This is a genomic window from Lachnospiraceae bacterium KGMB03038, assembly GCA_007361935.1.
GTDB lineage: Bacteria > Bacillota > Clostridia > Lachnospirales > Lachnospiraceae > Massilistercora.
Window position 1 is genome coordinate 1,255,514 of record CP041667.1, and the last position, 57,671, is coordinate 1,313,184.

Annotated in this window: 48 protein-coding genes (2 of these 48 running past the window's edge); 44 read left to right on the forward strand and 4 right to left on the reverse strand. The window is 41.2% G+C overall.

Annotated elements, in window-relative coordinates:
* Nucleotides 1-193 carry the 5' portion of a helix-turn-helix transcriptional regulator gene (locus FND36_06025; protein ID QDW73631.1) on the reverse strand. 38 nt of this gene lie to the left of the window's left edge, so only the first 193 of its 231 coding nucleotides appear in the window; it begins with the start codon at nt 191-193; its stop codon lies beyond the left edge, outside the window.
* Nucleotides 194-822: 629 nt separating this feature from the next.
* Here FND36_06025 and FND36_06030 point away from each other — a divergent pair.
* From FND36_06030 to FND36_06105, 16 genes are all read left to right on the forward strand, one after another.
* Nucleotides 823-1,272, forward strand: a complete 450-nt coding sequence (locus FND36_06030) for a sigma-70 family RNA polymerase sigma factor (protein QDW75551.1) — start codon at nt 823-825, stop codon at nt 1,270-1,272.
* Nucleotides 1,273-1,875: 603 nt separating this feature from the next.
* Entirely contained in the window at nt 1,876-2,400 is a 525-nt protein-coding gene (locus FND36_06035; GenBank protein ID QDW73632.1) for a type II toxin-antitoxin system PemK/MazF family toxin, read from the forward strand.
* 149 nt (nt 2,401-2,549) lie between these two features.
* Nucleotides 2,550-2,729 carry a helix-turn-helix domain-containing protein gene (locus tag FND36_06040; GenBank protein QDW75552.1) on the forward strand — a complete coding sequence of 60 codons (180 nt, stop codon included), beginning with the start codon at nt 2,550-2,552 and terminating at the stop codon, nt 2,727-2,729.
* Nucleotides 2,730-2,750: 21 nt separating this feature from the next.
* Nucleotides 2,751-3,977 carry a site-specific integrase gene (locus FND36_06045; protein QDW73633.1) on the forward strand — a complete coding sequence of 409 codons (1,227 nt, stop codon included), beginning with the start codon at nt 2,751-2,753 and terminating at the stop codon, nt 3,975-3,977.
* Nucleotide 3,978: 1 nt separating this feature from the next.
* Complete coding sequence (locus FND36_06050; GenBank protein QDW73634.1) at nt 3,979-5,268, forward strand: site-specific integrase; 1,290 nt, start codon at nt 3,979-3,981, stop codon at nt 5,266-5,268.
* 293 nt (nt 5,269-5,561) lie between these two features.
* Nucleotides 5,562-7,541, forward strand: coding sequence for an excinuclease ABC subunit UvrB (gene uvrB, locus FND36_06055; protein ID QDW73635.1), 1,980 nt, complete (start codon nt 5,562-5,564; stop codon nt 7,539-7,541).
* A 15-nt stretch (nt 7,542-7,556) separates the two neighbouring features.
* Nucleotides 7,557-10,397 carry an excinuclease ABC subunit UvrA gene (uvrA, locus tag FND36_06060; protein QDW73636.1) on the forward strand — a complete coding sequence of 947 codons (2,841 nt, stop codon included), beginning with the start codon at nt 7,557-7,559 and terminating at the stop codon, nt 10,395-10,397.
* Nucleotides 10,398-10,545: 148 nt separating this feature from the next.
* Nucleotides 10,546-11,535 carry a rod shape-determining protein gene (locus FND36_06065; protein QDW73637.1) on the forward strand — a complete coding sequence of 330 codons (990 nt, stop codon included), beginning with the start codon at nt 10,546-10,548 and terminating at the stop codon, nt 11,533-11,535.
* An 8-nt stretch (nt 11,536-11,543) separates the two neighbouring features.
* A complete protein-coding gene (locus FND36_06070) occupies nt 11,544-13,754 on the forward strand; it encodes an ATP-dependent RecD-like DNA helicase (protein QDW73638.1) in 2,211 nt (736 codons plus the stop codon).
* Complete coding sequence (locus FND36_06075; protein QDW73639.1) at nt 13,751-14,464, forward strand: ComF family protein; 714 nt, start codon at nt 13,751-13,753, stop codon at nt 14,462-14,464. The genes FND36_06070 and FND36_06075 overlap by 4 nt, the downstream gene beginning before the upstream one ends.
* A gap of 57 nt (nt 14,465-14,521) precedes the next feature.
* Nucleotides 14,522-14,917, forward strand: a complete 396-nt coding sequence (locus tag FND36_06080) for a hypothetical protein (GenBank protein ID QDW73640.1) — start codon at nt 14,522-14,524, stop codon at nt 14,915-14,917.
* On the forward strand, nt 14,918-16,042 hold the full coding sequence (locus tag FND36_06085; GenBank protein ID QDW73641.1) for a hypothetical protein: 1,125 nt from the start codon (nt 14,918-14,920) through the stop codon (nt 16,040-16,042).
* Between the two features lie 41 nt (nt 16,043-16,083).
* A complete protein-coding gene (locus FND36_06090) occupies nt 16,084-16,965 on the forward strand; it encodes a TIGR00159 family protein (GenBank protein QDW73642.1) in 882 nt (293 codons plus the stop codon).
* On the forward strand, nt 16,943-18,184 hold the full coding sequence (locus FND36_06095; protein ID QDW73643.1) for a hypothetical protein: 1,242 nt from the start codon (nt 16,943-16,945) through the stop codon (nt 18,182-18,184). Before FND36_06090 ends, FND36_06095 begins: the two co-directional genes overlap by 23 nt.
* Nucleotides 18,185-18,198: 14 nt before the next feature.
* Nucleotides 18,199-18,465 carry an HPr family phosphocarrier protein gene (locus tag FND36_06100; protein QDW73644.1) on the forward strand — a complete coding sequence of 89 codons (267 nt, stop codon included), beginning with the start codon at nt 18,199-18,201 and terminating at the stop codon, nt 18,463-18,465.
* 86 nt (nt 18,466-18,551) lie between these two features.
* A complete protein-coding gene (locus FND36_06105; protein ID QDW73645.1) occupies nt 18,552-19,388 on the forward strand; it encodes a deoxyribonuclease IV in 837 nt (278 codons plus the stop codon).
* A 17-nt stretch (nt 19,389-19,405) separates the two neighbouring features.
* Here the strand turns inward: FND36_06105 and FND36_06110 are convergent, their stop codons facing one another.
* On the reverse strand, nt 19,406-19,747 hold the full coding sequence (locus FND36_06110) for a hypothetical protein (protein ID QDW73646.1): 342 nt from the start codon (nt 19,745-19,747) through the stop codon (nt 19,406-19,408).
* 371 nt (nt 19,748-20,118) lie between these two features.
* On the opposite strand from FND36_06110, the gene FND36_06115 reads away from it, so the two are divergent.
* Nucleotides 20,119-21,210 (forward strand): hypothetical protein, encoded by a 1,092-nt coding sequence (locus FND36_06115; protein ID QDW75553.1) that lies wholly within the window; start codon nt 20,119-20,121, stop codon nt 21,208-21,210.
* Nucleotides 21,211-21,232: 22 nt separating this feature from the next.
* On the forward strand, nt 21,233-22,135 hold the full coding sequence (locus tag FND36_06120) for a nucleotidyltransferase (GenBank protein ID QDW73647.1): 903 nt from the start codon (nt 21,233-21,235) through the stop codon (nt 22,133-22,135).
* Nucleotides 22,136-22,216: 81 nt separating this feature from the next.
* On the opposite strand, the gene FND36_06125 is transcribed toward FND36_06120, so the two are convergent.
* Together FND36_06125 and FND36_06130 are read right to left on the reverse strand one after the other, a co-directional pair.
* The gene (locus tag FND36_06125) at nt 22,217-22,594 is read right to left on the reverse strand and encodes a DUF2085 domain-containing protein (protein ID QDW73648.1); all 378 of its coding nucleotides are present in this window, start codon (nt 22,592-22,594) and stop codon (nt 22,217-22,219) included.
* The gene (locus FND36_06130) at nt 22,591-22,800 is read right to left on the reverse strand and encodes a hypothetical protein (GenBank protein QDW73649.1); all 210 of its coding nucleotides are present in this window, start codon (nt 22,798-22,800) and stop codon (nt 22,591-22,593) included. Before FND36_06130 ends, FND36_06125 begins: the two co-directional genes overlap by 4 nt.
* A gap of 436 nt (nt 22,801-23,236) precedes the next feature.
* Here FND36_06130 and FND36_06135 point away from each other — a divergent pair, with 436 nt between their 5' ends.
* The 26 genes from FND36_06135 to FND36_06260 all read left to right on the forward strand — a co-directional run.
* A complete protein-coding gene (locus FND36_06135) occupies nt 23,237-25,150 on the forward strand; it encodes a polysaccharide biosynthesis protein (protein ID QDW75554.1) in 1,914 nt (637 codons plus the stop codon).
* Between the two features lie 10 nt (nt 25,151-25,160).
* Nucleotides 25,161-26,360 (forward strand): DegT/DnrJ/EryC1/StrS aminotransferase family protein, encoded by a 1,200-nt coding sequence (locus FND36_06140; protein QDW75555.1) that lies wholly within the window; start codon nt 25,161-25,163, stop codon nt 26,358-26,360.
* 6 nt (nt 26,361-26,366) lie between these two features.
* A complete protein-coding gene (locus FND36_06145; GenBank protein QDW73650.1) occupies nt 26,367-27,050 on the forward strand; it encodes a sugar transferase in 684 nt (227 codons plus the stop codon).
* Between the two features lie 9 nt (nt 27,051-27,059).
* Nucleotides 27,060-28,367, forward strand: coding sequence for a 3-hydroxyacyl-CoA dehydrogenase family protein (locus FND36_06150; protein QDW73651.1), 1,308 nt, complete (start codon nt 27,060-27,062; stop codon nt 28,365-28,367).
* Between the two features lie 10 nt (nt 28,368-28,377).
* Entirely contained in the window at nt 28,378-29,628 is a 1,251-nt protein-coding gene (locus FND36_06155) for a thiolase domain-containing protein (protein ID QDW73652.1), read from the forward strand.
* 13 nt (nt 29,629-29,641) lie between these two features.
* Entirely contained in the window at nt 29,642-30,553 is a 912-nt protein-coding gene (locus tag FND36_06160; GenBank protein ID QDW73653.1) for a UDP-3-O-(3-hydroxymyristoyl)glucosamine N-acyltransferase, read from the forward strand.
* Between the two features lie 29 nt (nt 30,554-30,582).
* Nucleotides 30,583-31,833, forward strand: coding sequence for a glycosyltransferase family 4 protein (locus FND36_06165; protein ID QDW73654.1), 1,251 nt, complete (start codon nt 30,583-30,585; stop codon nt 31,831-31,833).
* Nucleotides 31,834-31,993: 160 nt separating this feature from the next.
* The gene (locus FND36_06170; GenBank protein ID QDW73655.1) at nt 31,994-33,088 is read left to right on the forward strand and encodes a glycosyltransferase family 4 protein; all 1,095 of its coding nucleotides are present in this window, start codon (nt 31,994-31,996) and stop codon (nt 33,086-33,088) included.
* Between the two features lie 3 nt (nt 33,089-33,091).
* Entirely contained in the window at nt 33,092-34,216 is a 1,125-nt protein-coding gene (locus FND36_06175) for an N-acetyl sugar amidotransferase (GenBank protein ID QDW73656.1), read from the forward strand.
* Between the two features lie 17 nt (nt 34,217-34,233).
* The gene (locus FND36_06180) at nt 34,234-35,385 is read left to right on the forward strand and encodes a glycosyltransferase family 4 protein (GenBank protein ID QDW73657.1); all 1,152 of its coding nucleotides are present in this window, start codon (nt 34,234-34,236) and stop codon (nt 35,383-35,385) included.
* A gap of 384 nt (nt 35,386-35,769) precedes the next feature.
* A complete protein-coding gene (locus tag FND36_06185) occupies nt 35,770-37,020 on the forward strand; it encodes a hypothetical protein (protein ID QDW73658.1) in 1,251 nt (416 codons plus the stop codon).
* Between the two features lie 88 nt (nt 37,021-37,108).
* Nucleotides 37,109-38,461 (forward strand): oligosaccharide flippase family protein, encoded by a 1,353-nt coding sequence (locus FND36_06190; protein QDW73659.1) that lies wholly within the window; start codon nt 37,109-37,111, stop codon nt 38,459-38,461.
* On the forward strand, nt 38,458-39,579 hold the full coding sequence (locus FND36_06195; protein QDW73660.1) for a DegT/DnrJ/EryC1/StrS family aminotransferase: 1,122 nt from the start codon (nt 38,458-38,460) through the stop codon (nt 39,577-39,579). Before FND36_06190 ends, FND36_06195 begins: the two co-directional genes overlap by 4 nt.
* A 24-nt stretch (nt 39,580-39,603) precedes the next feature.
* Nucleotides 39,604-40,677: a hypothetical protein gene (locus FND36_06200; protein QDW73661.1), complete on the forward strand. Its 1,074-nt coding sequence runs from the start codon at nt 39,604-39,606 to the stop codon at nt 40,675-40,677.
* Nucleotides 40,678-40,698: 21 nt separating this feature from the next.
* Entirely contained in the window at nt 40,699-42,177 is a 1,479-nt protein-coding gene (locus FND36_06205; protein ID QDW73662.1) for an O-antigen polysaccharide polymerase Wzy, read from the forward strand.
* Nucleotides 42,156-42,941 carry a hypothetical protein gene (locus FND36_06210; GenBank protein QDW73663.1) on the forward strand — a complete coding sequence of 262 codons (786 nt, stop codon included), beginning with the start codon at nt 42,156-42,158 and terminating at the stop codon, nt 42,939-42,941. The genes FND36_06205 and FND36_06210 overlap by 22 nt, the downstream gene beginning before the upstream one ends.
* Complete coding sequence (locus FND36_06215; GenBank protein QDW73664.1) at nt 42,938-43,309, forward strand: hypothetical protein; 372 nt, start codon at nt 42,938-42,940, stop codon at nt 43,307-43,309. Before FND36_06210 ends, FND36_06215 begins: the two co-directional genes overlap by 4 nt.
* A gap of 2,850 nt (nt 43,310-46,159) precedes the next feature.
* The gene (locus tag FND36_06220) at nt 46,160-47,029 is read left to right on the forward strand and encodes a L,D-transpeptidase (protein QDW75556.1); all 870 of its coding nucleotides are present in this window, start codon (nt 46,160-46,162) and stop codon (nt 47,027-47,029) included.
* Between the two features lie 107 nt (nt 47,030-47,136).
* Complete coding sequence (locus FND36_06225; protein QDW73665.1) at nt 47,137-50,814, forward strand: hypothetical protein; 3,678 nt, start codon at nt 47,137-47,139, stop codon at nt 50,812-50,814.
* A 157-nt stretch (nt 50,815-50,971) separates the two neighbouring features.
* Nucleotides 50,972-52,285 (forward strand): nucleotide sugar dehydrogenase, encoded by a 1,314-nt coding sequence (locus FND36_06230; protein ID QDW75557.1) that lies wholly within the window; start codon nt 50,972-50,974, stop codon nt 52,283-52,285.
* Nucleotides 52,286-52,322: 37 nt separating this feature from the next.
* Entirely contained in the window at nt 52,323-53,396 is a 1,074-nt protein-coding gene (locus tag FND36_06235; protein ID QDW73666.1) for a Gfo/Idh/MocA family oxidoreductase, read from the forward strand.
* Nucleotides 53,396-53,962, forward strand: coding sequence for an N-acetyltransferase (locus tag FND36_06240; GenBank protein ID QDW73667.1), 567 nt, complete (start codon nt 53,396-53,398; stop codon nt 53,960-53,962). Before FND36_06235 ends, FND36_06240 begins: the two co-directional genes overlap by 1 nt.
* A gap of 23 nt (nt 53,963-53,985) precedes the next feature.
* On the forward strand, nt 53,986-54,966 hold the full coding sequence (locus FND36_06245; protein ID QDW73668.1) for a hypothetical protein: 981 nt from the start codon (nt 53,986-53,988) through the stop codon (nt 54,964-54,966).
* Between the two features lie 36 nt (nt 54,967-55,002).
* On the forward strand, nt 55,003-56,733 hold the full coding sequence (locus FND36_06250; GenBank protein ID QDW73669.1) for an HAD-IIIC family phosphatase: 1,731 nt from the start codon (nt 55,003-55,005) through the stop codon (nt 56,731-56,733).
* A gap of 1 nt (nt 56,734) precedes the next feature.
* Nucleotides 56,735-56,980, forward strand: a complete 246-nt coding sequence (locus FND36_06255) for an acyl carrier protein (protein ID QDW73670.1) — start codon at nt 56,735-56,737, stop codon at nt 56,978-56,980.
* Between the two features lie 134 nt (nt 56,981-57,114).
* Nucleotides 57,115-57,671, forward strand: the start of a protein-coding gene (locus tag FND36_06260) for an MBOAT family protein (protein QDW73671.1). Its footprint extends 817 nt past the window's final position; 557 of the gene's 1,374 nt are visible here — the first part of the coding sequence; its start codon is at nt 57,115-57,117; its stop codon lies off the right edge, out of view.

A 57,671-nucleotide genomic window follows, 5' to 3' on the forward strand; every position in this document is an offset into this window, starting at 1 on the left:
GATCACCAATCTCACAATTCAATACCGTACATAGTCGTGCGAGAACATCAATATCCAATCGAGTAATCTGATTCCTGCAGTAGTTGTTGATCTGCGTCCGCTGCATCTCTGCCCGGTGGCTCAACATGTTTTTACTGAGGCCGGATTCCTTTAATAGTTCATCTAGTTTGATCCGAATGGTTCCATACTCCACTTGCCAACCCTCCTGCCTGCATAAATTTGTTGACAAGTATAGTGTACTCTTGGTAGAATAGAAAAATAAGATGTAGAAAGTCTTGTCAGACATTTTACACAGACAAAACAAACAAATCAAATACGGAAACAGGTGGATACAATAAGCAAAATCACATAGCTTTCTTTGTTTTGCAATTTCTTGTCAAAATTTGCGGCGGGCCTCGGCAAAAGCTAAGAGAAAGCTACTTAATTCCTAAAAATCCCCTTTTATAATACCCTCATCAAAATTGGATGAGGGGGAAACTACACCTTTCCTGTCAGTTATCCCCGTAAGGGGAGAACATGGCAAAGAGGTACATAGGAACCGGCGAACATCCGCCAGGAAATAAAAAATGTCTTTTACATACCGCAGTCCTTCAGGGGATTGCGGTATTTTTCTATTCGACATCTTTTGTCATATTTCTGCCTTTATTTCCATTTTGTAGTTATTATTACTGGCGTTATGCGCTCGTCTTTTGGCGAGCGCATTTTCTATTTGTCGGAAAATGGCGATGGCTGCTGTTTGACAGGCAGCGCCGATCTTCCTGCAGGGGGCCTCCGTCCGTCTGGATTTTCCCCAAAATTCAGACGAAACGGAGGTTTAACAGCGTGGGCGCTGGTAAGAAGAAAATATGGATTCGTGGTCAATTCATAGAGGTCACGGACGAGGTGTATACAGCCTATATGAAAGGCGATAGAAAAATAAGGTATTTTGAGAATGATCTGAAAACAGAACGGACGGTTAAAGATAAGGATGGAAATATAAAACAAATTTTTCCAAGCCGAGAAGATTCTTTGGACAGGCTTATGGAAGATAACGCACAGCAGTTTCCTGACAGCCATGAGAGCGTAGAAGATATTGTAATTCAAAAAATCTCGTTGGAAAAATTACATATGGCGCTTTCAAAGTTGTCAAAGAAAGATCAGGATCTGATATATGCACTGTTCTATGAAGAAAAAACGGAAAGAGATTATGCAAAACAAGTTGGTGTGTATCCAAGCGCTGTTCATAGTAGAAAAATCCGTATTCTCAAAAAACTGAAAAAACTTTTGAAATAATGTGAGCAGACCTCTCGCTTAACGGCAAATAAAGTGAGAGGTCTTTTTATGGCCGCTTAGGACCTTGAAAAGTTCATACCCATTCATCAAGTACATTCCTGTTGCTATCGTGATGAGCGTAAGCCACGTTAGCAGGTACGCCATGATCCGGACGGGTAAAGGCAGCGAAATCCCACATATATAGAAAAATCGGTTTGCGGCTGTTTTATTGGTTCGGGGAGCGGAAAATACCCGGTTATAACTGTCAGATTGCTACTGATAAGGCGATAACAGGCAACAGGTATCATGATACTCCTGTCCGGTCATAAAGTCGAGCGTTAAGAGCGTCGCAACAAGTGAGGGCAGCTTTGGGAGAACCTCAGAGGGGTGCAGGCCCGTGGAGCTGATCAGCAGTCAGCCGCTTGATGATTTCCCCCGCATAATATATGCGATAACGGCCGGGGTGTCGAGGACAAATAGGCTGAAACAGGCAATTATGGTAGCCGGATACAAAGAAATGCTTTGCGTCCGGCTGATACATACCCGCTATGGATAATGGTTTCAAAAGAGTGGGGAGAGCCTTACGGAACAAAGAGAGTTCTTAGGCGTATAGAGGAAGGAGATATGATTGTGGAAGAACAAGAAGTGCGGCGTGGAGAGATTTATCACGCAGATCTGAATCCTGTTTTCGGGAGTGAGCAGGGCGGATACCGCCCCGTGCTGATCATCCAGAATAACCGGGGAAATCGGCACAGTCCAACGGTCATTGTCGCGGCTATCACGAGCAGACCAAAGACAAAACTGCCGACACATGTACCGATCAATGGAATCAAAGGACTGGAGAAAGAGTCTTTTGTGCTGTTGGAGCAGATCCGGACACTGGACAAGGGGCGTCTGGATGATTATGTTGGCAGACTGAACCGGGAGCAGATGATAAAAGTGGATAAGGCACTGCGTACCAGCATGGAGATCAAGAAGCTGGACAAACCGATTTTGATGTGTTTATGCCCGGTGTGTGCAAAGCCATTTTACAGTTCGAAGGAACATTTTATCATCCGGGCGGATCAGAATCAGACAATAAAGGAAACGTGTATGTTCTGTAATGTACGACAGGGATACGATTATTTAATAAGGAAGAAATATTATTGAGAACAAGAAAAATTGGTTTGTCAAGTATGCGATTGGAAAAATCGCACATTGGACGATAAGAGGGCTGTGCGTTATTTTATAGGCGTACAGTCCTTTTATCGCTTATTCAGCGATAAAAGGGAGGTGCGGTCATGACAGATTCTATTGATATATCAAAGAAAGTATATGAGGCGGATGACATCCAGAAACTGCTTGGACTGGGTAGGACAAAAACCTATGAATTTCTGGATGAGGTTTTTCAAAAGCAGGAGCCGTTCCGTGTCATCAAGATTGGAAAAGTATATAAGATCCCCTGTCTCCCATTTGAAAGGTGGCTGTACGGGGAATAGGAAAAGCAAGGTGTGAAATCAATGAATCAGAACAATCAGTTGACAAAAGCGGAAAATAAGGAAGTACAGGAAGAAAAAAGAGTAGTCTTTTATGAAGGGAGTTCCTGGTATCATCGGACAAAAGAGTTGATGGATGACCTGACCACAAAATACAGCAAAAAAGGCGGGTTTAAAACTCCGGAAGAGGCTGAAAAAAGCTACTGGGAATATGAAGAACGATACCGGGAGAAACAGCGGGAATTTCAAGTTGCCTATCTGAAAAATACAGATGTAATGTTTGGAGAATATCTGAAATATTGGTTTGAGCATATTTATTCTCTGCGGATTGAGACAACTACCAGAATGTTAGGCTCCTATACCTTGTATGAGCTGATTTTGCCCAGTATGGAAACCGATGTAAAACTGAGATTTGTAACAGTAGAGTATCTGGATAAATTACTGGAGCAGGTATCAAAAATCTGTTCTTCGGCAGGTAATAAAGGAAGAGAATTGTTGAGTCTGGCATTTAAAGACGCTTTGTTTGACGGATTTATCAATTATAATCCAGTTCCGGAGACAAAGCCTTATCCGAGGACAAAACCAAAGATCAGAATATTCAGCAAAGCAAAACTGAAAGTGTTCCTGCAGGCGGCCAGTAAGAACCCGTGGTATTTGGAAATTTTACTGGGATTGTTCTGCGGTCTGAGAAAAGGAGAAATCCTTGGACTCAAATTCAGCGATTTTGATTTTGAAAAACAGACAGTCAGGATCAGTCGGCAGTTAGTGGCAAATCCAAAAGTAAAAGAAGGATTTGAAATAGAAGAATATACGGTTATCGAACGTGATCCTAAAACAGAGAACAGTTTCCGTATACTGAAAGTTCCAAAGGCGATCATGAAAGAAGTGGAACGCCGGTTACATTATGTGAAAATGAAAAAGGAATGGTTTGCTGGAAATTATGAAGATCATGGATACGTCAGTTGCCGGGAGGACGGAAAGCCGAGAGGGTTAAGCTCCATGAACCAGGCATTGACAAAACTCTGTGAGAGAAATGGCCTTCCGGTTATCACTGTTCATGGTCTGCGCCATATGTTTGCGACTATATTGATCGAGAGAGGTGTTCCTCTGGTAAAGATTTCCGGATTACTAGGCCACAATTCGATTCATACCACCTATGAATATTACTGTGAGGTTATGGACGAGAAAGATAAGATCATTGCATTTATGAACGACACTTTTGTTCCGGAACGGACAGGAACGGAGGGGTAGCATGAAAAAATTTGATTTTAAGAAATATACAGAATATAAAGTGTATTCTGTTACGACCATAAAGAAAGGCTATGGGTTCCGAGTCCTGTTGAAATTTGCAGATGGAACGGAAAAGACAAAACAGCATTCTGGATTCAGCAGTGAGAGAGCGGCAAATACAGAACGGGATGAAGTGGTTGGACAGCTTCACGAAGGAACCTATATTGTTTACGACAGGATTAAAGTTGCAGACTTCATGGAGTTCTGGCTGGAGGAAATTATGTGTCCCAGGATAGCGGATAACAGCTACAATGGCTATAAAAATGTGGTTTACAACTATGTGAATCCGCAGTTGGGAAAAATGTATATGGCAACTCTGAACCAGGGATATATCAGAAAACTATATAATACCATTGCGGCAAAACATGAATCTATCGCACGACTGGCGAAAACAGTCATGAATACAGCACTGGCTTATGCGAAATCGAAGAATGTAATAGCGGTAAATCCAGCGGAGGGGGTTCCGCTGCCAAAGAAGATTAAAAAGAAGGCATACCGTGTATTAAAGATAGATGTAAGCAAGACACTGACGCTCCCGCAGGTGTTTCAGTTAATAGAGGCGAGCAAAGAGACGCCGATCCATATGCAGATCTTATTTGCAGTTCTGATGGGCCTGCGGCGTGGAGAGATCAATGGGTTGAAATACAGCGATGTAGACTATATCAACCGCACATTGAAAATACAGAGGCAGTTGGGGAAAAAGCCAAATTCCAAAGCGGAAGATGTACCACCTAAAATGCTTACAAAACAGGAAATCAAGCCAAAAACTCCGTCCAGTATAAGGGAGATCCCTATTCCAGACTATGTGTTTGAGGCGATTCTGGAACAGCGCCGGATTTATGAGAAGAATCGCAGGCGAAGAAGTAAAGAGTTCCGTGACTGGGATTACATCTGTTGTTCCACATATGGAAATCCAAGAAGTAAAAGTTATCATCAGAAATATTATAAAGAACTGCTTGCTTCTTTAGGACTTCCGGATATTCATTTCCATCAGTTGAGAAATACATATACGACCATTCTTTTGAAACATGACTTTAATATCAAAGGAATATCGCATATGTTAGGGCATTCAAAAGAGATTATATCAGCAGACATCTATGGGGATACTGCTGAAATCATTGAAGATTGCTTATATGCTATTGAACCATTTATGGAAGAAGTTCTTCCGGAAAGCCGGGAAGAGAAATACTATGATTACTCCGATCTGAAGGAAATAGACGAGGCAGCCGAGGAATATTTAATGGCAGCATGACAACAATATAAGGAAGAAATCATAAAAAAGTACAGATGTACACTCGAACATTTGTACTTTTTTTACTTTTCGTCCTATATACTTTTATCATTATCTTTGCTATAATGTTGTCACTACCGTTTTGGTGTTACTTCGTGTTATTTAGTCCTCAAAAAAGTGTTTTGTGACTTTTGCCTTTCTGGATTCGTAATGGAGTCCTATAAGGCTATTATTTTGACATTTTCGTTACGAATGAATTTTTTGAGGGTGGCTGATATTGAACATATCAAAAGTCACAAAGGAGAGATTTTGCTATGGATAAATTCGTTTTAAAGGCCCCGTATCAGCCCACAGGCGATCAGCCACAGGCAATCGAGGCGCTTGTAAAAGGGTTCAAGGAAGGCAATCAATGCCAGACTTTACTAGGGGTTACGGGTTCTGGAAAGACGTTTACGATGGCCAACGTGATCGAGCAGCTGCAGAAGCCCACACTGGTTATCGCCCATAATAAAACACTGGCCGCTCAGTTGTATGGAGAATTCAAGGAAATGTTCCCTGATAACGCGGTGGAATATTTTGTCTCCTACTATGACTACTACCAGCCGGAAGCGTATGTCCCTTCCTCCGACACCTACATTGCCAAGGATTCATCCATCAACGAGGAGATCGACAAGCTGCGGCTGTCCGCCACGGCGTCCCTGGTAGAGCGTAAGGATGTGATCGTTGTGTCCAGCGTATCCTGTATCTATGGACTGGGCGAGCCGAAGAACTTTGAGAAAATGATGGTTTCCCTGCGCCCTGGGATGGAGAAAGACAGGGATGAGGTTTTGCGCCAGCTGATCGATATCCAGTATGAGCGCAACGAGATGGATTTCAAGCGGGGAACCTTCCGGGTAAGGGGAGACGTGCTGGAAATTATTCCGGCTAACGAAGCGGAGACTGCGATAAGAGTAGAATTTTTTGGAGATGAGATCGACCGGATCACACAGATCGACGTGCTGACCGGGGAGATCAAGGGAGAGCTGGAACATGCGGCGATCTTCCCGGCGTCCCATTATGTAGTGCCGGCGGAGCAGATCCGGCGGGCGGCGGATGCTATAGAAGAGGAACTGGAAGAGAGAGTCAAATATTTTAAATCTGAGGACAAGCTTTTAGAGGCCCAGCGTATTTCAGAACGGACCAATTTTGATGTGGAGATGCTCAAAGAGACGGGATTCTGCTCCGGGATCGAGAACTATTCCAGACATCTGTCCGGACTGGCTCCGGGACAGCCTCCGTATACATTGATGGACTTCTTCAAAGATGATTTCCTGATTATCATTGATGAGTCCCATAAGACGATTCCTCAGATCGGAGGGATGTATCACGGAGACCGTTCCAGGAAGACGACTCTGGTGGATTATGGATTCCGCCTTCCATCGGCGCTGGATAACCGGCCGCTGAATTTTGAAGAGTTTGAGGAACGAATCGATCAGATCATGTTTGTATCCGCAACTCCGGGGCCTTATGAGGCGGAGCATGAACTTCTGCGCGCGGAACAGGTAATACGGCCTACAGGACTTCTGGATCCAATGGTAGAAGTGCGGTCAGTGGAAGGTCAGATTGACGATCTGGTTGCAGAGGTGAAAAAGGAAATAGAGAAGAAAAATAAAGTACTGATCACGACGCTGACCAAGCGGATGGCGGAAGATCTGACGGACTATATGCGGGAATTGGGGATCCGAGTCCGGTACCTGCACTCGGATATTGATACGCTGGAGCGGACGGAGATCGTAAGAGATATGCGTCTGGATGTGTTCGATGTGCTGGTGGGGATCAACCTTCTGCGGGAAGGGCTGGATATTCCGGAGATCACTCTGGTGGCTATTTTGGATGCGGACAAGGAAGGGTTCCTGCGTTCAGAGACGTCTCTGATCCAGACCATCGGGCGGGCGGCCAGAAACAGCGAGGGGCACGTGATCATGTACGCGGACACCATCACGGACTCCATGCGCCAAGCTATTGATGAGACCATGCGCCGGCGGAATGTGCAGATGGCTTATAACGAAGAACACGGCATCACGCCTCAGACCATTAAGAAAGGCGTGCGGGATATCATCAGCATTTCCAAGAAGATCGCGGCAGAAGAACTGCGGATGGAGAAGGATCCGGAATCCATGAGCGAAGAGGAATTGGAGAAGCTGATCAAGGATATCACCAAGCAGATGAAGAAAGCCGCGGCGGAACTGAACTTCGAGGCGGCTGCCGAGCTTCGGGACAAAATGGTTGAGTTAAAGAAGCTGATCAAAGAATAATAGAAGGGAAGAATTATGGAAGAAAAAGACAGCAGACAATATATTAAGATCCGGGGAGCCAATGAACATAATCTGAAGAAAATAGATTTGGATATTCCCAGAAACGAACTGGTAGTCCTGACAGGACTGTCCGGTTCTGGAAAATCCTCCCTGGCTTTTGATACCATATACGCGGAAGGACAGAGAAGGTATATGGAATCCCTGTCCTCATACGCAAGACAGTTCCTGGGGCAGATGGAGAAACCGGATGTGGAGAGCATTGAGGGGCTTTCTCCGGCCATCTCCATCGATCAGAAATCCACGAATCGGAACCCCAGATCCACGGTGGGGACAGTGACGGAGATCTACGATTATTTCCGTCTTCTTTACGCAAGGGTGGGGATTCCCCATTGTCCAAACTGCGGCAAAGAAATCAAGAAACAGACGGTGGATCAGATGGTAGACCAGATCATGGAGCTGCCGGAACGGACCAAGATCCAGCTCCTGGCCCCGGTGGTACGGGGAAGGAAAGGGACCCACGCCAAGCTTCTGGACCGGGCCAAGAAAAGCGGATACGTGCGGGTACGTATTGACGGGAATTTATACGAACTGTCGGAAGAGATCCAGTTAGATAAGAATATCAAGCACAATATAGAGATCATTGTGGACCGGCTGGTAGTGAAGCCAGGCATTGAGAAACGTCTGACAGATTCGATTGAGGATGTGCTCCATCTGGCGGAAGGCCTAATGACAGTTGATGTGATCGGCGGAGAACCGATCAATTTCAGTCAGAGTTTTTCTTGTCCGGACTGCGGCATCAGCATTGCGGAGATCGAGCCGAGAAGTTTCTCTTTTAACAATCCTTTTGGAGCCTGCCCAGAGTGTTTCGGACTGGGATATAAGATGGAGTTTGACGAGGATCTGATGATCCCGGATAAAAGCTTAAGTATTGCGGAAGGGGCGATTACCGTACTTGGGTGGCAGTCCTGTACGGATAAGAAGAGCTTTACTTACGCGATCCTGGATGCGCTGAGCCAGGAGTATGGGTTCTCCCTGGAGACTCCTTTTCAGAAATATCCCAAGAAGATCCAGGATATCCTGATCCATGGAACTGGAGGCAGAGAAATAAAGGTCCGTTACCGCGGACAGCGGGGAGAAGGCGTCTATGACGTGGCCTTTGAGGGACTGATCAAGAATGTGGAACGCCGCTACCGGGAGACCGGGTCGGAGGCTATGAAGGCGGAGTATGAAGAATTCATGCGTATTACGCCCTGCCATAAATGCGGCGGCCAGCGTTTGAAACCAGAAGCCCTGGCCGTTACCGTAGGCGGGAAGAACATTGCGGAAGTGACGGCCTTGTCCATAGAAAAACTGCAGAAATTCCTGCAGAATCTGAAGCTGAATAAACAGCAGATGATGATCGGGGGACAGATCCTAAAAGAAATCCAGGCAAGAACCCGCTTCCTAAACGATGTGGGACTGGATTATCTGACTCTGGCAAGAGCAACGGGAACCTTGTCCGGCGGGGAAGCTCAGCGGATCCGGCTGGCTACCCAGATCGGCTCCGGCCTTGTGGGCGTGGCATATATTCTGGATGAGCCCAGTATCGGCCTGCATCAGAGGGATAACGACAAACTTTTAGGCACACTTAAGCATCTGCGGGATCTTGGGAATTCGGTCCTTGTGGTGGAACATGACGAGGACACCATGCGAGAGGCGGATTATATTGTAGATATCGGCCCCGGCGCGGGAGAACATGGCGGAGAAGTAGTGGCGGTAGGAACCGCGGAAGAGATCATGAAGAATCCCAATTCTATTACCGGCGCATATTTGAGCGGGAAGACGAAGATTCCGGTTCCGGATCATCGGGGAAAGCCTTCCGGATGGCTGAAGGTTTTGGGAGCAAAGGAGAATAATCTGAAGAATATCGAGGTTCAGATCCCGCTTGGCATTATGACCTGCGTCACCGGAGTTTCAGGGTCAGGGAAAAGTTCGCTCATTAACGAGATCGTTTACAAGAGGCTGGCGCGAGAATTAAACCGGGCAAGGACGATTCCCGGAAAACATAAAGATATTGAAGGAATTGAGAATCTGGACAAAGTGATCGCTATCGATCAGTCCCCTATCGGTCGGACGCCCCGGTCGAATCCGGCTACTTATACAGGCGTGTTTGATTTGATCCGGGATCTGTTTGCGGCCACGCCGGACGCGAAAGCAAAAGGCTATAAAAAGGGAAGATTCAGCTTCAATGTCAAGGGGGGACGCTGCGAAGCCTGCAGCGGGGACGGCATTTTAAAAATAGAAATGCATTTCCTTCCAGATGTGTATGTACCCTGCGAGGTTTGTCATGGAAAACGGTATAACCGAGAGACTTTGGAGGTAAAATACAAAGGAAAGAATATTTATGATGTGCTGAATATGACGGTGGAGGAAGCCCTTCACTTCTTTGAGCATGTGCCCAGCATTCGCAGGAAAATGGAAACGCTGTATGATGTGGGGCTGTCTTACATCCGTCTGGGACAGCCTTCCACCCAGCTTTCCGGCGGGGAGGCCCAGCGGATCAAGCTGGCGGCGGAATTGAGCAAACGCAGCACTGGGAAGACCATTTACATCCTGGATGAACCTACGACAGGCCTCCATTTCGCAGACGTCCACAAACTGACGGAAATCCTGCATAGACTGGCGGCGGATGGGAATACAGTGATCGTTATCGAACATAACCTGGATGTGATCAAGACGGCTGATTATATCATCGACATGGGACCGGAAGGAGGCGATGGAGGAGGAACAGTCATCGTTCAGGGTACGCCGGAGGAAGTGGCTGACTGTCCGGAATCCTATACGGGGAAATATATCCGCGCAATGCTCGACAGATAGGGCGTTTTTCCGACAGGGAGGAGTCTTCTTTCACAAAGATTTAAGGAAAAAAGGGGTTTCCATTTTACGGAAAGTTCATTATAATGGTACATGCAAAATCAAAACAAATGATAATGAAGATAGACAGAATGATGGAAGGGGATTAAGAATGTCGGTAGATATCGGAATTGATTTGGGAACAGCCAGCATCCTTGTCTATATCAAGGGCAAGGGTGTTATTTTAAAAGAACCGTCTGTGGTGGCTTTTGACAGAGACACCAATGCCATTAAGGCGATCGGGGAAGAAGCCCGGCTTATGCTGGGAAGGACGCCGGGGAATATCGTCGCCATCCGGCCGCTGCGCCAGGGCGTGATCTCGGACTATACAGTAACAGAGAAAATGATCAAATATTTTGTCCAGAAGGCCATGGGAAAACGGACATTCAAGAAACCAAGGATCAGTATCTGTGTGCCAAGCGGCGTTACAGAGGTGGAGAAAAAAGCGGTGGAGGAGGCTACCTACGCGGCGGGCGCGCGGGAAGTCAACTTGATCGAAGAACCAGTGGCGGCAGCCATCGGTGCGGGAATCGACATTTCCAAACCCTGCGGCAACATGATCGTTGATATTGGAGGCGGCACAACGGATATCGCGGTCATTTCTCTTGGCGGTACAGTAGTAAACACTTCTATTAAGATTGCCGGAGATGATTTTGACGAGGCGATTGTCCGCTATATGAGGAAGAAGCATAATCTTCTGATCGGCGAGCGTACGGCGGAAGATATTAAAATCAAAATCGGGACAACTTATCCGCTGGTGGAAGAAGAAGCGGTGGAGGTACGGGGCAGGAATCTGGTGACCGGCCTTCCTAAGACGGTAACGGTCACATCCTCGGAGACCGAGGAAGCTCTGCGGGAGACTACAGGTCAGATCGTGGAAGCTGTGATCGGAGTGCTGGAGCGTACGCCGCCGGAATTGTCCGCGGATATTTTGGACCGGGGGATCGTCCTGACCGGAGGAGGATCTATGCTGCGGGGCCTGGAAGAACTGATCGAGGAGCGGACAGGCATCAACACCATGACAGCGGAAGATCCCATGAAGGTAGTTGCGATCGGGACGGGACAATTTGTAGAGTTTATGAGTGGACGGAAAGAATACTGATGAGATAAATGGAAACGATCAAAGGATATGTAGAACACATTGTGTTTCGCAATGAGGATAACGGATATACCATATTTAACCTGAATAATTCGGACGGAGATCTGACCTGTGTGGGGAAGTTCCACTATATCGAGGAAGGGGAACTGCTGGAACTGACTGGTGAGTTCACTGTGCATAAGATGTACGGCACCCAATTACAGGTGACAAGCTCCAGGATCTGTGAGCCGGAGGATCTGATGTCCATTGAGCGTTATCTTGGCTCCGGAGCGGTAAAAGGCGTGGGCGCGGCTTTGGCCGGAAGGATCGTGAAGAAATTCCGGGAAGACACGTTCCGCATCATAGAGGAAGAGCCGGAACGTCTGGCGGAGATCAAAGGCATCAGCGAGAGGAAAGCCAGGGAGATCGCCATTCAGGTGGAAGAGAAAAAGGATATGCGCCAGGCTATGATCTTTTTGCAGAAATATGGGATCACAACGGCGCTGGCGGTAAAGATCTATCAGCATTATGGAACAGGTGTTTACCGCATTATAGAAGAAAATCCATACCAGTTAGCAGATCAGGTGGCTGGCGTGGGATTCAAGACCGCTGATGAGATCGCGGCCAGAGTTGGGATCCATACGGATTCTGACTACCGCATCCGCAGCGGTATTTTCTACACTCTTCTCCAGAGTGTTGGGGAAGGGCATGTCTATCTGAGGCAGGAGGCTCTGCTGGTAAGGGCGGGGAACCTTTTAGGCGTTCAGATCGAGCATATCGAGAAATATCTGATGGATCTGGCCATGGAGAAAAAAGTGGTCCTGAAAGAAGGCGAAGACGGAGTAAGAGTCTACGCATCCCATTACTATTACCTGGAACTGAACACGGCAAAAATGCTCCACGATCTCAACGTGCGCTGTGAGACGGACGAAGCGGCGCTGGAGCGCAGGATCCACGCGATCGAAGAGAATGCGGGCCTTTCCCTGGATGAGATGCAAAGGAAAGCTGTGGCGGAAGCGGCGCGGCAGGGGATCTTGATCCTGACGGGAGGTCCGGGGACTGGGAAGACTACCACCATCAACGCCATGATCCATTTCTTTCGAAGCGAGGGAATGGAAATCCTGCTGGCGGCTCCTACGGGGAGAGCGGCGAAGCGGATGACAGAGGCCACAGGGTACGAAGCCCAGACCATCCATCGGCTTTTAGAAGTGAATGGGAATCCGGAGGAAGAAAGAAACGGCGGCTTCGCGAAAAATGAAGAGAATCCGCTGGAAACAGACGTGCTGATCATAGACGAGATGTCTATGGTGGATCTGCCGCTTATGCATGCGCTTCTGTCCGCGGTGATCCCGGGAACAAGACTGATCCTGGTGGGAGATAGGAACCAGCTTCCCAGCGTTGGGCCGGGAAGCGTGCTCAAAGATTTGATCGACTCCCATTGTTTCCCAGTGGTGATGCTGACGAAGATCTTCCGGCAGGCGGGAGAAAGCGATATTGTAGTCAACGCCCATAAGATCAACCGGGGAGAGGAAGTGACCCTGGATAATAAAAGCAGAGACTTTTTCTTTTTGAAACGGCAGGATCCTAATGTGATCATCAGTATCCTTATTACGTTGATCCAGAAGAAGCTGCCGCCTTATGTAGACGCTAGGCCTTACGATATCCAGGTGTTAACGCCGATGCGGAAAGGCGCGCTGGGTGTGGAGCGGCTGAACCAGATCCTGCAGCAGTACTTGAATCCGCCAGAGGAAGGAAAGCAGGAGAGGACTTATGGAGACCGTTTGTTCCGGGAAGGGGACAAGGTCATGCAGATCAAGAATAACTACCAATTGGAATGGGAAGTTAAGACCCGGTATGGAATGACGGTGGATAAAGGACTTGGGATCTTTAACGGGGATATGGGGATCGTCCGTAAGATCAATTCTTACGAGGAGACCATAACGGTGGAGTACGACGAGCAGCGTCTGGTCACTTACCCTTTTGCCCTTTTAGAAGAGCTAGAGCTGGCCTATGCGATCACCATACATAAGTCCCAGGGAAGCGAGTATCCGGCGGTAGTGATCCCGCTGCTCCAGGGACCGAGACAGCTGTATCACCGCAATCTCCTGTACACCGCGGTGACGAGGGCCAGAAAATGTGTGACGTTGGTGGGGAGTGAGACGGTATTCAGGGAAATGATCCAGAATACGGAAGAGCAGGATCGGAATACCAGTCTGGCAGAGCGAATCCGTGAATTTGATTGAAACAGATAAAAGAGTGTTTTGAGAAACTATTCTGGCCGGAGATCTGTCCGTTCTGCGGCAGGGCCTTTTGGGAAGGAATCTGCCCTTCCTGCAGGAAAAAGATCAACCGTATCCTGGTGGAAGAGCCAAGGTGTATGAAATGCGGGAAACCAGTTCTTAGCGAAACGCAGGAATATTGCGCGGACTGCGGGCATACACATCATTATTATGACAGAGGCATGAGCCTGTGGCTTCATAGGAAGCCTGTCAGCACATCGATCTATTGGTTTAAGTATCATAACCAGAGAGTATTTGGGTATTATTACGCAAAAGAGATGGCGGCCCGGTTTGGGACGGTCATCCGTCAGTGGCGGCCGGACTGCATTATTCCGATTCCGCTCCATCCTCGCAGGAAACGGCAAAGAGGATATAATCAGGCGGAAATCCTGGCGTTGGAACTGAGCCGCCTTACCGGAGTTTTGGTGGAGAGTAAGGCGCTGATAAGGAGCCGCTGCACAACGGCGCAAAAGAAGCTGGGACACCAAGAGAGACGGCAGAATCTTTCCGGGGCGTTTCGGATGGAAAAACGCTTGAAAAAAGGGAGCACGGTACTCCTGATAGATGATATATACACCACGGGGAATACGGTCAGCAGCGCGGCGAAAGCGCTAAAAGACGGCGGAGCGGAAAAAGTCTATTTTTTAACTATAAGTATTGGACAAGGATACTGAGATTTGTTATACTAAAAATGATGTTTAAATTACGAAAATTAGATTCTGAGGTGTGTCATGTTAGACGAGCAGAAAATAAAATTGATGACGAAGCTTGCCTTTTACGAAGAGACGCAGGGAAAGGAAGATTTTAAAATCAGCGAGTATTATCGCAAGGACTATGCGGCTCTCCACATTTTATGTTCCATTCTCTGGGTGACGGCAGGGTATGTCTGCCTGGGGGCGCTGATCGTTTTGGCCGGACTGGATTCTCTGATGAACAGCATGTCTACCGGTCTGATCATTATTATGGGGCTTTTGGCGATCGTTGGATATTTCGTCCTGGTGATCGTTTACGCGGTAGTGTCCAGCCATGTTTTTAATCGAAAGCATAGACAGGCGAGACAGAGAGTGAAGAAATACAATCACAATCTGACAAGACTGCTTAAGATGTATGAAAAGGAGAAGAAATAGATGGATAATATATTTGTAATCCGCGGGAGGCTTCAGGAGCTTTACGCGTCCCATTCCAGAATTTTTGATAAAGCGGTTCAGTTTGTGGTGGCTTTGACAGCTTTTTATCTGATCAATGACAATGTGGGCTTTCTTTCGATGGCAGCTTCGCCGGCGGCAACACTGGCGCTGGCGGTCATCTGTACCTTTTTCCCGCCGATCATAACTGTGCTGGCCGCGACAGCGCTGATTTTGGTACATATGTATGTCGTGTCTCTGGGAGTGCTGGCGGTAACGGCAATGGTCTTTCTGATCATGTATATCTTTTATTTCCGTCTGACGCCTAAGATGGCGATGGTGGTGCTTTTGACTCCGATCGCGTTTATGCTGAATATTCCGTATGTGATTCCCATCGCTTATGGACTGGCGGCGACACCTGTATGTCTGGTGGCGATCTCCTGCGGAACCATTGTCTACTATATGATGGATTATGTAAAAACGGCGGCGTCCGGACTGGAGGGCCAAGGGGCGGATGGAATCATGGCGCAGGTATCCGCGTATGTAAAACAGGTCTTTCAGAGTAAAGAGATGTGGGTGGTGATCGTCGCGTTTATCATCTGTTTCTTGCTGGTATACACGCTTCGCCGGCAGGCGATGGATCATGCCTGGAAGATTTCCATCGGGGCGGGAGCGGTAGCCAATGTGATCCTGATCGTAATCGGAGATATTGCTTTGGGAGTACATACTTCTTATATTTCTCTGATCGTTGGAAATATCGCCGCGGTATTGATCGGACTGATCCTGGAGCTGTTTTTCTTCTCAGTAGATTATGCCAGAAGTGAGAATCTCCAATATGAGGATGATGAATATTACTATTATGTGAAAGCGGTTCCGAAACTGTCTGTGGCAACACCTGAGAAGACGGTGAAACGGATCAATGAGCGGCAGGAGACCGAGATCATCGATCCAAAGGAAGTCAGACGCAGAGCGGGCAAAGGGACCCGGAAGAATGGAGCTTCCCAGAAGGAGAGAGGGGAACGGCATACGCCGAGGAGAGGGCCTTCCGCGAAAAAGCATGACATGGAGGAAGTTGACAAAATGCTTTTGACCCAGAGTTTGAAAGATGATCTGGACATGGGGAAATAAATGATAATATGCAGTGATAGCAAAGAAAGGGGAGTGACAGAATGGAACGACAGATTTCAGCGTTTTTAGAGCGAGTTTCTGGCTTTTATTTTCCGGAGATTCGTCTGACGGACGTTCTGGAAGTCCTGATCCTCACCTTTTTGATCTATCAGTTGATCATATGGATCAAGAATACGAAAGCCTGGATGCTGTTAAAAGGTATTCTGGTGCTCGCGGTATTCATTTTGTTTGCGGCGATCTTCCAGATGAATACGATCCTTTATCTGGCCAGGAACGCAGTCACAGTGATCGCTACCGCGGCAGTCGTAGTGTTCCAGCCGGAGCTGCGCAGAGGCTTGGAGAAACTGGGAGAGAAACGTTTTTTAAGTTCAGTAGTCCCTTTGGAAGTGGGGAAGGAGTATATTCGTTTCAGTGAAGAGACGGTGGAAAATATCATTGATGCGGCCTATAATATGGGACGTGTAAAAACGGGAGCGCTGATCGTTGTGGAACAGGCGATCCGTCTGACGGAATACGAAAGCACGGGAATCCATATGGACTGTCTGGTTTCTATGCAGGTTCTGATGAATATTTTCGAGCATAATACGCCTCTGCACGATGGGGCGATCATCATACGCGGGGACAGGATTGTTTCTGCCACCTGTTATCTCCCGCTTTCTGACAATATGGGGCTTAGCAAGGAACTTGGAACAAGGCACCGGGCAGCTGTGGGAATGAGTGAAGTCAGCGATGCGCTGATCGTAGTGGTATCGGAAGAGACAGGCGCGGTGTCTGTTGCCCAGGGGGGACAGCTTCAGCGGGATGTGACAAGAGAACAGCTTCGGGAAAAGCTGGAATATATCAGGAATAGAAAATCAGAAACGAAAAAATGGGCATCTTTGTGGAAAGGAAGGCATAAACATGAAGACAAGACTAATGAATAATCTTGGTCTTAAGATATTAGCCTTTTTAGCGGCAGGGATGCTGTGGCTGCTGGTGGTTAATATCGATGACCCGGTTACCAGCGCGACTTATCAGGATGTGGCTGTTACTGTGATCAACCAGGAAGTTCTGGCGGAAGAGCAGCAGACGTTTCAAATTGTAGACGACACACAGACGGTGGATGTGACGGTGACGGCCAGGCGGTCCGTCTTAAACCGGATCAGACAGGAGAATATTACGGCTACCGCAGATATGCGGGAGTTAACGTTAAAGACGCAGATACCGATCAGTATCAGCATTGAAGGATATGATTATGTAGATGCGGAAGCTTCGCCAAGGAATCTTCAGGTGCGGCTGGAAGATGAGGAGACCAAGAGTTTCCCGATCGTGCCGACGACAACGGGAACGGTCAGAGACGGATATGTGCTGGGAGATATCCAGGCAGTTCCAGAGAACGTTTCCATCCGCGGTCCTAAATCTGTGGTGGATCAGATTGACAGGGTAGAAGCCAGCGTCAATGTATCCGGGCTTTCTCAGGATGCGGTGCTCCCCTCAGAACTGGTACTTTATGACGAGGAAGGCGATGAGATCGATCAGTCTCTGCTTACCAACAATCTGGGTGACGAAGGCGTATCTGTGAGTGTTGAGCTCTATCAGACAAAGAGCGTGCCGATTGTTTTTGATACGTCCAGGATCAGCGCGGCCGACGGTTATGAATTTGTTGGAATTACATATGAACCGGAAGAGATCCAGATTTCGGGAAGCAAAGATGCGTTGGATGATATATCAGAAATCAATATTCCGGCTTCCGCTCTGGAACTGTCAGGCTTGACAAAGAGGACGGAGCAGGTCGTAGATATTTCCGGTTATACCCCGGATAATGTAAGCCTGGCGGATGAAAACGCAGGATCTGTAGCGGTGACCATTTCTGTGGAAAAGGATGGGACGAGAGTATTTGATGTGACTCCAAGTTCAGTGATCGTCAATAATCTTTCCGAGGATCTGGTTCTGAATTACGATCAGGCCGAGGCTCTGGAAGTTCATATCCGAGGACCAAGAGAGTCGCTGGATTCTTTAAGTCTGGAGAAAAAAGTCAGCATCGACCTGACGGATTATACGGAAGCTGGATCCTATACGGTTCCGGTGGCGGTAGAACTGCCGGAGGACTGCGCACTAGAGACTGAGGTCAGCATACAAATAGTATTAGAGGAAAAAGAATAGGACGGGGAGTGACCATGGTAAGACGAAAGATCAAAATTCTAAATCCAACGGGACTGCATCTGCGGCCAGCCGGGATCTTCTGTAATACGGCCAGTAATTATAAGTGTAAAGTAATGTTTGAATACAACGATATGATGAACGCCAACGCGAAAAGCGTCTTAAGCGTGCTTGGCGCATGTATCAAGTCGGGAGATGAAATCGTTCTGATCTGCGATGGCGAGGATGAAGAAGAAGCGATGCGGGCGATGGTAGAGGCGATTGAAGGCGGGCTTGGAGAATAATTTGTCAAAAAGGGACAGGGCATTTTTAATTGGGGCCGGGGGATTTTTAAAAATCCCCCGGCCCCAATCAACGAAAGGAGAAAAATATGATCATTGGAACACATATGTCGATAGCGAAAGGAATTGCAAAAGCAGCAGAAAACACCCGCCAGATGGAGGCGGATACGATGCAGATCTTCAGCAGGAATCCCAGGGGATCTACCTATCGGGATTATGATGAAAAGGAAGTGAAACAGTTCCAGAAGATACGGGAAGAAGCGGGATTTGGACCGCTTCTGGCTCATGCGCCCTATACTATGAATCTTGCCAGCGAGAAAGATAAAGTCTATGAATTCGCCTGTACGGTGATCCGGGAAGATGTGGCAAGGATGGACAGGCTGGGCATCGAGAACCTGGTCTTTCATCCGGGGAGCCATACCGGAATCGGAGTGGAGAAAGGGATCCAGAATATTATCAAAGGGCTGGATCAGGCCATTACCGGAGAAGAAAAGATCACCGTCCTGTTGGAAACGATGACGGGAAAAGGGACGGAAATCGGAGACCGTTTTGAACATCTGCGGAAGATCCGAGATGGTGTACGCCATCCGGAGAGGATCGGGATCTGTCTGGACACCTGTCATGTGTTTGCGGCGGGATATGATATTGTCCACGACCTGGACGGCGTATTGCAAGAATTTGATGAAATCTTAGGACTAGATTTATTAAAAGCGATCCATTTAAATGACAGCATGATGCCGTTTGGTTCCCATAAGGATCGGCATGCGGTGACAGGAGAAGGAGAGATCGGGATGGAAGCGCTGATGCGGGTAGTGACCCATCCAAAACTAAAAGGGCTTCCCTTTTACTTGGAAACCCCGCTGGATGATGTGGGCCATAAAGAAGAAATTCGGAAGATTCGTGAAAAAGGGACAGGGCATTTTTAATCCGGGCCGGGGGATTTTTAAAAATCCCCCGGCCCCAATTCTTGCAGATAATGGTATAGAATGTCAAGAAATTCGCCGTTTGTAGGCCTGGAGGACAATGCGTATCTAGCAATACGGGATAAAAAAGCACGGTTCCCATGGTAATAGCAGTGGGAGACCGCCGTGCGCATACAGTGCTCCACGTTGTCGCGGGATGTGTGAAAATGCTTTGCCACATCGACATAGAGCAATTTGTAGACAAAGAGAAGATAATCCTCGTTTTGGAGACAAAGCAAAAGAGAGTAGTGAAGGTAGTAAAACCCTCGGTAAGTGGAATGGATACCCAGTGTCAGCAAAAGTTCGCGAATACGGTCTGACATAAAGATTCCCCCTTTTTCTTTAGTATAACCTTTAAAATTATACTCTGAGGAATTTTGAAAGACGAATAAGGGAAATAAAATGACGAGAATCGACACAAACAGAAAAGAATCGGAACAATGGTATCAAAATATTTAAGATATTCTGAGGATTTGTCGATAACGCTTGCGGGAATCAGGAAGGATGGGGTATACTCTCATAAGAAGAGAAAGGGAGATCAATGATGGAATACCGGGATCAATTAAAATATATCAAGTCACACCAAATTGAAAGTAGTAAGACTCCCAGAGGCAATAAAAGGAAAAAGGATAGGAGAAACAGCCGGAAAGACCTTAAACCAGTAAAAGTGGGAGGATTGAGTAAAATCATATGGATGATCCAGATGGTTTCTTCTGTCTTTTTTGTCGGAGCAATGGTGATTCTCGGAATTTTGCCTCTGAAATATATGGCTGCTTTGATTGTGCTGCTGGTTCTTTTGCTTGTTTTGGCAAAAGTCTTGCAGAAACGGGGAGCAAAAAGAAAGAGAAAGAAAAGCGGCGGCAGGGGATTATCTGCGGCGGTAAGCGCCATGTTGATCCTGCTCAGCTTTTATTCACTTAGAGTGAATGCTGCTTTGGATGAGATCGCGACAGGAGAGGAAAGTGGAAGCTACGAAGAAGAACATAATCTGGCAGTGACAGATGAGCCTTTTAATGTATACATCAGCGGGATTGATGTATATGGAGATATTACAAAAGAAAGCCGGAGCGATGTGAATTTGATCGCGACGGTCAATCCTAAGACGCACAAAATCCTCCTTACTACAACCCCAAGAGACTATTATGTTGAAATTCCAGGCGTGTCAGAGGGAGAAAGTGATAAGCTGACTCATGCGGGGATCTATGGGATTGATACTTCTATCGCTACATTGGAGAATTTATATGAGACGGAAATTCCTTTTTATGTAAGAGTCAACTTTACGTCTGTAGAAGAGATTGTAGACGTGATGGGAGGCGTGGATGTGGAATCTGAGCTTGCTTTTACTACCGGCGAGGAATCCGGCGCAATTGTAGAGGTGAAGGAAGGAACAAATCATTTTACTGGAAAAGAGGCGCTGGCATTCGTAAGAGAGCGAAAAGCGTTTGCTTCAGGAGATAACCAGAGGGGTAAAAACCAGCAGGCTTTGCTCACTGGATTGATCAAAAAGGCAATGTCACCTATGATTCTTTTCCGTGCAAATGGAATGATCAATAGTGTGACTGGAAATGCTGAAACAAATATGTCGGAAGCGCAGATCAAATCTTTGATCCGTATGCAGCTTGATGATATGAAAGGCTGGGAGATTGAGTCTGTGGCGGCCGCAGGAGACAGCAGTACGAAGCAATACTGCTATTCCTACAGCGGAGGACCGCTGTATGTAACGGTGCCGGACTGGAGTTCTGTTAATGAGATCAAGGAGAAGATTCAGGAGACTATGGGAAAATAATATAAGAAAAGGAGAACAGGTGATGGGAAAGGCGACATTGGTAGTCATGGCGGCCGGCATTGGCAGCCGATATGGGGGGATCAAGCAGCTTGCCCAGGTAGGGCCAAATGGCGAGGTGATCGTGGATTATGGAATCCAGGATGCGCTGGAAGCCGGGTTCGATAAGGTGGTATTTGTGATACGAAAAGATTTGGAGGAAGCCTTTAAAGAGAGGATAGGATATCGGATCGAAAAACAGGTGGAAACCGTTTATGTTTATCAGGAAATCCAAGATGTTCCTGATAAGTTTCGAGAAAAAGCGGAGATGAGGAAGAAACCTTGGGGAACAGGCCAGGCAATCCTTTGTTGTAAAGACGTAATACAAGAACCGTTTTTGGTGATCAATGCTGATGATTATTATGGAAAGGAAGCTTACCAGAAGGCATATGCTTATCTGACAAACTCCGCGGGAGACCAGACCAAGAGTAAGAAACTGACTTTCTGTATGGTTGGTTTTGTCCTCGGAAAAACATTGAGCGAAAATGGCGGAGTAACCAGGGGGGTGTGTGATGTGGATGCGGATGGTTTCCTGACAGATATCACAGAGACGCACCGCATTGTGAAAACATCGGAAGGGGCTGCTGTGGAGACGGCGGATGGGCTGCGGCCAATTGATGTGAGCCATCCAGTATCTATGAATATGTGGGGGCTGACGCCAGGGATTTTTCCGGTTTTGGAGAGCGGATTTGAAGAGTTTCTGGAGCGCTTGGAAGACGGAGAGGGGAAAAAGGAATATCTGCTTCCTGATATCATTGACCGTCTGTTGAGGGAAGAAAAGGCACAAGTAAAGGTGCTGTGGTCCGGAGATCAGTGGTTTGGCGTGACCTATCAAGAGGATAAGGGATGGGTGGAAAAGGCGCTGAGAGAGGTGAGGCAAGAATGTTAGAGGCTCCCGCAGCAAAGAAAAGAGACGGAGAGTAAGAATCATTGAATATGTTAAAAAGGTCCTCCAATAAATGGAATTTTATTAGGAGGACCTTTTTTGACGTTTCTTTATCAATGCAGATTTGACGTAATATAAGACTGTAGATGTAAATGCGAATCCGTACAGGAACCCAGAAATAAATCTTTTTTTGTTATTAGATTCATATTTGGAAAAATATTGTACCGTTCCATCGACAGCAAGTGGTATCATCAAAATAGAGATTTTTTGACGGAAGGTGTGGAATGGAGCAAATAAAAAAGCGAGTAAATGCCCCAAGGCTATTCCGGTGCATCTTGCGCATAAAGGAAATTGATATCCCCTAAAAAAGAAGCTTCGTTCGGGCATTTGATGGCAGCTGCAATATTTTTTGCACCATTCCATAGATTTTATCCAGAGTTCATCACGCTTATTTACAATCATATCTTAAACTTGTTTCCGCAATTAGAACATACCCAATAGTTTGTTGAGTTGATCTGTTTTCCTTTTCCGCAGGCGCCACAAAGGATACCGATCGGACCTAATAAAAGAGCTCCGCAGCATCCTTTTCCTGCTGAAAAATCTTTGCCTGTTGACGTTGTTTCAGAAACAACCTGGCAATCTGGACAGCCACATTTTGGACAATTCATAGTTTTTCCTCTCTTTCCTTCATTTGTGCTTAAATAATCGCCGCAACGATTATAACCTATTAAGCTGGGCGGTAAAAAATGTTTTTGATTTGAGACTTGATATCCCTTTATGTAAATTCAGGTCCATATCAATGCTCCTTTTCATATCATATAAGATTTCCTGACTAAAATCAATCCTTAAGGTATATAGAAATCTAGGGGACAGATTGAGGAGAAGTGTTCCTTCTGACTTTTTATATATGCCGATTGTATTAAAAGACTCGTTTTTTTTGTGTTAATAATATTAAGGGTAGAAATCATGATTTAAAAGTTGTATAATAGGTTGAAATTTGGTAAAATAAAAAAGTATGTAATAAAAATGTAATAAATTGTAATATTGTAATTTAGAGAGGATATTATAATGAGTATATTTAATCTTAAAACTTCCAGATCAAGAATGGTACTCTTGTTTCTTGTAGATATATTTACAATTATTTTTGATACCTATTGTGCGCTTATCATCCGATTTAAACTGGATAATTTCTATTATGGTATTGTGCCAGAAGGATATATGATGAGTGTAAATACCTATGTTATTATAAATGTAGCAACGACATTGATCATTTTCCTTGTATTAAATCTATATAATCGTGTCTGGTCTTACGCCAGCATGCATGAAGCGGGTCTGATTGTGGGGGCCAGTATTCTTTCGACAGCATTTCAGGCGTTCGGAATGAGTTTTCTATATCTTTCTGTGCCAAGAAGTTTCCATATTTTTTATTTCTTTTTCCTGACTATGACTACACTGGCTACAAGATTTTCCTATCGGATTTTTCATATCCTGAAGCGAGGGATAGAAAAGACGGGAAAAAGACCGATCAATACAATGGTAGTTGGTGCTGGCGAGGCTGGAAACATTATTATAACAGAGTTAAAGACAAGCCGTCATCTAAACCGGAATGTAGTATGTGTTGTAGATGACAATCCGTCCAAGAAAGGAAAATATATCCGTGGAGTGCGCATTGTTGGAGACCGTACTCAGATTAAAGAATATGCAAAGAAGTATAATGTAGACGAGATTATCGTAGCGATTCCATCTGCAAACGCAAAAGATACCAGAGATATTCTGCGTATTTGTAATGAAACAGATTGCCGATTAAAGGTTCTTCCGGGAGTCTATCAGTTGATTACGGAAGAAGTCAGTGTGTCTAAGCTGCGTGAAGTGTCCATAGAGGATCTTTTGGGCAGGGACACTGTGAAAATTGATATTGATAGCATTGCAGGATATGTTAGAAACAAAGTTGTTCTTGTGACGGGAGGGGGAGGTTCCATAGGAAGCGAACTCTGTCGCCAAGTGGCGGCCCATGATCCAAGAATGCTTATCATATTTGATATTTATGAAAACAATGCGTATGATATCCAACAGGAGTTGAAGAAAAAATATCCGGCGCTGAAACTGGAGGTTTTGATTGGTTCAGTACGGAACACTGGAAGGATTGAAAGCGTCATGGAATTGTATCGTCCGGATGTGGTCTACCATGCGGCAGCTCATAAACATGTACCGCTAATGGAAGACAGTCCGAATGAAGCGATCAAAAATAATGTTTTTGGAACGTATAAGACAGCAAGAGCAGCAGATAAGTATGGTGTGAAAAAATTTGTGCTGATTTCTACTGATAAAGCGGTAAATCCCACTAATATTATGGGGGCCTCTAAGCGTCTGTGCGAAATGATCATCCAGACGTTCAGTCATTATTCAAACACGGAATTTGTCGCGGTACGCTTTGGGAATGTTTTGGGCAGCAACGGAAGTGTAATTCCACTGTTTAAGAAACAGATGGAGGCGGGAGGCCCTGTTACCGTTACACATCCTGATATCATCCGCTATTTTATGACGATTCCAGAAGCCGTTTCTCTGGTAATGGAGGCAGGAGCGCTTGCAAGGGGCGGTGAAATATTTGTGCTTGACATGGGCGAACCTGTTAAAATCGCAGATTTGGCTAAAAATCTGATTCGTCTGTCAGGATATACCTTAGGTGTAGATATGGATATCGTGTATACGGGATTGAGACCAGGTGAAAAGCTATATGAGGAGCTGCTGACAAAAGAAGAAGGACTTCAAAAAACGCCAAACAACTTAATTTATATTGGCAGGCCGTTGGAATTTAATGAAGTACATTTTCTTAGTCAGTTAAGAATATTGGAAGAGGCGGCAGCAAATGAGAGCAGAGATGTAAAAGAAATTGTTTCTCAAATTGTTCCAACTTATACGATTAAACCGGAAGACAGAGAACGAGATGAAGATGCCTATCAGGAATTGCTCAGCCTTGGGAAAGCAAGTCATGAAAAATCAGTGATGGAGGATAAATAGGATGAAAGATATGCACATTGCATTTTCTCCACCGGACATTACGGAGGCGGAGATTGCAGAAGTTGTTGATACGTTGCAAAGTGGTTGGATTACAACGGGGCCCAAGACGAAAGAGCTTGAAAAGCAGATTGCGGAATACTGTCATGTCAGCAGGGCTGCTTGCTTGAATTCGGCTACGGCCTGCGCGGAAATGGCGCTTAGAATTCTGGGCATTGGTCCGGGGGACGAGGTGATCACAACAGCGTATACCTATACAGCTACAGCAAGTGTAGTCTGTCATGTGGGGGCGAAATTGGTTTTGGTAGATGTCCAGCCGGATTCCTATGAAATGGATTATGAAAAGATGGAAGAGGCGATCACAGAAAAAACAAAGGCAATCATACCGGTTGATCTTGGTGGAGTGATTTGTGATTATGATAAAATATTTGCAGTCGTAAACGCAAAAAAATCGCTGTTTCATGCTGATAATGAGATCCAAGAAAAGTTGGGGAGAATAGCAGTCGTTGCAGATGGCGCCCATGCTTTTGGCGCTGTAAGAGATGGAAAACGCTGCGGAGAAATTGCTGATTTTACAAGTTTTTCTTTTCATGCAGTTAAAAATTTTACCACGGCTGAGGGAGGAGCGCTTACCTGGAGAGATATAGATGGAATAGATAATGAAGAAATCTACAAACAGATCATGTTACTGTCTCTTCATGGCCAGTCTAAAGATGCGCTGGCAAAAACACAGCTTGGCGCCTGGGAATATGATGTAGTTGCGCCTTATTATAAGTGTAATATGACGGATATTATGGCGGCGATCGGCTTGGCACAGATGAAGAGATATCCTTCTCTTCTGGCGAGAAGACGAGAAATTATTGAGAAATATAATGAAAGTCTTTCTAACTATAATGTAAAGGTGCTGGGGCATTATGGGGAGAATTTTTCCTCCAGCGGTCATCTTTATCTTGTCAGGGTGAATGGAAAAACAAGACAGGAGTGCAACGAAATCATAAATCAAATGGCAGAAAAAGGTGTTGCGACGAATGTCCATTATAAACCGTTGCCGTTGCTGACTGCTTATAAGAATCTTGGATTTGATATAAAAGATTATCCGAATGCTTATGCCATGTATGAAAATGAGATTACATTTCCGCTTCATACGAAATTGGCAGATGAGGAAGTGGAGTATGTTCTCTATACATTTGCAAAATCATTAGGTGAGGAATAGAGAGTAATGAGAAAATGGGAAGAACTCCCTGCGGATATGCGGGTTCCGGAAGTCAGAAAGTATTATGATATCTTACAAAGGCATAAAGGGAGTTTGATTCTGAAACGTGTTTTTGATATAATAATTGCGGGTCTGTTACTGATCCTGCTGTCGCCGGTTCTGCTGGCACTGAGTATTCTAATCAAGGCGGATTCAAAAGGACCGGTTTTCTTTCGTCAGGTACGGGTGACGAGATACGGGAAACCATTCCGGATTTTTAAGTTTCGAACCATGGTAGACCATGCGGATCAGATGGGGACTCAGGTTACCACCAAGGGAGATGCCCGGGTGACAAAGCTTGGAAAGAAACTGAGACGCTGCAGATTGGACGAGCTTCCGCAGTTGCTGAATATCCTGACGGGAGATATGACTTTCGTTGGAACCAGGCCGGAAGTGGAGAAGTATGTCCGGTATTATACCAATGAGATGAAAGCGACTTTACTTCTGCCGGCAGGAGTGACGTCTATGACAAGTATCGAGTATAAGGACGAAGAACGTCTGCTGCAGTCGGCAGACGATGCGGATGAAGTATATATCCAGACTATTCTGCCGGAGAAGATGAGGTATAATCTGGAAGCGATTGAGAAGTTTTCTTTTTTTAGAGATATCGCTACTATGTTTGCAACTGTAAAAGCTGTAACAGGAAAGTGAGGAAGAATCATGAATATAAAAACAGTCACAGTGGTGGGTGCTAATGGGACAATGGGAAGTAATGTAGCTGGAATATGGGCTTCGTTTGGTGGGGCTCATGTTTATGTGATTAGCAGAACAAAAGAAAAGTCTGAAGAAGCAATTAAACGTGCTGCAAAGTCTGTTCGTGCAGATGCGATTAAACAAAATATGGAAGCAAAAGATTATTCTGATCTGGCAGAATGTATCAGTCATTCGGATCTGGTTTTTGAGAGTATTGCAGAAAATGAAGAGTTAAAAAAGGATTTTTTAAAGGAAGCAGCTAAACATATATCTGATCATACATTAGTATGTTCCGGGACATCAGGATTGTCAATTGATGAGATGGCAGAAGTATTGCCGAAACAGTATCGTGGCAATTTTATGGGAATGCATTTTTTCAACCCACCGTATAATATGCCCTTGTGCGAATTGGTTGGCTCGGAGTATGTTGAGGGGAAAAAGCTGGAAGAAATCAAGAAATATCTTGAAGAAACATTGTTAAGAACTGTTGTTATCGTTAAAGACTGTCCGGCATTTATGGGAAATAGAATAGGGTTTTTTTTGATAAACCTTGCAGTCCAATATGCCGAAATTTATAAGGACAGAGGCGGGGTAGATTACATTGATGCAATTATGGGACCGTTTACAGGCAGAAATATGGCGCCAATTCGTACGGCAGATTTTGTGGGCTTAGATGTGCATAAAGCAATCGTTGATAATGTTTATAAAAATACGAACGATTACGCAAAAGAAGCATTTAGGTTGCCGGAATATGTTGAAAAGTTAATTGGAGCAGGCCGCCTGGGGTATAAGACAAAAGAAGGACTTTATAAAACAATTCAGACAGAGGCAGGAAAAAAGCGGTATTGTGTTTATGATATTAAAACTGATCAATATCGAGACATAAAGAATTATAATGTTCCGTTTGCCTCTTCCATGGTAAAGAATTTTTCGGATGGACTGTATGGAGAGGCAATAGCGAGACTCTTGGAGGATTGCTCGGAAGAAGGAGAGATCTGTAAGAAGTTTATGGTTGAGTATGTGGTTTATTCGTTGCATATTAATCGTGAAGTGGGATATACAGTTTATGATGCTGATGATACAATGGCAGCTGGTTTTTCTTGGATTCCGCCGCTTGCAGTGATAGAAAGTTTTGGCGGGAAAGAGAAATTCAAGAGAATGGCAAGAACAGTATTGACGGAAAAAGAATGGAATGAAATGGATGTTGATACATTGCTGACCAATAGTCCAAAATCTAGATATGATTATAAGAGATTTTTTAAGGCAAAAAGATAAGGAGATTACAATGGAGAAAGTATATATTCTGGGCGGCGCACAGACGGATTTTGAGCGAAATTGGAGCAAAGAGGGAAAAGGTATGCTTGCTCTTCTTCGTGAGGTGTTAGAAGAAGGGATGAAAAACAGCGGTCTTGAACCTGAAGAAATAGAACGATTAAATCACGATAATAAGATAGCATGTTTTGTGGGGAATTTTATAGCGGAAAAATATGTTGGGCAAGGGCATTTGGGTGCGTTGCTTACAGAAGTAAATCCAATTTTTTATGGGGTTCCGTCCGCGCGTTATGAGGCTGCATGTGCCTCTGGTTCTGTTGCGCTTGATGCCGCGGCGACAAAAATACGGACAGGAGATTATGATGTTGCTGTTGTGGTGGGGTGGGAATTAATGAAAACTGTAGATGCAAAGACAGGAGGAGACTTCCTTGGATGTGCAGCTTATTATGAAAAAGAGGGAAGAGGGATAGATTTTCCATTCCCAAATCTGTTTGGACAACTTGCGGATGCAATAATTGAAAAGTATGATTTAGACGAAAAGAGATTTATGGAGAATTTGGCTCGAATTTCAAGCATAAATTATCAGAACGCTAAACGGAATCCGTATGCGCAGACGAGAAAGTGGTTTATGAATGAAGAGCAGGCAAATATGCGTGGGTCTGAAACGAATCCTTATGTGGGAGGCCGCCTGGCTTCATCGGATTGTTCTCAAGTGACAGATGGGGCAGCTATGGTTGTTCTTGTATCCGAAAAGTATAAAAATGCAGTATTGCCTGATAAAAAGCTGCCTATTATAAAAGGATACGGACATCGTGTTGCACCGATGCTCTTTTCAAAAAAGTTAGCAGAAAATAAAGATAGTGAATATGTTCTTCCGTGGACGAGAAAAGCTGTTGAAGAGGCGTATAAAAGGGCGGAAATGACAGTAGCGGATATAGATGTTTTTGAGACTCATGACTGCTTTACTTCCAGTGAGTATGCAGCGATATCAGCATTTGGTCTTACTGATCCTGGAAAAGAATTTGAGGCGATAGAAAGTGGACTGATTGCATTCGACGGAGAAAAGCCAATCAACCCAAGTGGCGGACTGATCGGTTGTGGACATCCGGTAGGAGCAAGCGGAGTCAGGATGTTTTTGGATTTATATAAACAAGTAAGTGGCAAGGCTCAGTCATATCAAGTCAGAAATGCGCATAATGGGATGATGTTAAATATTGGAGGATCTGCGACAACAAATTATGTATTTATTGTTGGACAAGAGTAAAAAGGAGAGAAAAATGTTACTTAGTAGAATATTAGCTGAAGCAGGGGTTCCTGATGCGAGTTATCAAATCTATAGGGAGCAAGCGTTTGATACATTAGGATTGTTAGCATCAGAAATAGATCAAAAAATCTGTTCATTTTTGGTTGGGGAAAAATATTTGGATTTGGTAACTGATAGAGTAACTATGCTTATTGTTACGAAAGACCTTGCGGAGAAATTCTCTAAAAAAAGTATAGGTCTTTGTATTACGGAAAATCCTCGCCTTCTCTTTTTTCACATTCATAATTATTTGGCTAAAAACAGTGATTATATCCGAAAAGAAATGAAAACACAGATTGGCAAAGGAACTGTTATTTCTGATAAAGCAGTTATTGCAGACAGCAATGTTATCATTGGAAATAACGTTATCATTGAAGAGTTTGTCGTGATTCGAAGTAATACGGTAATTGGAGATAACTCCGTTATTCGTGCCGGGGCTAAAATTGGTGGAGAAGGATTTGAATTTAAGAGAACAGGTGATGACATTGAGGCTGTTAAGCATTTGGGAGGAGTCAAAATCGGGAAAAATGTGGAAATTCAATATAATTCATGTATAGATAGAGCAGTTTACCCATGGGATGACACAGAAATAGGAGATTATTGTAAAGTTGACAACTTGGTTCACATAGCGCATGCAGTTAAAGTGCGGGAAAAGACCATGGTGGTTGCACAATCTGGAATTGGAGGGCGTACAATCATTGGACCGGATACATGGATAGGTTTTTCTTCCACAATTAGTAACGGTTTGCATATCGGAGAAAATTGCAGAGCTAATATAGGTGCTGTTGTGACAAAGAATGTTGAGAAGAACAAGAGTGTTACAGGGAATTTTGCTATTGACCATCAAAGGTTTATTGAGGATTTAAAAAGCAAAATTAAACAGTAATAAACTTGTTTAGTAAAAGGAGAATTTCGATGAATATATGGATTGTAAATCATTATGCAATTCCCCCAAGCATGGGAGGCCTTGTAAGGCATTATTATTTTTCGAAATATTTGCAAAAAAGCGGACATACAGTGCGGATTTTTACATCAAGTAAAATCCATAATACAGATATTAATATAATAACTGACAAAGCATTGTACAAAGAAAAAAAAGTAGATGGAATAGAATATACGTTTGTACGAAGCCGGGACTACAAAGGAAACGGGATAGACAGGATTATTAATATGATAGATTTCCCGTTTAAAGTATGGAAATGTATGTCTAGGTTTATAAAAACAGAAAAACCAGATGTTATTTATGCTTCATCACCGGATTTGTTAGTTGCGTTTTCTGCTTTGCTATTTAGTAAGAAGAAAAGAGTTGCTTCACTTGTTGAGGTGAGAGATTTATGGCCGGAGTCAATTGTAGAATATAGTGGCATGTCCAGAAAAAACTTGATTATTCAAGCACTGTATCAATTGGAAAAATTAATATATATATGGGCGGATAGATTGATTTTCACATTTCCGGGCGGAAAGGATTATATTCGAGATAAGAGATGGGAAAAGAAAATAGATCTTAATAAGGTCGGTTATATTAATAATGGGGTTGATTTGGAAGAATTTAATATTAATAGAGAAAAATATAGATGGAAAGATCCCGACCTTGAAGATGAAAAGATATTTAAAATTATCTATGTTGGATCGATACGCCTGGTAAATCATCTTGGTGATGTAATTGAGGCGGCGGCGCTTTTGAAGAAAAGAAATATAGATAATATAAAAATTTTAGTGTTTGGAGATGGAACGGAAAGAGCAAGCTTAGAAAAAAAATGTGAAGAACAAAATTTACCAGTAAGTTTCAAGGGAAGAGTGGAGAAAAAGTATATTCCATATATTTTGAGCTGCGCAAATTTAAACTTAATTAATGTCAAAAAAAACAATTTAGTTCGATATGGGTGTAGTTGGAATAAATTGTTTGATTATATTGCTGCGGGCAAACCTATATTAAGCAATCTTCCGACAAATTATGATTTAATTCAAACATATAATCTGGGCGTTAGTAAATATTTCACGAAGGAAGAATATGCAGATGTGATGATTAAGTTTGCGCAAATGCCTAAAGAAGAATATGAGTTATATTATGGTAGGTTTGAAAAATTGAGGGAAGACTTTGATTATAAAGAACTTACAAAACATATAGAAAAAGAGTTGTATGAAGCGATAGAAACACAGGATTAAGTTACGAGCATTTGAATGCAGTTATATATTCTAAATTTTACAAAAGAATTTTTTGAAGTAAAGGGTAAAAAGTATTACTGTAAAATCGTAGAAGAATTTGCAAAAATGTGAGAATTAGGAAGTCAATGTAATTATAAAGATTCTGAAGAGGAGAAGGAAAATGGCGAAAGTTTGTCATATGACAAGTGTTCATCCAAATAAGGATATCCGGATTTTTTACAAAGAGTGTGTAACACTAGCTGATAATGGATACGAGGTTGTCTTGATAGCTCCTGGAGAAGATCGAGTTGAGAAGAATATTCAAATTAAAGGAATAGGAATGTCTGGCTCTAACCGACTTAGGCGGATGTTATTTATGGGAAGAAAGGTCTATAAATTGGCCTTAAAAGAAAATGCAGATGTATATCATTTTCATGATCCGGAGTTGCTCCCGTATGGTTTAAAGCTGAAAAAGAAAGGCAAAAAAGTAATTTATGACAGTCATGAAGATGTGCCAAGGCAGATACTAGCAAAATATTGGATTCCTTCTAAATTAAGGAAGGCGGTTTCGAAAATTTATGAAAAATATGAAAAGAAAGTGGCAAAGCGCTTAGATTGTGTTGTTACAGTGACGGAACATATTGCGGGAATTTTTAAAAACTATCATTGCAAAGTGGTAGTTGTAAAAAATTTCCCATTGCTAAATGATATACAATGTAAGTTGGATGATTATGAGGAGAGGGGAAATGTGATTTGTTATGCTGGAGGCGTTACAGAACAAAGGGGAATTACAACTTTAATTAAAGCTATATCTGGCCTTGACGTGAAATTGAATATTGCAGGATCGTTAAGTGAAGAATATAAAGAAAAATTGATGAGTTTGCCAGGTTGGGATAAGGTAAATTATGTTGGATATTTGGATCGGGAAGGGATTAGCAAGTTATACAATAGAAGTTGCGTTGGTATGGTTACTTTAAAAGACACACCAAACCATAGATATTCTTTACCAATAAAAATGTTTGAATATATGGCGGCAGGAATTCCTGTTATCGCGTCTAATTTTCCTGTTTGGGCGGAGGTAATTGAAGAAGTACAGTGCGGTCTATGTGTAGATCCTAATAATGAAAGCGACATTGCGGCGGCTATTCAAAATTTATTAAGCAGACCAAAAGAGGCAAAAATTATGGGGAAAAATGGAAGGAAAGCTGTGTGTGAAAAGTTTTCTTGGGAAAATGAGGCAAAAAAGCTTTTAAACTTATATCAAAAAGTATTGTAGTAGATGAGGAGATACGAAATGGAGAAAATAATATGTAAAAGATGTGTGATGGATAACGTGGGAGATCCGTATATCATATTTGATGAGAACAGAATCTGTAATTATTGCAAAGCGGCAGAAGAGGCAAATCGTCAATGCTATTTTCCTAATAATGAGGGTAAGAAAAGGCTGGAGGAAATTGTAAGAAAAATTAAAGAAGAAAGAAAAAAGGAAAGATATGATTGTATGATAGGTCTTTCTGGCGGCTTAGATTCTTCGTATTTGGCTTATATAGGGCATCAGTATGGATTGAGGATGCTTGCAGTCCATATTGATGACGGATTTGATACGGAAATTACACAGAGAAACATTAAAAGAATTGCGGAATCTTTTAATATAGATTTAATTATTGAAAAACCTAACAAACCTTTGTTTGCGGATGTAACAAAAGCCTTTTTAAGAGCAGGAGTTCCTAATATTGCAATTCCCCAAGATAATGTGCTATTTGCAACTTTATATAAGTATGCAAGACAAAATCATATTTCTTATTTTTTGTCAGGTAGCAATTTTGCATTAGAATCTATTCTTCAAAAAGGAAATAGTTATGATGCATCTGATAAAGTGCATATTAAAGATATACACAAAAAATATGGAAAGTTAAAATTGACAAAAGAATTGCCGTTGATTTCTATATTTGATAAACGAATTAAATATCAATACTTTTATAGAATAAAAACATTAAAATTATTGAATTATGTTAAATATGAAGCGGCAGATGCGCTTTCTAAGTTGAACGCAGCTTGTGGTTTTGAGTATTATGGTGATAAACATTGCGAATCCATATTTACTAAATTTATGCAAAGATATTATTTGCCAGAGAAGTTTCATGTGGATAAAAGAAAATCGCATTATTCGAGTATGATTTTGAGTGGACAGATGACAAGAGATCAAGCATTAAAAAAACTTGAGGAACCACTATATAATAAAGATGATTTGGAGAAAGACATATCATATATATTAAATTATTTAGGTTTGACTAGAGATGAATTTAATCAAATTATGGAGGAAAAGCCACGGTCACATGATGAATTTAAAAAATCTGCATTTAACCAATTAGTACATTTCATTTTGAAATTTAGAAAGTATTAGGAGGCAGGAGAATTACATTGCGTAAGATTAGATTGATTGTACTTAATCCATATGACAGCCTTCAATTTTATGAGCATAGGCCAATGCAAGAAGCTAAATATTTTCAAAAACAAGGGCATGAAGTTGAAGTGTTTATACTTCAGCGAAAAGTTATTGGAAAAGGAACTATAGAGAATAGCATAGATGGGATACCGGTTAAGCATTTTCTATGTAAGTCGGCCAATATGGAACAGCTTTTAAATACTAATGTGTTTATTAAAAAGATTAGGAGTATTATTTATGCTCTGTGGTTTTTGAAATTTATTATTTGGCTTAAAAATCAGTTAAAAACGGACGAAAGAACTTATTTGATTGCACATAATTTGGAAATGGCTTTTGCAGCATGTGTTGTTAACAGAAAAAAGAAATTCTCCGTTGTTTTTGTTATGCGTGAATGGTATGAAGGACAAACATTAAGTAGATTGAAACGAGGAGTAATTAAAAGAATTAGCCACTGGGTACAAAATGAAAGTGATACATTAGTCCATGTGGGACAAGTCCAATTTGATACGACACAGAAGAGGAATAGAAAAAAAATTCTTTACATTCCTAATTATCCAGAGGCGAAAAATTATTCTGATATAGAGCATGTCAAGAGCGATAAAATTCGGATTAATTATATTGGTAGTGTCCGAGATGTAAAGTCTTTAAAAATGTTAATGGATGCTGCGGATGGATTAGAGAGAATTTCAATTGGAATCCATGGGATGGGAGAAGCTTACGGTAAGTTAAAAGAAATAGAAAGTTGTTATAGAAATGTGTGTGTAACGGGATATTATGATTATCAAACAATGACTAAAAAATTGTTTTCCAATACAGATATACTATACTGTGCATATGACATTAGTGTTCCCAATTGGCGGGTTGCATATCCAATTAAGTTATATGAAGCGATAGAAGTCGGGGTACCGGTATTGCTTTGTAGGGGTATGGCACCAGAAAAATTTGTTTGTGAAAATGACTGCGGTTATCTATTTGATTATAATGTAGAATCATTGAGAGAGGTTTTATTGAACATACAAGAAAATGGGAAGGACTTTATGAAAAAGTGCGAAAATATGCGAAAATTGAAAGGAAAGTATACATGGGATAGTGTAGTTAAAGAATACGATAAAGCGATTTTGAAATAGAATAAAGAAATGTCAAGCAGAAAATTGTAAAAGCTTTTTAATACAAAATACAGATAAGAATGTGGTCAAGATGAAGAAGACCCTCTATGACTGTTATGAGATGAGAAGCAGACGGCAGTAGAGGAAGTAAAGGTGTTTAATGAAGAAATTTCTTGAAAATATTTGGATAATAGGTAATTTAGATAAGGAAAGTAGAAAGGCATTTCTATTAAGTAGACAAGACTATATGGCAATGATTAAGAGTCTATAGCTTTGAAAATGTATTAATTTATAAGATCAAAAAGAAAGGAAATAGGATGTTTTGCTTTTATAAACATCATACAAGTTGTTATGTCAAATTCTTTAATTTATAAATGTAACAATTTGAAGGCATATATATATTTTTTGTTGATTGCTTTAGTGTATAAATTGGCTTTAGAGATGGGCTTTTGGTATCTTTTGCAAGAGGCATATAAAAATACATCAACTTATAGATTTGAGTTTTCTTTTTATAAATTTATATATGGTTTATTATGGATTATGATATTATTTGCGCTGATTAGGCATAACGAAAGGAAACCATCTACCTTTTTTTTACAATTTCAATATATGATCGCTATCATTCCAATTACTGTTATTTTTGCTTTTAGTGATGAGAAAATATTTTATTATACTGTCGTTTGTTTGGCTTTTGCGCTAGCAGAAGTATTGGTTTTTGTTTCTAAAGATGTCCAGCTTCCTCAAATTAATATTGCCTCAAAAGTATTGGTTATAGCTTTCTGTTTGATAACGTGTGTTGTGTATGTGGATATGATTATAGAAAATGGAATGTTCAGCCTTGAGGCATTAAATATTTATAGAGTATATGAGATAAGAAAGGAATTTGAATTAAATAAATATGTTTGGTACTTATTCTACTGGCAATATACAATAATTACTCCATTCTTTATTATTAGAGAATATAAAAGAAAAAGATTTTTTTCTATGGCTTTTTTCTGTATACTGCAATTAATTGCATATTTATATTCTGCGCAAAAGGCATTGCTTTTTATTATTCCGCTTGTGATAGGTATGTGTATTATATCAAATTGGAAAAAAATAGAGATTTTTTTGTTTGCAGGGTTATCTATAGGAACAGTGATGGTTACAATTGGCAGTGCTTGCTCAGAAATAATTTATCGGATTTATGATCTATTTGTAAGAAGAGTATTAATTTTGCCAGCCAATTTAAAATTTGTATACTATGATTTCTTTTCGCAAAATCCCAAAATTGGGTTGGCAGGGACTTTGTGGGGGAAATTTTTAGAATTAGTCTCTCCATATGAAGAGAAGATAGGAGTCATCATATCAACAGTATATTTTGATAAACCGGAGATGAATTCTAATACGGGATTTTTGGCTGAAGGATATTACCGATTTGGAATTTTAGGAATTTTTTTGGCTTTAATACTGTTTGCGTTTGTTTTAATAGTTTTGGATCACTGTGCAAAATTGAACGGGTATTCGTTTACTGTCAGTATGAGTTTTTTTTCTATATTTTTACTAAATGACGGAAGTCTCATAGATCCGCTTATTTTTGGAACATTTACCGTTTTAGTAATTCTGTGCATATTCTACAATTATAAGGACGACTTTGGAGTCAGAAATAGAATATAATTGAATCTATTAATGTATTATGAAGAATTAGAAAGCATAGATAATTCTAGAGAATGCAGATATTTTATTTTGTCTTGGTACGAGAAATATGTTAAAAAAGTTGACAAATTCAGTTTTCAAATCTGAGATTATTAAAAGTATTAGTACAATTGCAAGTGGAAGCCTAATCGGTTATGGATTAAATACAATATTATTGCCGATTTTAAGTCGTGTTTTCAGTCCTAAGGAAATGGGAGAATATGATTTGATTATTTCTTCTGCCTCTATTTATTTAGGGGTTCTTTGTTTGGGAATGATTACAGCGATTATGTTACCTGCTAGTGAAGAAGAGGCAAAGGCAATCTGTAAAACAATATTCACTTCTGTTGTGGTGGGAAGCACATTAGGAGTTTTTGTCTTACTGATAATTAAAGATAAATATCAATTATTTGAAATAGAACAAAGCTACATAGGGGCATGTGTTTTATTATACTTTTATTTGATTTTATATAATGCTCAAAGTATATGTTATGCATACGCAAATCGAAGAAAAAAATACAAGGCTTTATTTTGGAATCCTATTATTTATGCAATATCAAATGTAGGATTAAGTATCATATTTGGATTAATAGGGATGAAAACATTTGGATATATGCTTGGAACGGTGTGCGGGACTCTTCTTACGATAGCGTTTCTTTGCTTTCATGCGAATCCGTTCACAGGTAAATATTCAATAAAGATGGTAAACGATATTTTGAAAAAATATCGTTCATTTCCATTGATTCAGATGCCGTCCAATTTTATTTCTATTTTGTCAACACAATTTCCTACACAGTTTTTGGGACGAATGTTTGGAAGTGCCATGCTGGGAGGATATACGATGGCTTGTAAAATATTGAGTATGCCAGTGTCTTTATTGGCAACACCAATTAATAATGTATATTACCGAACAGCGGCAGAAAAACTCCGAAAGAAAGAAGAAGCCGGAACCTTTGCGTTTAAACTTATAAAAGTAAGTGTCAATATTGCAATAGTTCCAATTTTTATCTTAATGGTATGGGGAGAGCCGATTTGTGCCTTTTTTCTTGGCGAAGATTGGCGAGTTGCGGGAGACTATATGGGAATTCTGGGGATATATTATTTAATATATTTCTGTAATACATGTCTCAGTGGCACATTAATCTTAGTGGATAAGAAAAAAATAAATTTATTTAGTGTTATTATAAAAGTATTACTTAATTTAATCGTTTTTTCATTGTCGGCAGTTATGGATTGGGGACTAATCAAGACGATTGTGATTTATACAGCAGAAGAGACATTTTTTCAAATAATAATAATGGGGATATCCCTTTATTATATGCAGTATCCAATAAGAAAATATGTTCGATTTGTATTTTCGTATGTTTTCATATTATTGGGAAGTTATATAATCGTTCAAATTGCAGGAGGTAAGATATTATGAAATTTAGAGATTTGGGAGCGCAGTATAATAGGTTGAAAGAAGAGATAGATAAAAGCATCCAGAAAGTCCTTTCAGATGGGAATTTTATTGGGGGAACACAGATCGCAGAACTGGAAGAACAGTTGGCGGAATATGTTGGAGTAAAGCATTGTATTACATGTGCGAATGGAACAGATGCTTTAACAATGGTATTAATGGCATGGAATATTCAGAGAGGAGACGCCGTATTTGTGCCAGATTTTACATTTTTTGCTTCCGGTGAAGTGGTGGCGTTTGAGGGGGCTACACCTGTATTTTATGACGTTTGTCAAGACACATTTAACGCTAATGTAAGTTCTTTGGAAAAATGTATTAACAATGTAATTAAGCAAGGGGAATTAAGGCCGAGAGCAATCATTGCTGTTGATCTGTTTGGACAACCGGCGAATTACCCGGAACTAGAAAAAGTTGCAGAAAAATATAATTTACTTTTACTGGAAGACGGAGCTCAGGGATTTGGCGGCCGGATTGGAGAAAGGCGGGCATGTAGTTTCGGCGATGCGGCAACAACTTCTTTTTTCCCGGCAAAGCCATTAGGATGCTACGGAGACGGTGGGGCAATTTTTACAAATGATGATAAGATGAATGAGTACTTAAGGTCAATAAAGGTTCACGGAAAGGGAAATTACAAATATGATAATGTGCGGATTGGCTGGAACTCTCGGCTGGATACAATACAGGCGGCAGTCCTTCAGGTAAAATTAAAAGCATTTAGAGAATATGAGCTGGAGGCGGTGAATAGAGCAGCCGAAAGATATACGCAGTTGTTAGGAGACATTGTAAATACCCCTAAGGTGCCAAATGATTATTATTCCAGCTGGGCCCAGTATACGTTAAGACTGGAATCTAATCAGCAAAGAGAAAGCCTACAGCAGTATCTTAAGGAGCGGGCAGTTCCAACGATGGTTTATTATCCTAAACCGATGCATTGTCAGAAGGCATTTGAAGAAAATGAAAATTATATAGAATGTCCAATTACTGAAAACTTATGCAGTACGGTACTATCTCTTCCGATGCATCCTTATTTAACTGAGGAAGAGATTGCCATAGTTGCAGGAGAAATTAGAAATTTTATATAAGTAGGAAAAAGGAGTAGCGGATATATGGAGATATCAGAGAAGAATGAGATTGTAATTACGTTCGCAAAGCTGAGAGATAATTTGATACGCTTTTGGTGGATCATAGCTGTTGGAATTTTGCTTGCAATTGCTGTGATCATATGGTCAGGGACAGGTCAAGGAATCGAAGGAGAAACAACTGTTTCTGCCGAAATGGTCTTTTGCTTTGAAGAAAATGGAGAAAATATTGACGAAGGGAAATCGGGTGACCAGTTATTAGCAGAGGTGCTAAAAGAAAAAAGTGAAAAACCGAACTATACAGAACTTTCCGAGATGGCTATAGAGTTGATGAAGACACAGACAAGTATCGAGGAAATTAATAAAGAAATGCTGGATGCAGGATTTGAGAATTATCAATTTAATGTGAATCAAGTTGATTTAGAAGCGACAGACAGACTTTTGGTATGTGTAGTAGAGGGAGAAAACGCAAATGAAGTGATAGCTCTTTCGCAAATTTATTCCGATTTATTGATAAATAAGATGAGTTTGTTAGAAAAAAATGCAACACTCACTATATTGCAAGGAACAGATCAAGAAAACCTTATAGAAGATAGTGGCAATACAAAAGAAGCGGGCGTGCTGTCTGTAAAAAATGTTTTTATTTTATGCCTTTTTCTGATGGGGGCAGTTTTGGTTATCTTTTTCTTGATGTTAAAGGATAGGTATATCCGCAGTAAGGATGAAGTGGACCAATTAAAAGAGAAGCCTGTTTTAGGAGAGTTGAAGCCTAGGAAAAAAACTAATCAAAAAGAGGATCTTATCCTACCAGAATACATGAAAACCAAAGGTTTTGAACAGGTGGCTTTGGTTAAAGTGTGTGGGAAAAAAATTGCCCCAGGTTTTATAAAACAAGTATCCGATTACTGTAGTGAAAAGATAGGAGGAGCTATAGTTAAGGAAGCTGAAATGGGGGGGATAAAGGCAACAGGTGGAGAGGATAATAAAATTGTTCTAGTAATTAGCATTAATGATGATCATATAGAAGATGTCGAAAAATTAGCTGAAAAAATGAATCTTTTAAATATGGACATAATTGGAGTGATATATGTTTATCCCTAAGAAAGGCTGGCAATAAATAAAATGAAAAAATGCATACGTTATTCATTTTTTGTATTAGCGGTGATTTTCGCGATAATAGGCTGGGCATTGTCGTTATATAACTTCGCATTTTTGTCAATCATGAGTTTGTTTCTTAACAACGTTATCTTTTGTTTTGAGAATCTTAAGGACAGAATTGCTCTCCTTATGTTTCATGTTACAGTTTTTGTTTTTTTACTTTCTAGGCCATTTATCGAGTTTTGTACAAATCTTTCTTGGTGGAATAAATATGTAAAAGATTATGGGAATGCAGCATTTGATTTTGCATTATTGGCTTTGGAATTAAGTTTGTTGTTTTTATTTGTTGGCGGAGAGATAGCAGAAAATCTTCGAGAGAAAGGACATATTATATATGAAGCAGAAAAACGAAAAAAACAAAGAGAAGTATTTTTGAGTAATTTGAGAATTATATCGGAAATTGTTTTTTTTATTTCAATGTCTGCGTATATGATAGGAGAATTTGAAAAGCTGTGGTTTATGAGAGGAAGGAGTTATACGGAGTATTATACTTCCTTTGCTAGCCATCTTCCATATATCATTCATCTAGTAGCATCGTTTATGAAATATAGCCTGTGCATATTTCTTGCAACCTTTCCTAAGAAGAAATGTGTGGTTATTCCATTAGGACTTTACTTTCTGTCAGCAGTCCCAAGTCTGCTCATTGGAATGAGAAACCCCATTATGTTAAATGGTATTTTTGTTTTTATATATTTTTGTATTAGGAGTGCAGCTGATCAGAAAGAGAAGTGGATAGGAAAATTTGAAAAGGTTGGCTTGACAATTGCGATTCCAGTTGTCTTGATATTTATGGGAGCGTATTCATATATTCGTAGTGGCACTGAGATAGCAGTACATGGTTTGGGAAAGATGTTTGTAAACTTTTTTTATGGGCAAGGGGTTTCCTTTGAGGTGTTGATGATTGGATATAATTGTATTGATCAACTACCTCAGAGAGCCTTTCGTAATTATACATTTGGTGGAATTGTTGACTACTTTCTGCACGGAACTATTGCCCAGAAATTTTTTGGAGCAGTGCCACTAGATAATGTGAATAGTATTCGGAATGCAATGTTAAGTAATAATTTTTCACATAATATGTCTTATATCTCAAAAGGTGATAAATATCTAGCGGGACAAGGTTGGGGCTCATCTTATCTACTCGAAACATATGTGGATTATGGATATATAGGAATAATTTTATATAGTTTTGTTTTGGCGTTAGTGCTGGTTATAGGAATAAGGATTTTAAAGAAATATTGCTTAGGTGGAATTATAATTCTTCTTATGTTGACAGAAGTGTTTTTTGCGCCAAGGGCAGAAGCAACAGGTTTCCTAAATTTTATTGTACAAATGCAATTTTGGGCAGTGATTCTGATGTGTTTTTTAGGAGCGGCATTGTGTTGTAAAAAATATGAGGTGCAGAATAAAGGAGAAAAAGAATGTTTGAACATTTTGGGTTGAAAGATGTTTTTGTTGGGATATGGAAATATAAATGGAAAATGCTGATTTCAAGTATATTTTTGACAATATTTGTATCAACTTTAGTTCATTTTTATCCGGTAGAAGTGGAGCAGTTAAACATTGAAACTGGGAATTCTACAGAACTTCAATGTGCAAGAATTGATTTTTATCTTGATTATACAGGGACTGACACACAGCTTTCCTCGAAAGTTTTAAGTGGCATATACAAAGATACTATTACCGGAACCGCTTGCCAGAAATATACATCCGACAAAATTGTACGGGAATATGGAAAGCCGGCAATTGTGGACATTTTTGATAATACAATAACGGAAGAGCAGATTACATCAAAGTCATTCACGCAATTTGTGACTGTCGGAATAAAAGAAGATGAAGTGGGAATGTATCTTCTTGTCAGGACACCAGATATGCAATTTTCTAAAGATATTTTGGCTATTTATATGGAATGGATCAGGGATGTGGCTGGAGCGGAAAACAGCAAGGTGGATGTAGTTGTTGTATCCGAATCAGAAGAAATTGTTTCAATAAATACAGAACAAACGCAATCTCTTGCGGAGAGACAGCAATGGTCTGTAAAGAAGATTGCGATAGTTGCGTTTGTTTGCTTTTTGTTACTGTCTTGCGTTATTGTTTTTGCCATCTGTTTGTTTAAGCCGACAATTAATAGAAAAAGCGATTTTACAGAATTAGGGTTGGATGTTTTGGCAGAGATTTGGATTGATAAGAAAGGAGGAAGACAGTGAAGAAAGCAATGAAAAAAAGTGAGATTAAGCAAGAACGATTTGTTTATATGATTAATACAATATTGAATCAATGTGAAAAGAATCATTGGAAAAGGGTTGGCCTGACGACAAGCAGCTTGAAGTATCGCTATATTGATAAAATCGTCAATAGTTTAAATGAAGAAGTAAAAAAGAGAGAGATGTTGGTCGAAGTGATAGAATTAAAGCCGATCAATTTTTCGGCAGAGGCAGTTGAACGGGCGCGATTATGTGATATAATAATTTTCATAGAGAAATATGCTGATTCGTACTATCAAGAAATACAGCGAAGTATTGAGTTGGCAAATAAAGAAAGCATTCCGATTGCTGGTGTGGTGGCATATCGGTAAGCAGACAAAGGGGGGCTGTACATGAAAAGTCGATGTGCAAAGATACTAGCAGGTTTTTTGGCGGTAGTGATTATTTTTACATCGAGTTATTTTCCGCTGAATGCAGAGGAAATAAATAAGGCAATACTGCAAATTACAGATGATTCTGCGGGAAATGATATTTATTGTGGAGATGCAGTTACATTATCTGCGCAAGTCGCAGAGGGCAGAGACACTTATTATGAATACCGTTTTAGCCTTTTGCAAAGTGAGAGCGAAGCGGGAACGAACGGAGGAACAATATTAAAGGATTTTTCGTTGGAAAACAGTTATGTATTTCATGCCGAAGAGGCTGGGGAATATATCTTTGAAGTTGCTGCCAGGGACATAGATGGTCAGGTGATTACAAAGACATATACCATTCATGTACTAGCGAAAGAAGAGCTCCCTGATTATGAGTCTGATTCGGAAAAGGATCAGGGGTCAGATCAGAATTTATCAGGGAATGATGCGGCAGAAGGAAATTCTATTTTGACACAAGAACCGGAAGAAAACAAAACAGGGAATTTACCTTCCAATGTAGCAGACATACCAAGTGTGTCGGTGAAGAAAAAAGCTATACTGCAAGGTAGCCTTACGAGCAGTTCTGGAAACAATGCCGGGATAGGAGAAGAAGTTGTTTTAACAGCAGATTCGAGCGGCGGTGCAGACGGAATAGTATATCGATTTACAGAGACTTATAATGGTGTGGTAAAGACTGTACAGGCATATAGTAAGAACAATACGTATACATTTAAAGCAGAGGGAGAAGGTATCCATACTTTCACTTTAGCTATAAAAGACGATGAGGGAAATGCTGCAAATGCAAAATGTATCATTAACGTGTCTATTCCATCCAGTAAAAAACTCAGCGGGACATTGAGCAGCAGTACAGGGACAACGGCGGATGTGCGGGAGGAAGTCACATTGACGGCCGGCCATACTGGAGGATACGGAGAGGTAGAGTATCGTTTTACGGAAGTTTATAATGGAGAGACCAAAACGGTACAGGGATATAGCGAGAATCCAAAATATACATTTAGTGCATTAGGCCCAGGAGTCCATACTTACCATTTGGCGATACGTGATGAGGAAGGACAGGCGGTTAGTACTAAGTATAGTATTAATGTTCAGATTCCATCCAGTAAAAAACTCAGCGGGACATTGAGCAGCAGTACAGGGACAACGGCGGATGTGCGGGAGGAAGTCACATTGACGGCCGGCCATACTGGAGGATATGGAGAGGTAGAGTATCGTTTTACGGAAGTTTATAATGGAGAGACCAAAACGGTACAGGGATATAGCGAGAATCCAGAATATACATTTAGTGCATTAGGCCCAGGAGTCCATACTTACCATTTGGCGATACGTGATGAGGAAGGGCAGGCGGTTAGTACTAAGTATAGTATTAATGTTCAGATTCCATCCAGTAAAAAACTCAGCGGGACATTGAGCAGCAGTACAGGGACAACGGCGGATGTGCGGGAGGAAGTCACATTGACGGCCGGCCATACTGGAGGATATGGAGAGGTAGAGTATCGTTTTACGGAAGTTTATAATGGAGAGACCAAAACAGTACAGGGATATAGCGAGAATCCAGAATATACATTTAGTGCATTAGGCCCAGGAGTCCATACTTATCATTTGGCGATACGTGATGAGGAAGGGCAGGCGGTTAGTACTAAGTATAGTATTAATGTTCAGATTCCATCCAGTAAAAAACTCAGCGGGACATTGAGCAGCAGTACAGGGACAACGGCGGATGTGCGGGAGGAAGTCACATTGACGGCCGGCCATACTGGAGGATATGGAGAGGTAGAGTATCGTTTTACGGAAGTTTATAATGGAGAGACCAAAACGGTACAGGGATATAGCGAGAATCCAGAATATACATTTAGTGCATTAGGCCCAGGAGTCCATACTTACCATTTAGCGATACGTGATGAGGAAGGGCAGGCGGTTAGTACTAAATACAGTATTAATGTGCAAGTTGAGACTTCCAAAAAACTTACGGGAGTTCTTGTATCAGATAGCGGGAATACAGTAAAGATAAAGGATAGCGTGACGTTACGAGCCATACATACTGGAGGATATGGGAAGGTAGAGTATCGTTTTACAGAAGTTTATAACGGCCAGGCGGTAACAGTTCAAGCATATAGCGAGGAGGAAGAATATACATTTCGAGCAACCGGTCCAGGAGTCCATACTTACCATTTGGCAGTACGCGATGAGGCGGGGCAGGCGGTCAGTACAACGTATTCTGTAAATGTTACTGTGCCCTCGGAATATAAGTTGGAAGCGCAGTTGACAAGTGCTCAAGGAAGCAAAGTTTATATCCGTGATCAGATAACGTTGCAGGCGTTTCATACTGGAGGATATGGGACGGTGAAATACCGTTTTACAGAAGTGTATAATGGAGTGGCAACAACAATAAGGCCTTATGAGACTGGGAACACTTATACGTTTAAAGCAACTGGTCCAGGTGTCCATACCTATCATTTGGCTGTGTCTGATGAAGAAGGGCAGAAAGTTAGTACAACGTTTGCGTTAACAGTACAGGTGGAAGCTAAATATAAGTTGTCAGGGAAAATAGAGAGCAGTAAGACGAATAGGGAATATGTAGACAGAACGATTACTTTGACAGGCTCACATACTGGAGGATATGGAAAGGTAGAGTATCGTTTTACAGAAGTATATAATGGTCAGGCTGTGACAGTGCAGCCATATGGTCCTCAAGAAACGTATACCTTCCGAACGACGAAACCAGGCAAGCATATTTACAATTTGGCTATCCGAGATGAAGAAGGGCAGTCTATTTCTATACAGTATGTTATGGAAGTAGTGGTACATCCAGATTACAGGTTGTCAGGAACATTTACTAAAAATGTAACAGGGCAGGTTAAGGAAAACCAAAAGATTACTTTAACGGCTCAAGCTAAAAAGGGATATGGAGAACCTTACCTGTATCGTTTTACAGAGGAATATAATGGCAAAGCAACGACAGTTCAGCCTTATAGTGAGAAAAACACCTATGAGTTTGTGATAAAGGGGCAAGGAACTCATAAATATACTGTGGCGATTATGGACTGTGAGGGACAAGCAATTTCCCTTACTCAGACTATTACGATAGGAAAGAATGGGTGGTATTACGAAGGAGGATATAAGTTTTATTATATAAATAATGTAAAGCAGTTGGATTTGGATGGAATTTTACCTAAACAGTCCAGTTATGAGATATGGGTGAATCGGCAATGTTGTACAGTTACCGTATATGCGAAAGACGGAAATAACGGATATATTATTCCGGTAAAAAGATTTGCTTGTTCAGTGGGACTCCCATCAACGCCAACACCGAAAGGAACATTTTATACTTCAAATAAATATAGGTGGCATACACTTATGGGCCCTTCTTATGGACAATATTGTACCAGAATTGTGGGGGGAATTCTTTTTCATTCAGTCGCTGGACGTAATATGACAAGCTATAATTTAAAGGCTTCTGATTACAATAAATTAGGATCGCCGGCTTCACATGGATGTGTTCGTTTATGTGTACGAGATGCGAAGTGGATTTATGATAATTGTAAGAGTGGCACAAAAGTAGTTATATATGATTCTTCTAGTCCGGGGCCGCTTGGGAAGCCGACAACAATTAAGATTCCGGCAGGTCAGACTTGGGATCCAACAGATCCGAACTTGTAAAGATATGGAAAATAAGTTATAATTTATAAAACAGATTTGAGTTTTACTCAAATCTGTTTTATAATGTACAAGAAAACTTGTTTGGGCTTAAATTAACGAGGTGGAGAATGAAAGAGAATATAAAAAAAGGTTTAATTTTTATGCTGACATTAGTGCTTGTACTATGTCAAAATGGTTTTCTAGTTCAGGCGGGAGAAATTACCGAACCAGAAGATATAAACCAAATGATAGCAGGAGATTATCCATTGAATTCTGAAGTGGAAATTATTATTGAGAATGAGGGATATATCTATGAAGATGATGATGTTAAGGTTAGAGTTGAAGCAAAGTCAGATATAGAAAATACGGTGTATGAGTATTGTTTTGCGGAAAAGGAACAAAAAGATTACAAATTGCTTCGGGAATTTGATGATGATAATGAATATATATTTAGTGCAGGAGCCGCAGGATCATATGTACTTAGAGTTCTTTTGCGTATGGAAGATGGTACATTGAGTATGCAGGAAAAATCATATGAGGTATTGAAAAAAGAAGAGACGGTAACGGATAATAGTGAAAAAGAGCAGGAGTCGGAATCGTTCCAGACAGAAGATAATAGTAAGATAGCCGATTCTGGGTCACTGGTTACGGAATCAGAAAGCATAAAAACCGCTGTTACACTTTCGGTCAGTGCGGATAAAAGCGGGACCCAGCCTTCAGGGAGCGTAGTGACGTTAACAGGGAAGGCCGGAGGCGGGTCTGGAAGCGGATATGAGTACCGCTTTACAGAGACCTATAATGGGAATGCGACAACAGTACAGAATTATAGCGAGGACCCGAGTTACGAGTATACGGCGAAAGGGAATGGGACGCATAAGTTTACGGTAGCAGTACGTGATAGTTCCGGGAATGCGACGTCAGCGGTATATACAGTAGAAGTGAAGGAAGCGGCATTGACACTTTCGGTCAGTGCGGATAAAAGCGGGACCCAGCCTTCAGGGAGCGTAGTGACGTTAACAGGGAAGGCCGGAGGCGGGTCTGGAAGCGGATATGAGTACCGTTTTACAGAGACCTATAATGGGAATGCGACAACAGTACAGAATTATAGCGAGGACCCGAGTTACGAGTATACGGCGAAAGGGAATGGGACGCATAAGTTTACGGTAGCAGTACGTGATAGTTCCGGGAATGCGATATCAGCGGTATATACAGTAGAAGTGAAGGAAGCGGCATTGACACTTTCGGTCAGTGCGGATAAAAGCGGGACCCAGCCTTCAGGGAGCGTAGTGACGTTAACAGGGAAGGCCGGAGGCGGGTCTGGAAGCGGATATGAGTACCGTTTTACAGAGACCTATAATGGGAATGCGACAACAGTACAGAATTATAGCGAGGACCCGAGTTACGAGTATACGGCGAAAGGGAATGGGACGCATAAGTTTACGGTAGCAGTACGTGATAGTTCCGGGAATGCGATATCAGCGGTATATACAGTAGAAGTGAAGGAAGCGGCATTGACACTTTCGGTCAGTGCGGATAAAAGCGGGACCCAGCCTTCAGGGAGCGTAGTGACGTTAACAGGGAAGGCCGGAGGCGGGTCTGGAAGCGGATATGAGTACCGTTTTACAGAGACCTATAATGGGAATGCGACAACAGTACAGAATTATAGCGAGGACCCGAGTTACGAGTATACGGCGAAAGGGAATGGGACGCATAAGTTTACGGTAGCAGTACGTGATAGTTCCGGGAATGCGATATCAGCGGTATATACAGTAGAAGTGAAGGAAGCGGCATTGACACTTTCGGTCAGTGCGGATAAAAGCGGGACCCAGCCTTCAGGGAGCGTAGTGACGTTAACAGGGAAGGCCGGAGGCGGGTCTGGAAGCGGATATGAGTACCGTTTTACAGAGACCTATAATGGGAATGCGACAACAGTACAGAATTATAGCGAGGACCCGAGTTACGAGTATACGGCGAAAGGGAATGGGACGCATAAGTTTACGGTAGCAGTACGTGATAGTTCCGGGAATGCGATATCAGCGGTATATACAGTAGAAGTGAAGGAAGCGGCATTGACACTTTCGGTCAGTGCGGATAAAAGCGGGACCCAGCCTTCAGGGAGCGTAGTGACGTTAACAGGGAAGGCCGGAGGCGGGTCTGGAAGCGGATATGAGTACCGTTTTACAGAGACCTATAATGGGAATGCGACAACAGTACAGAATTATAGCGAGGACCCGAGTTACGAGTATACGGCGAAAGGGAATGGGACGCATAAGTTTACGGTAGCAGTACGTGATAGTTCCGGGAATGCGATATCAGCGGTATATACAGTAGAAGTGAAGGAAACAGCGCTGACGGTGTCATTAAGCAGTAGTAAGGGTGAGTTGATTTCCGAGGGGGCGGAAACGATTCTAGAGGCAAAAGTATTTGGGGGATCAGGCGATTATAAATACTGTTTTAGGGAGTACTATTCAGGTTCAACAAGCGTGGTTCAAGAGTATAGCAGCAAAGAGGAATATACTTTTGTTGCAGACCCGGGAAAAACAGGACTTCATGAGTTTACGGTAGAAGTAGAGGATAGCGTGGGGAATTCTGCAACAGCTACCTATTCTATTACTGTAAATTTAAAGCCACTAACATTATCTGTAAGTAGCAATAGATCGACAAATGAAGTTCTTGGGACGCAGATTATGTTGACGGCAACGGCTGGCGCAGGAGATGGTGCATATGAGTATCGTTTTACGGAAACTTATGAAGGAATAGCGGAGACTAAACAGGCATATAGCGAAAAGAATACATATAGTTTTACGGCTGTAGGGATAGGAGAACACACCTTTACAGTGGCAGTTAAGGATTCGGCAGGGCGAAGTATGTCAGCGGTTTACAAACTTACGGTTGAACCAGAGGCGGGGAAAAAGCTTTTCGTATCTGTAGAATCTGATCAACCGGCAAAAGTCCAGGATGGTACTGAAATCACTCTAGTAGCCTCTTCCTCCGGCGGCTATGGCGGTACACAGTATCGTTTTACAGAGACATATCAAGGAAACTCTGTAACTAAGCAGGCGTATAGTGAGAATAATACGTATTCATTCCAGATTAATGGACTAGGCACACATAAGTTTACGATAGCAGCGAAAGACAAGGAAGGTCAATCTAATAGTGCTTCTTACTTGATAACCGTGTATAGCGATAAGATTTCATATGGTATCGATGTTTCTGCTTATCAAGGAGACATTGATTGGTCTAAAGTTAGAAATGATGGAATTTCTTTTGCCATGATTCGTGTACTTACAGGAAAAATGGGAGCTCTGGATGTTGATCCGTATTTTAACAAAAATATAGCCGGAGCAACAAAGAACGGTATTGCAGTCGGGATATATAGATATGGTTACGCTATGACGCCTGAACAGGCACAAAGGGAAGCTAAAATGGCAATAGAGGCGATTAAAGATAGTGGATATAATACTACATACCCAATTGCGTATGATGTGGAAGATTTGAATACTCAGGGAACCTTAAGTAAGGATGAACTTACAGAAATTATCAAGGCATTTCGTGGAGTTGTAGAAAATAATGGATATCAATTTATGATTTATTCCTCAAAAAGCTGGTTGGAAACCAAAATTGATATGGACGAATTTGCGGATGTAGACGTGTGGCTGGCCAGATGGTTTAATGATAAAACACCAAATCATGACCATGGATACAATGGACCAGGAACAGTTACAATATGGCAGTATTCAGATGTGGGAAGAGTTTCTGGGATCAGCGGATATGTCGATATGAATGTTGGCTATAAGTCTTATTAATATAATAAGCGGGTGAAAGTAGAATTTATTTTCACCTGCTTATTATCATATGGGATTTTCTTTTGAAAGATTGGTACTAAGGTTGACAAATGTGGAAAAACTGCTATATTTAGAAGAGGATAAAATTTAGTAATGATAGGGAGAAATTATAATGGAGATGAAAAAGAAATTATTGGATAAAATCGAAAAAAAGGAGTTGGTAGTAGGCGTTGTCGGCTTGGGATATGTCGGTCTGCCGCTTGCAGTGGAAAAAGCAAAGGCTGGATATCAAACGATAGGGTTTGATGTACAGGATGAAAAAGTAGGATTAGTGAATGCTGGGCACAACTATATTGGTGATGTTGTAGACAGTGATTTGAAAAAATTAGTAGAAGCAGGAAAACTAAAAGCAACGGCAGATTTTAGCTTTATAAGAGATGTTGATTTTATCGCTATTTGCGTGCCGACTCCCCTTGACAGTCATCAGGAACCAGATATTAGCTATGTACGTTCATCAACAGAAGCAATTTCAAAATATTTGAAAAAAGATACAATGGTCGTTCTTGAATCTACGACGTATCCAGGGACTACAGAAGAATTAATCAAACCGATTTTAGAAGAAGGTTCCGGCCTTACCTGTGGAGAGGATTTTTATCTTGGTTTTTCACCGGAACGTGTAGATCCAGGAAATTTAATCTATAAAACAAAAAACACACCAAAGGTTGTAGGGGCGATTGGAAAAGATGCTACAGAAGTAATTGCGGCAATGTATCGTTCAGTCTTGGAGGGTGATGTGTATGAAGTGTCATCACCGGCAGTAGCGGAGATGGAAAAAATTTTGGAGAATACCTATCGTAATATTAACATCGGACTTATTAATGAACTTACGATGTTATGTAAAGAAATGGGTATTAGTATGTGGGAAGTGATTGATGCAGCTAAAACGAAACCATATGGTTTCCAGGCTTTTTATCCGGGACCAGGACTGGGAGGGCATTGTATTCCTCTAGATCCTTATTATTTAAGCTGGAAAGCTCGGGAATATGGTTTTCATACCTCTATGATTGAGAGCTCTATGATGATTAATGATAAGATGCCAGAATACTGTGTGGAACGTGCGAGCAAAATTTTGAATCGTTACCAGAAGGCGATGAATGGAGCCAATATTTTGGTGCTTGGAGTGGCTTATAAGCAAGATATTGATGACTATCGTGAAAGTCCGGCATTGCGTGTGATTGAGGAATTGAAAAAGGAAAGTGCAGTTGTTTCTTATTATGATCCGTGGGTGTCTGAGTATAGATATCATGGAGAAATTTGCAAGAGTATTCCGGAAATCACACCAGAAATAGTCTCAAGTTATGATTTGGTCATGATTACAGCTGCGCATAGCAATGTAGATTATGAGATGGTTCAGCAGAATGCAAAAGTGATTTTTGATACTAAGAATGTTATGAAAAACATAAAGAGTAGGGAAAATATTGAAGTTCTCTAATAATAGAGTTTTATTATAGAAAGGAAATTAGATTATAATGAAATATGCATTAATTGGTTGCGGAAGAATTTCAACGAATCATGTAAAAGCAGTTTTGAATAATAATTTGGAATTTGTTGCTGTATGTGATGTTGTTCCAGAACATATGGAAGAAGTGCTTGCTAAGCACGATAAACAAAACGATCCTTCTATCAAGCGTTATACTGATTATAAAAAAATGATTGAAGAAAATGAGATTGAATTAGTAGGTATTGCAACAGAGAGTGGGAATCATGCAGAAATTGCATTGTACTGTATTGATCATGGAATTAACGTGATCATCGAAAAACCAATGGCTATGAGCATTGCAGATGCGGAAGAGATTATCCAGCGTTCTGAAAAAAAAGGAGTGAAAGTGTCTGCATGCCACCAAAATCGTTTTAATGTTGCAGTTCAGAAGTTACGAGGAGCTTTAGAATCTGGAAGGTTCGGGAAGCTTTCGCATGGTTCTATTCATGTAAGGTGGAATAGGAATAAAGGGTACTATGAACAGGCACCATGGCGAGGAACATGGGCACAGGATGGAGGAGCATTAATGAATCAGTGTATTCATGGAATTGATTTGCTTCGCTGGATGCTGGGAGATGAAATTGAAGAAGTATATGGAGTGACAAGACAGCAATTCCACAATTATCTCGAAGCCGAGGATGTGGGAATGGCTGTTATCAAGTTTAAAAATGGTGCGATCGCAACAGTGGAAGGGACTACCAATGTCTATCCTCAAAATTTAGAGGAGACGTTGTATCTCTTTGGAGAGAACGGAACTGTAAAATTAGGAGGAAAATCAACCAATAATATCGATGTCTGGGATTTTGCAGACGAGACAGAAGCTGATCAGAAAAATAAAGGATTGGAAGAAGAGACCAGTAATGTATACGGAAATGGGCATACAAGTTTATATGCAGATATGGTTGAAGCAATTGAGCAGAACCGTAAACCTTATGTAGATGCATATGCGGGGAAGAATGCTTTGGAACTTGTGTTGGCAATTTATAAGAGCCAAAAAGAGGGAAGAGCAGTTAAGTTTCCTTTAACGAATTTTGCGAGTGCAGATATGACAGGAGAATTTTAATGTCAGATTATTTTGTGCATGAGAGTAGTTATATAGATGAAGATGTGATAATCGGAAAAGGAACAAAAATCTGGTATTTTTGTCACGTGCAAAAAGGAGCGGTTATTGGTGAAAATTGTTCCTTTGGACAGAATGTAAATATTTCTAATAATGTTCGTATTGGCAATGGAGTAAAGGTTCAAAATAATGTTAGTATTTACGAAGGTGTCGAGTTAGAAGATTATGTGTTTTGCGGCCCATCAATGGTTTTTACCAATGACTTGACTCCGCGGGCAAAATTTCCAAAAGGACGTGCCGGGTACGTAAAAACTATTTTAAAGGAAGGCGCTTCTGTTGGAGCAAATGCAACCATAGTTTGTGGAATTATCATAGGAACGTGGGCGATGATTGCAGCAGGCGCTGTTGTAACAAAAGATGTTCCAGCACATGCATTGATGGCGGGTGTGCCTGCCAGACAGATTGGATGGGTATGTAAGTGTGGGAATGTTTTGGATGCGCAATTTAAATGTGGAAACTGCGGAAGAAATTATCGATTGAGTGTAAATGAAACGTTGGAAGAATTGTAGATAATATCCAATTTGAGGTAGTTATGGGCATAGATAGTGATAGAAATATAATCAGCGCAAAGAAAGTATTTTCTAATTTGAGACGCTTTGGATGGGCCATCTTGTTGTGTTTTTTGGCGGCCCTTTTGTTTGTGATGGCAGAAGTTGTAAAAGAAAGGGAAAAGGGACAAGAAGTTTGCGTTAACACTCTAATCCAGGCACGGCAGAAAGGTGTTGATATATCAGAAGGTGTCAATGTTACAGCAGAAACAGTAAGCCAAGAATTTAAACTCTATATAGCAACGAATTCAGTTCGTTCACTTTTGAATGACCAACTGGAAGGAATGGGATATACGCCGCTAGGAGAAAGTGATAAGATTGACTTTGCCGTAACAGGAAATGTTATAGAACTTACCGTTCAAGGCAAAGAGTTAGAAAGGGAACAGTATCTTAGTCAATTAATTTTTCAGGAAATGGTCAGCTATTATGAAAGTGATGGGATGTTTTCGGGTCTTAGGTTGCTTGATACCTCTATCGTGCAATTGGGAGCAAGATCCTTCTTTGATGTGTTGATTAGCGCTAAGAGTCTCTTTATTATTGTTTTGGGGCTGATTATTGGCGTGTTTGTGTTAGCATTGATCATTTGTTTTGATAGAAAAATCTATGTGGAGGAAGAGTTTCCTAGTACAGATGGCTGTAGGTGTTTAGGCGTGGTTGGAAAACGAAACCGGAAACAAGAAGTAAAAGAATTGAGAGGAGTTTTAAGACATCTTTGTGAAAATAATCGTATTTCGGTTGTGATATTAGATCAGATAAAGAAGGGCAAGATGTTTTTTGGTGAAAAAATTGAGTTTATTCTTTTGGAAGATATGATTGATAAATTAGAAAAGGAAGAGTTAAAAGATACTCAATTTATATTGGCAGTTAGATCTGGAAAAGATAGAAAAGAATCTTTAAGAAGAGTGTTAGCTTATTTTTCAAATTTGGATATTACGCTTATGGGTTATATTTTGGTTGAAGAGTAAAAAGTTGAGAGTTTTTAAATAACCTGAGAGAGGTGTTTGGGTGGAGAAATATACCTTTTTAGAATTGAAAAAAATGTCAAAAAAAATTTTGAAAATTGTTTGAGAGTAGCTTTTATTGGCGAATTTGCAACTCAGCATTTAGCTGTTGCGACAAAAGGATATGCGCAAAAGGAAAATTTTCCATTAGATATTTTAGATTGTGATTATGATCAATTTGATGCACAGATTTTGGACAAACACTCAGAAACTTATGAGTTCCATCCGGATTTTATTCTTCTAGCTGTATGTACAGAAAAGCTTTATTTAAAGTTCTGTGAGACACCGTTAAGTGAGCGTAGAAATTTCGCGGAGCAGCAATATCAGATTTTGGAGAATTACTGGCTTAGACTTTCAGAGTATTCTAAGGCCAGGATTTTACAAATGAATTATGAAGAGATAGATGATGGTATTTGGGGGAATTATGCGGGAAAGACAGAAGTCTCTTTTTTGTATCAATTAAGAAAGTTGAATATGTATTTGATGCAAGGAGCCCAAAAACAGAAAAATCTGTATTTAGTTGATATATGCAGAGTCGCAGCTCAATGTGGTGAGTCCATTTTTAAGGATGATAAATTTTATTATATTGCCAAAATTCCTTTTTCTCAGAAAGCTCTTGTTAGTATTGCGGGTGAAATCGTTTCAGTTATAAAGGCTGTTTCAGGGAAAATTATTAAATGTATTGTGACAGACTTAGATAATACACTTTGGGGCGGTGTTATTGGCGATGATGGTTTGGAAGGTATACAAATAGGTGAGCTTGGAGATGGACATGCCTTTACGGAAATGCAGAGGTGGCTGAAAGAATTAAGGAAACGTGGAATTCTTTTGGCGGTTTGTAGTAAGAATAATGAAGATACCGCAAAGATTCCTTTTGAAAGACACCCAGAGATGGAACTAAAACTTGATGATTTCGTGATGTTTGTTGCAAATTGGGAGGACAAAGCAACCAATATTCGTAAGATCCAGGAGACATTGAATATCGGAATGGATAGTATTGTTTTTTTAGATGATAATCCAAGAGAACGTGATGTTGTTAGAACATTGATTCCAGAAGTTATTGTTCCAGAGTTGCCAAAGGATCCGGCACTATATTTATCATATTTAAGGAAATGTAATTTGTTTGAAACGGCCGTTTATTCCAGCGAAGATAATGAGCGTACGGAGCAGTATCAGGCAGAGGCTGAGAGAAGGAGCATTTTAAATAAAAGCCAATCTTATGAAGATTATTTGAAGGAAATGGATATGGTTGCAGAAGCAAAGCCATTTGATGAATTCCATTATCCAAGAATCGCACAGCTTTCTCAAAGGTCTAATCAATTCAATTTAAGAACGGTTAGATATACAGAGGATGAAATTCGAAAACTGGCAGAGGATAAAGAATATTTGACTTTGTATTTTACTTTGAAAGACAAGCTGGGTTCATCAGGTTTGATTAGTATAGTGGTTTTAAAAAGGGTAGATAAGGATAATGTGTTTATAGAAAACTGGCTTATGAGCTGCCGCGTTTTAAAACGGACCATGGAAGAGTTTATTATTAATAAAATTTTGTATGTGGCAGAGATGAATGGTTTTCAAAAGGTAATCGGTGAATATAAAAAGACCGCTAAAAATGCGATGGTAGAAAAAATTTATGAGAAAATGGGATTTCATCATGAAGATGGCGGGATATATACAATGAAAGTAAGTGATTACAAAAAGAATTTGACGTATATTAAGGAGGAAGAATAGAATGACAAGAGAAGAAATTTTCCAGAAACTTGATGAGGTGTTTCAGGATGTATTTGATGATGATGAAATTCGAGTAAATGAAGAGACTACTGCAAATGATATAGAAGATTGGGATAGCTTGGAGCATATTAATTTAGTGGTAGCTGTTGAAAAATGTTTTGATATTAAATTTACAATGGGAGAAGTAACATCTATGAAAAATGTGGGGGAAATGGTTGATATTATTATGGAGCGTTCTTCCAAATGAATTTGACAACATTTAGTTTCTTGCTATTTTTTACTGTTTTATTATGCCTCTATTATTTGCTTCCATCCAAAGTTCAATGGATATGGCTTTTGATGGGAAGCCTCTTGTTCTTTGCGAGTTCAGGAGGGGCAAGTATGATTTTATATTTGTTGTATGGAATTGTGGTTGCCTATATAGGAGCAAGATTGATTGACAAAAGCCAGAATCAAAGGAAAAGATTTTGGCTTTTGTGTCTGGTGGTTTCTCTTTTACTTGCAGAATTAGTTGCGTTAAAATATCTTTTTAATCTAGGAAATTTATTGCAAAATCTTTTTAATCTGCATAACAATATAGATATGTGGGACTTAGCGGCACCAATAGGAATTTCTTATTATACCCTATCAATTTTGGGATATGTTTTTGATGTTTATTACAAAAGTTATGAATCTCAAAAAAATATTTTAAAATTTAGTTTATTTACCTGCTATTTTCCACAATTAGTCTCTGGACCAGTAATGAAATATGATGCCATGGCCTCTCAAATGTTTTCGCCCCATAAGTTTTGTGGGAAGGAAATAATGTTTGGACTTGAAAGAATGATTATTGGTTATTGGAAAAAGTGTGTAATTGCTGATCAATTGGGACTATTCGTTCAGGCAATATATCATGGGGATACCACATATTATGGCAGTTATTTGGTGATAGCGATAGT

Bases quoted from the DNA above. Each gene is read 5' to 3' on its own strand.
- FND36_06035 (QDW73632.1), top strand. From the start codon at position 1,876: ATGATTGTGGAAGAACAAGAAGTGCGGCGTGGAGAGATTTATCACGCA.
- FND36_06045 (QDW73633.1), top strand. From the start codon at position 2,751: ATGAATCAGAACAATCAGTTGACAAAAGCGGAAAATAAGGAAGTACAG.
- FND36_06050 (QDW73634.1), top strand. From the start codon at position 3,979: ATGAAAAAATTTGATTTTAAGAAATATACAGAATATAAAGTGTATTCT.
- uvrB (QDW73635.1), top strand. From the start codon at position 5,562: ATGGATAAATTCGTTTTAAAGGCCCCGTATCAGCCCACAGGCGATCAG.
- uvrA (QDW73636.1), top strand. From the start codon at position 7,557: ATGGAAGAAAAAGACAGCAGACAATATATTAAGATCCGGGGAGCCAAT.
- FND36_06065 (QDW73637.1), top strand. From the start codon at position 10,546: ATGTCGGTAGATATCGGAATTGATTTGGGAACAGCCAGCATCCTTGTC.
- FND36_06070 (QDW73638.1), top strand. From the start codon at position 11,544: ATGGAAACGATCAAAGGATATGTAGAACACATTGTGTTTCGCAATGAG.
- FND36_06080 (QDW73640.1), top strand. From the start codon at position 14,522: ATGTTAGACGAGCAGAAAATAAAATTGATGACGAAGCTTGCCTTTTAC.
- FND36_06085 (QDW73641.1), top strand. From the start codon at position 14,918: ATGGATAATATATTTGTAATCCGCGGGAGGCTTCAGGAGCTTTACGCG.
- FND36_06090 (QDW73642.1), top strand. From the start codon at position 16,084: ATGGAACGACAGATTTCAGCGTTTTTAGAGCGAGTTTCTGGCTTTTAT.
- FND36_06095 (QDW73643.1), top strand. From the start codon at position 16,943: ATGAAGACAAGACTAATGAATAATCTTGGTCTTAAGATATTAGCCTTT.
- FND36_06100 (QDW73644.1), top strand. From the start codon at position 18,199: ATGGTAAGACGAAAGATCAAAATTCTAAATCCAACGGGACTGCATCTG.
- FND36_06105 (QDW73645.1), top strand. From the start codon at position 18,552: ATGATCATTGGAACACATATGTCGATAGCGAAAGGAATTGCAAAAGCA.
- FND36_06110 (QDW73646.1), bottom strand. From the start codon at position 19,747: ATGTCAGACCGTATTCGCGAACTTTTGCTGACACTGGGTATCCATTCC.
- FND36_06115 (QDW75553.1), top strand. From the start codon at position 20,119: ATGATCCAGATGGTTTCTTCTGTCTTTTTTGTCGGAGCAATGGTGATT.
- FND36_06120 (QDW73647.1), top strand. From the start codon at position 21,233: ATGGGAAAGGCGACATTGGTAGTCATGGCGGCCGGCATTGGCAGCCGA.
- FND36_06125 (QDW73648.1), bottom strand. From the start codon at position 22,594: ATGATTGTAAATAAGCGTGATGAACTCTGGATAAAATCTATGGAATGG.
- FND36_06130 (QDW73649.1), bottom strand. From the start codon at position 22,800: ATGAATTGTCCAAAATGTGGCTGTCCAGATTGCCAGGTTGTTTCTGAA.
- FND36_06135 (QDW75554.1), top strand. From the start codon at position 23,237: ATGGTACTCTTGTTTCTTGTAGATATATTTACAATTATTTTTGATACC.
- FND36_06140 (QDW75555.1), top strand. From the start codon at position 25,161: ATGCACATTGCATTTTCTCCACCGGACATTACGGAGGCGGAGATTGCA.
- FND36_06145 (QDW73650.1), top strand. From the start codon at position 26,367: ATGAGAAAATGGGAAGAACTCCCTGCGGATATGCGGGTTCCGGAAGTC.
- FND36_06150 (QDW73651.1), top strand. From the start codon at position 27,060: ATGAATATAAAAACAGTCACAGTGGTGGGTGCTAATGGGACAATGGGA.
- FND36_06155 (QDW73652.1), top strand. From the start codon at position 28,378: ATGGAGAAAGTATATATTCTGGGCGGCGCACAGACGGATTTTGAGCGA.
- FND36_06160 (QDW73653.1), top strand. From the start codon at position 29,642: ATGTTACTTAGTAGAATATTAGCTGAAGCAGGGGTTCCTGATGCGAGT.
- FND36_06165 (QDW73654.1), top strand. From the start codon at position 30,583: ATGAATATATGGATTGTAAATCATTATGCAATTCCCCCAAGCATGGGA.
- FND36_06170 (QDW73655.1), top strand. From the start codon at position 31,994: ATGGCGAAAGTTTGTCATATGACAAGTGTTCATCCAAATAAGGATATC.
- FND36_06175 (QDW73656.1), top strand. From the start codon at position 33,092: ATGAGGAGATACGAAATGGAGAAAATAATATGTAAAAGATGTGTGATG.
- FND36_06190 (QDW73659.1), top strand. From the start codon at position 37,109: ATGTTAAAAAAGTTGACAAATTCAGTTTTCAAATCTGAGATTATTAAA.
- FND36_06195 (QDW73660.1), top strand. From the start codon at position 38,458: ATGAAATTTAGAGATTTGGGAGCGCAGTATAATAGGTTGAAAGAAGAG.
- FND36_06200 (QDW73661.1), top strand. From the start codon at position 39,604: ATGGAGATATCAGAGAAGAATGAGATTGTAATTACGTTCGCAAAGCTG.
- FND36_06205 (QDW73662.1), top strand. From the start codon at position 40,699: ATGAAAAAATGCATACGTTATTCATTTTTTGTATTAGCGGTGATTTTC.
- FND36_06210 (QDW73663.1), top strand. From the start codon at position 42,156: ATGTTTGAACATTTTGGGTTGAAAGATGTTTTTGTTGGGATATGGAAA.
- FND36_06220 (QDW75556.1), top strand. From the start codon at position 46,160: ATGGAAGTAGTGGTACATCCAGATTACAGGTTGTCAGGAACATTTACT.
- FND36_06225 (QDW73665.1), top strand. From the start codon at position 47,137: ATGAAAGAGAATATAAAAAAAGGTTTAATTTTTATGCTGACATTAGTG.
- FND36_06230 (QDW75557.1), top strand. From the start codon at position 50,972: ATGAAAAAGAAATTATTGGATAAAATCGAAAAAAAGGAGTTGGTAGTA.
- FND36_06235 (QDW73666.1), top strand. From the start codon at position 52,323: ATGAAATATGCATTAATTGGTTGCGGAAGAATTTCAACGAATCATGTA.
- FND36_06240 (QDW73667.1), top strand. From the start codon at position 53,396: ATGTCAGATTATTTTGTGCATGAGAGTAGTTATATAGATGAAGATGTG.
- FND36_06245 (QDW73668.1), top strand. From the start codon at position 53,986: ATGGGCATAGATAGTGATAGAAATATAATCAGCGCAAAGAAAGTATTT.
- FND36_06255 (QDW73670.1), top strand. From the start codon at position 56,735: ATGACAAGAGAAGAAATTTTCCAGAAACTTGATGAGGTGTTTCAGGAT.